Source organism: Streptomyces sp. NPDC096339 (genome assembly GCF_044762985.1).
In the GTDB taxonomy this organism is placed as follows: Bacteria; Actinomycetota; Actinomycetes; order Streptomycetales; family Streptomycetaceae; genus Streptomyces.
The window spans coordinates 85,574-140,793 of the sequence record NZ_JBIWFI010000012.1; the positions used below are offsets into that span (position 1 = coordinate 85,574).

Sequence of the window (55,220 nt, forward strand, 5' to 3'; positions counted from 1 at the left end):
ACAGGTGCGACCGGGCCCACCGGCGAGACCGGAGCAACCGGCGAGACGGGCGCCACAGGCACAACCGGAGCAACGGGCGAGACCGGCGCCACAGGCACAACCGGAGCAACGGGCGTGACCGGCCCCACAGGAGCCACCGGCCCGACAGGCGTAAACGGAGCAACCGGCGAGACCGGCCCCACAGGTGCGACCGGGCCCACCGGCGAGACCGGAGCAACCGGCGAGACGGGCGCCACAGGCACAACCGGAGCAACGGGCGAGACCGGCGCCACAGGTGCGACCGGCGCCACAGGCACAACCGGAGCAACGGGCGAGACCGGCCCCACAGGAGCCACCGGCCCGACAGGCGTAAACGGAGCAACCGGCGAGACCGGCCCCACGGGCGCAACCGGGCCCACCGGCGAGACCGGCGCCACAGGTGCGACCGGGGCCACCGGCGAGACCGGCGCAACCGGAACCACCGGCCCAACCGGCCTGACGGGCGCCACAGGCACAACTGGCCCCACCGGCCCGACGGGCGCCACAGGGGCAACCGGGCTCACCGGCTCCACAGGCCAGACCGGCCCCACAGGGGCAACCGGGCTCACCGGCCCCACAGGCCAGACCGGCCCCACAGGGGCAACCGGGCTCACCGGCCCCACAGGGGCAACCGGGCTCACCGGCCCCAGCGGAGCCACCGGACCCACCGGACCCACCGGAGTCACGGGAGCCACCGGAGCAACGGGAGTAACGGGAGCGACCGGAGCAACGGGAAGTGCGGGCGCGACCGGGCCCACCGGGCCCACCGGCACCACCGTCACGACCCATGAGGTGCCGGGCAATCTCGTCAACGCGATGCCCAACGGCGGTACGGGGACGAGCACGGCCGTCTGCCCGGCCAACGAGAAGGCGATTTCCGGCGGTTTCGCCCTGCCCTCCGGGGTGTACCCGCTCATGTCCGATCAGGAGACCACCATCACCCCCGGTGACACATGGCGTGTCCAGTTCCAGAACACCAACAACGGCGGCGGTGTGCTCCAGGGCCGCGCCATCGCGAACTGCTCACCGTGATGGCGTAGACGCGGCAGCGCGCGGGCCCTGCCGGGCGGGTAGTGCCGATGTCGGGAACGAGTCGGCGCTCCCTCCCCACGGCGGCCCGCGCGACCCACCCGCGCCGCCGCGGCCCGTCAGGAGGTCTGGCGGTGGACCAGTACGGCTTCCACGGGCGGGACCGCGGGCGCCGTGCCCGATTCGATCAGGTCGTGCACCGTGTCCGCGATCAGCGCCGGCGACGGCAGTTCGAGCCGGATCGTGGTGAGCGGGGGCTGCTGGAGGCTGGAGAGGACCAGGTCGTCGGAGCCGACGACGGCGACGTCGTCGGGTACGGCGATGCCCTCGGCCCGCAGCGCGTGCATGAGCAGCGCGGCGTACTCGTCGTTGTAGGCGAAGACCGCGTCCAGGTCCAGGCTCGGCCAACGGCGGGCCAGGGCCGTCGCGGAGTCCGTCGTGTACGCGAGCTCCACGGGGGTGACGGTGGCCATGTGACGGGCCGCGACCGACTCCGCTCCCGCGAGGCGGGGCCGGGCCAGGGTGCCGAGGCCACGTTCCAGGGGCATGACCACGCCGATCCTGGTCCGCCCGCGGGCGATGAGGTGTTCGGCCGCCGTGGCACCGATGTCGGCACCCTCGAGGCCGATGGTGTGCACGCCCTCGACGGGGCGGGCGGCGAAGGCCAACAGACCGCGGACCCCGGCGCGGGCCAGGAGCTCGGCCGCCTGCGGCGTGAAGCGGTCCCCGTCGAGGGCGACGACGGCCGCCGGGCGCAGTTCGGCCCAGGCCCGGGCGGCGTCGAGGGGGTCCGCGAAGCGGCCGGCGTGCAGCACGGCCGTGTACCCGCGTCGGTCGAGCTCGCTGTGCAGATCGTCGACCCAGTCGCTGACGAGGCGGCCGATCGCGGAGATCGACGAGGGCATCAGGACCAGGTTGCTGCGGCCGGCCCGCAGGGAGCGCGCGGCCGCGTGCGGGACGTAACCGAGCTGCTTGGCCGCGTCGAGGACGCGGGCGCGGGTGTTCGCGCTGACGCGGTGACCCTGGGTGTCGTTCAGGACGAACGAGACGGTGGCCCGGGACACCCCTGCGAGGCGGGCCACGTCCGCGCTGGTGATGGACGCGGGGCCCTGCGTGTCTTTGGCCATGACGTCCTCGACGATCCTCTTGCCGCTCGTGTGCCTCGCTGTGGCCTTTCCCTCTCAGGTTACACGAGTTACGGCTGGTGAGCCGGTTTACACGGAGGGCTGCCCGGGCCCGAACAGGAGTCGGGAGGCGCCGGCCAGGTCCCCGAGGGCCGTCACGACCGAGTCGAAGCGCATCGTGGTGCGGGTCGCCGTGTCGTACGGGCCCCACGTCGGCATGTCCGGGTGGTTCGGGTCGCCGGTGCGGACGAAGGCGATCCAGGCCCGGTGCATGGTGTAGGCGAGGCCGTCCCGGACGGCGGGCGCGAGCCCGGCCAGGAACGGGGCGTGCGCCCACTGGTCGAAATTGTCGAAGACGAAGGGCAGTTCGAGGCAGTGCGCGGCACCGAGACGGCCCTCGTGCGCGGGCGTCGGCAGGTCGAACTGGTAGGCCCGCACGGGCCGTCCCGCCTCGGCCATGGCCTCGGCCAGCCGGACCGCGGGAATCCTGAAGAGCTCGTCGGTGATGAGGTCCATCAGGACGTCGGCCGGGCGGGATCCGGGGCGGGCCCGCTCGTAGGCCGCGTACACCCCGGCGGCCGACGGCGCCCCGAAGGTCTGCGCGATCCGGTCCGTGACCTGTTCCCGGGTGGCGGCGGCGTACCCCTCGTCGAGGGCGAAGCCGAAGTTGGCCTCCTCGCGGGTCCACCCGATGACCACGTCGATGCCGGCCGCCTCGGCCCGGAGCAGGGATTCGGCCGGGTGGTGATGGAGGGTGATCCCGTCGATCACGGGGAGGAAGGGGGTCGGCCAGTACCCCCATCGCATCGTGTGCGCGAACAGTCCGGCGCCCGCGGCGATCAGCTCCTGCCAGGGCAGGGCGCGCAGTCCGTGGACGTCCTTGGCCCCGCACAGCTCCAGGTACTCGGCGGTGCGTTCGAGGTAGGCCTCCGGGCCGGGGAGCTCCAGGCCGAGGGGCGGGCTCTGCAGGACGACCCGCCGTATCAGGCCCCGCGCCCGCGGGTGTCCCACGAGGGCGGCGGTGGACACGGCGCCGCCTGACTGGCCGGCGACGGTGACGCTGTCCGGGTCACCGCCGAAGGAGGCGATGTTCTCCTTCACCCAGCGCAGGGCGGCGAGCTGGTCGGTGAGCCAGTGGTTGCCACCCTCCTCGGGCGCGTCGCCGTACGGGCCGAGGTAGAGGTAACCAAGCGGCCCGATGCGGTAGTTGATGCTCACGACGACCAGGTCGCCGTCGCGCGCGAACGTCGCGCCCGAGTAGCCGGGCAGCGAGCCGGAGCCGGAGACGAAGCCGCCGCCGTGGATCCAGACGAGCACGGGCCGTCGGGCGGCGTCGGCGGCGGGCGTCCAGATGTTCAGGGTCAGGCAGTCCTCGTCGAAGGGGGGCGACCCGTGCCCGCCGAGCACGGGGTCGCCTTCCTCGCGGTACATCTGCGGGGCGCTCGGCCCGTCCGCGGTGGCGTCCCGGACCCCGCTCCAGCCGGGATGCGGCCGTGCGGCCCTCCAGCGCAGGTCCCCCACGGGCGGTTCGGCGTAGGGCACCGCACGGAAGACCGTGACGCCGTCCTCGACCACCCCGCGGAGCGAGCCTGCGGGCGGGTCCACCAGTACGTGGTCCGGGGCCGGGGAATGAGACATGAGCAGATCCTTCCTGGCTGCGCCGCCGGACGCGGACCGGCGGGCACCCCGAGACTATTGCGTGAATTTGGCGACCGTCAATGGTTCGCCATATTCCGGCTCAGAGCCAGAGGGTGCCCGTGGCCATGCGCCGCGCTTCCTCTTCCAGCATCGGCGCGAACGCCCGCCACAGCACGAGGCACACCCCCAGGCCGAGCAGGAGGCCGGCGAAGGTGTCGGTGAGCCACTGGGCGTGCAGCCAGGTCCGGCTCGCCATCATGGCGAGCACGTACGCGCCGCCGACCGGCCACCACCAGCGCCGGGCGCGCGGCGGGAACGCCAGCACCGCGACCACGAACACGAGCGCTACCGCGCTGAACACCTGGCCGGAGGGGTACGACCCGTCGTTGACCAGGACCGCCGGGTACGGCGGGCGCGGACGGTCGGCGAGCGCCTTCAGGGGCAGGACCACCAGGACGTTGGCACCGACGGCCGCGGTGAAGGCGAACAGTCCCGAGCGCCAGCGACCGTACACGCAGAGGCAGCCGATGAGCCCGAGCGGCAGGACCAGTCCGATCGGGCCGCCGAGCCGGTCGAGGACGAGGACGAATCCGTCGGCCGGGCCCCGCACGGAGGCCGCCCAGTGGTCGTCGAGCCCCTGGAAGAAGGGGCGTCCACCCAGGCTCAGCAGCACGGCGACCAGGAACGAGACGAGCAGCAGGCCCAGCCCGAGGCCGAGCGCGTGTCGCGGCGGAGCCGCCGGAAGGTGGTGGCGGGCGGGCGGTGCGGGGTGCGGCGCGCGGGAGGGCGCGGAGGAGGGAACGTGCGACATGGCGGGCCTTTCACGATCGCCGCCCCGGGCGGCGGGGCGGGGCGTACGGGGAGGGCGTACGGGGAGAGGCGTACGGGGTGCGGCACGGCATGGGCGCTGCCGCGCCACGGGGAGCAGCCGGGTCACGGGGAGCCGTGACACGCCCAGGGCCCAGGGAGCGGGGCCATGGCGAACCGGGCCACGGGGACGGAGCGACGGGGACGGCACGACGGGGGACGGAACGACGGGGAACGCAGCGGCGCCGAAGACCACGCGTGCGACCCGCGCCGCGACCGGCGCCGCGACCGGAAGGGCGTGCCCGTTCGCGGCGTCCGGCGCGATGTGTCACCGAGCCCGGGCCGGCGGCTCGTACCGGGCACGCTTCCGCGGTCCGACAACGTGGCAACGCGGCAACGCGATGCCGCGCCGGTCGGCGCGACCCGGTGAACACGGCCGCGAGGCCCGTGCCGGGACCCGGGCGGGAGGACGGAGCGTCGACGCGTCGACGGGGTGTCCGCCCACGGGACGTACTCGGGTGCGCCGCCCAACACCGGGGGCACCTCACGGCGGTGGCCGGGGAGGGGTGCGGTGTCGGGCGGCGCGTTCGGGCGTGATCCGGATGGGATGGCCCAAGGGGCCGACTGCGTGCCGCCCGGCGGAACAGGGGGCGGCAGCGGTGGCCGGCGACGGGGTCGTCGCGGTGCGGCACGGAGTATTGCCGATGCGTGACGGCCACCACAAGGGCAAGAGGGTTTTCCGACACGGCGACCCGGTCCAGTGGCCTTGGAACGTTGGTTACACGTCATTTCGCGCCGACGTCCCCGTCGGTCACGATCTGCACAACGACCGCCCACAGGCACTAGTGCAGCCCGGAAATGGGTGCTACACAGTCTCCAGCGCACTTGGTGACACGTGTAACAACATCAGGTGAACACGCAACACCGCGTCCCGTCCGCCGCGTTTCCCGGCGCCACCGCTTCCCGGCGCCACAACGCCACCCGGCGTCAGTGCTTCCCGGCGTCCGCCCGCGGGACAGCCCCTCCCCCCTCGCACGCCACCTCCCCGTTCCGTCCCCCCGAGGAGTCGTCATGGCCACGCACGAAGTCACCGATCCGCCCGTCCCCGCCCCCGCACAGCAGACCCGCCAGCGCGCGCTCCTGCCCCTGCTGCTGGTGGCCAACTCCTCGATGCTGGCGGTCTACATGGGCGTGGGATCCGTCCTGCTGCCCACCCAGATCGCCGCGATCGATCCCGAGAACAAGGTCGCCGTCCTCGGCCTCATCGGCGGGGTCAGCGCGATCTTCGCGACCGCCTTCAACCCGATCGCGGGCGCCCTCTCCGACCGTACGGGCCGCCGCAATCCGTGGATCGTGGGCGGCGCACTCGGCGCGCTCGCCTGCCTGGCCTTCCTCGGCAGCGTGACCACGGCGCTGCTCGTCGGCATCGCCTGGTGCCTGGTCCAGGCGACCATGAACGTCTACCAGGCAGCCGTCACCGCGATCGTGCCCGACCGCGTCCCGGCCGCCCGCCGCGGCACCGCGTCCGCCCTGGTGGGCCTCGGCCTGCCCATCGGCGGCACGGTCGGCGTGCTGATCGCCTCGCAGACGGCGGCCCACCTGCGCACCGGCTACCTCGTCTTCGGCGCGATCGTCGCCGTGTCCGCGCTGCTGCTGACCACCCTCTGCCGGGACGTCCCGCGTACCGAGCCCGCCGCCACCCCGGCCGCCAAGCCCAAGGGGGCCCAACTGGCCGCCTTCCTGTCGGCGTTGGCGAACCACGACTTCCGGTGGGCCTTCATCGGCCGCGCCCTGATGGTCCTCGGCTACTTCTCCGTCGTCGGCTACCAGCTGTACATCCTCGACGACCACATCGAGCTGCCCGCCGGGCTGACCCCGCCGGCCGCGATGGCCGTGCTCACCCCGGTGTCGATGGTCGCGATGGCGGTCTCCACCCTGCTCGGCGGGATGCTCTCGGACCGCTGGGACCGCCGCAAGGTGTTCGTCGGCGTCTCCGCCGCGCTCGCCGGGCTCGTGATGGTGGTCCCCGTCGTCAGTCCGACCTGGACCGGGATGCTCGTGTTCAGCGCGCTCAACGGACTCGCCTTCGGCTGCTTCATGGCCGTCGACACCGCGCTCGTCACGCTGGTCCTCCCCAGCGCCGAGGACGCGGCCCGCGACATGGGCGTGCTCAACATCGCGAACGCCGGGCCGCAGATCATCGCCCCCTTCGTCGCCTCGGCGATCGTCACCTCCCTGGGCGGCTACACCCCGCTCTTCCTGGTCGGCGGGGCCCTCTCGCTGATCGGCGCGCTCGCCATCCTCCCGATCCGCAGCGTGCGCTGACCCCCTGCTCCGGCGGACGCGTGCCGAGGGTCGCGCGTCCGCCGGTCTCCAACCGGTTCACCCTCGTCCGCCGCAACTCCCTTCCGAGGAGCGCTCTGTGAGACTCAAGCGTGTTCTGCCCCTGGCCGCCCTGATGCTGTGCACGTCCACCGTGGCCGGGACGGCGCCCGCGCTCGCCGATCCGCAGGCATCGCCGGCCCCGTCCGGCGGCCCGCTGCGGATCCTGCTCACCAATGACGACGGGTACAACGCGCCCGGCATCCGCAAGGCCTTCGAGCGGCTGACCGCCGCCGGGCACGACGTCACGATCGTCGCCCCGCTCACCAACCAGAGCGGTACGGGTACGAAGATGGCGAGCTCCCCCACCGTCACGGTGAAGCACCCCGAGCCCAAGGTGTGGGCCGTGGACGGCACCCCGGGTGACTCGGTGGCCTTCGGCCTGGCCCAGGTCTTCGCGGGCCGGGCCCCCGACCTGGTCGTCTCCGGCACCAACTTCGGCCCGAACGTGGCCGGTCTGGCCAACCACTCCGGGACGGTCGGCGGCGCCGTCGCCGCCCTGGAGCACGGCGTGCCGGCCATCGCGCTGAGCACCGGCGGTACTTCCGCGCCCGACCCCGTCACCACCGTCAACGCGATGGGCCCGACGCTCGACTTCGCCGTCAAGCTCATCGACCGGCTGCGCTCGCGGGCCCGCTCCGGACCGCTGCTGCCGCAGGGTGTCGGCCTGAACGTCAACCACCCCGTCGTCGGCGCCGACGGCACGGGCACCGCGGCCGGTGTGTCCGCCACCTTCCAGGACCCGCAGACCGTCCTGGAGCCGGAGTACGCCGACGCCGGCGACGGCACCTGGAAGATGACCGTGAAGGTGGCCCTGCGCCCGGCGGCACGGGGCGGTGACGTCGAGGCCGTGAGCGCGGGCCGGATCGCGGTCAGCCCCATGAACGCGGACTGGAACACCGGTCCGGCCGACACGGCGGTGACCGCCGCGCTGATCGCCGGTCTGCGCCCGTGAAGTACCCGGTGAGGCCGTTGCTCTGCACGGTCCTTGCGCTGGTGGCGTCCCTGCTCGTCCCCGCCGTACCGGCGGGGGCGGTGCCCGGCGGGTCCCCGCGCCCGGTGGTCACCGTCGGGCAGGGCGCCCTGCGGGGGCAGGCGGCGGACGGGGCCGAGGAGTTCCTCGGGGTCCCCTACGCCGCTCCCCCGGTCGGGGCCGCCCGGCTGCGGGCCCCGCAGCCGGCGCCCCGGTGGCACGGCGTGCGGGAGGCCGTGCGCCAGGCCCCGGCGTGCGTGCAGTTCTCGCCGTTCGGGCTGCGCGATGCGCGGGCCGTCAGTGAGGACTGCCTGTACCTGGACGTGTACCGGCCACGGGGTGCCCGTCCCGGAGCCCGCCTCCCGGTGGTGTTCTGGATGCACGGGGGTGCGTACAGCCAGGGAACGGGAACGCAGTTCGGCGGGCGCACCATGGCCGATCTGACGCAGAGCGTGGTCGTGAGCATCAACTACCGCCTGGGGCAGCTCGGTTATCTGGGCCTGCCCGAACTGGCCGCGGAGAACGGGGCCCGGTCCGGCTCCTTCGGGCTGATGGACCAGCTCGCGGCCCTGCGGTGGACGCGCGAGAACATCGCCGCGTTCGGCGGGAACCCGGGCAGCGTGACCGTCTCCGGGCAGTCCGCGGGCAGTGGTTCCGTTTGCGCGCTGCTGGCGGCGCCGTCGGCCGCCGGCCTGTTCCACCGGGCCGTACTGCAGAGCGGGCCCTGCACCTTGCTGCGTACGCCCGACGGTGCGCGGGCCGAGGCCGAGGCGCGGACCTTCGCCGAGAAGGCCGGGTGCACGGACCGGGCCGCGGTCGCCGCGTGCCTGCGTACCGTCCCGGCAGCCGCCATGGTCGAGGCCGCGGGGGCGCTGCCCACCTCGGGTCCGGCGTCGGGTGACGGGCTGCTGCCGGTCGATCCGGCGGCGGCGATCGGGAGCGGGGCGTGGAACAAGGTCCCGGTGCTGATCGGGAGCACCCGTGCCGAGGCCCGGTTCTTCGTCGCGCTGACGCAGCCCCGGCTGACGGAGCAGGAGTACACGGCGCAGGTCCTGGCGACGCACGGGGCGGCGGGTCCGGAGGTGTTGGCCCGCTATCCGGTGTCGGCGTACGGCTCTGCGTACCTTGCGCTGTCGGCGGTCATGACCGATTCGTCCTTCGCCTGCCACACCGCGTGGACGGCCCGGACGTTCGCCTCGCAGGTACCGACGTACGTCTACGAGTTCGACGATCCGGACTCGCCGACGCTCGCGGGTGCGCAGGTGCCGGGGCTGGACGAGTCGAACGCCCACAGTGCGGAGCTGGCCTATCTTCACGACTTCACGATGGGCGAGCGGCCGCTGACCCCGGTCCAGGTCGCGCTCGGCACGCGGATGAAGCGCTACTGGGGAGCCTTCGCGCGCTTCGGCTCCCCCGTCGTGCCGGGTCAGACCGCGTGGCCGGCGGCCGGCCCGGACGCCACGGTCCTCGTCCTGAATCCGGCGGCCACGCGGACGACGGACTCGTTCGAGGCGGACCACCAGTGCGCGTTCTGGCGGTCACAGCACTAGGTTGCGCGCCTGCGGCGGCGGAACAGCAGGGCTGCCGCCAGTGCCACGAGGGCGGCGGAGACCGTCAGGAGCCATACCGGGACTCCGCCGCCCACCGTGAGCAGTTCGTCGTGGTAGACGGTCCGGCGGTACGGGGTGTCCTCCGCGGTGGCGCGCAGTTCGTGGTCGGCGTCGATGCGGCCCGGTTCGGGGAACTCCTGGTCGATCGCGGTGAGGAACACGGGCTTGCCGCCGGCGAGTTCGGCGAGTGGGCCGGCGCCCGGGGTGATGGTGCCGGCGAAGGTCACCTCGGGGGCGGAGCCGCCGATCGGTGAGCCGGGTTCCATGCGGTGTTCGGCCAGTACGTACAGGCCGAGTGACTGCGGGTTCTTCGCCATCCGGGAGAGCCGCATGGGGTAGACCAGCCGGTCGCTGTCGAAGCGGATCCTCAGCGGGTCCAGTGCGCCCTGCAGCTTCTTGCCCGGCTCTCGGGGGGCGAGCCGTACCGCCACGTACTCCCACTTCCGGTCGACGTAGGGCTTGACCTCGGTGGTGAGGCGTTCGGGGAGGGTGAAGCCGTTGGACTCCAGCCAGTTCCTCAGGGCGTCGGGGTCGGTGGCGGTCAGGCGGGCGACGTCGAAGTCGCCGAGTTGCTCACGGCCGACGACGCCGACTCCCGGAGCGCGCGAGGTGGGCAGGGCGGCGCCGACGCCGTCGCCCTGGCTCGAGGAGAACGGCCAGTCGTGGTTCCGCGGCCAGAAGTAGTGCCGGGTCCTGTGCCGGGGCCGGGTCTGCTCCGCCAGTTCGTCGAACAGCCTGCCGTCGCCGAGCTCCACCGCGGCCCGCCCCGGGACCGGCATGATCCAGGCCGCCCGGTCCGCGTCCCCCCGTACGACGAAGCGCATGACGATCTGCTCGGTGCGGCCGTCCCAGCGCACGGCGGAGGTCTCCCGGTCGACGCCGATCCGCGACTGGCCGTAGGGGACCATCGCGCCGCAGCCGCACGCGTAGGCCGGGCTGATCAGGGAGCCCAGTTGGGTCGCGAGCAGGGCGAGCAGCAGGGCCGCGATCCTTCGTTTCATCCACACGGGGTCTCAGACGGACGCCCGTGCGATCCGGTTCCGACCCCGCTCGCAGACCCGCCCGACCCGGGCTCATACTGTGCTGCATGACGGAGAGCGAGAGACCGCAGCGTGCCCTGCGGCGCCAGTCCGCGGCGGAGCGCAGCCCGCTGGTTCCGGACTCGGTGGAGGCGGAGATCCGGCGTCACGACTGGGACGCGATGGAGTGCGGCTGCGGCCGCTCCGCCGGGCATCTGGTGGGTGCGGTACGGGATGCCGCCGAGGGGCATCCCTCCGCGTTCCGCGCGCTGGAGGGCCACGTCTTCTTCGGGGAGGACCTGAAGCCGCCCGCGCCGGCGGCGTGCGGCGTCCTGATGGCGGTGTGGACCGCGGGTCCGCCCCGGCAGGCCACCCGCGAGGCCTTGCTGTGGACGTTGCTGGCGCTGCTGTGCACGGTGGACGACGGCGGCACCCACGAGGCGGGGCTGCACGGCCAGTGCGCCGCCTTCATCCGCACCGGTGCCGAGGGATTCCGCCGTGAACTGGCCACGGCCCCGGGCTCGGGGGCCGCCGCGTACGCGGAGGGGATCCTGGAGCTCCTCGGCGCACGGGCCTGAGGCCATCGGAACGGAACGGCGGCCTGCGCTTCGTCCGCGGGTGGGCCGACGGGCGGGCCCAGGGGGCCCGCGCACCGGCCGTGTCGAAAGCCGAAGGGCCGTCGCCGGGGCCCCGGCGACGGCCCTGGGGAGGACGGTCAGGGACAGTTGATGCGGGTGTCGCCCGAATCCGTGGTGCAGGTGTCGAAGTTGGGGCCGCCGTTGGCCGTGTCGTTGCCGGACACACCGTCGACGGTGTTGAGCTGGTCGGAGCCGTAGGAGCCGGTCAGAGTGTCGTTCCCGGCGCCGCCGTACAGGATGTCGCCGCCGTTGCCGCCGTCGACGTTGTCATTGCCTACGTCGCCGTAGAGGACGTCGGAGCCGTCGCCCCCGCGGATGATGTCGTTGCCACCGAGGCCGCAGATCACGTCGTTGCCGTTCGTGCCGACGATCGTCTCACCCGCACTCGTGCCGATGATCGTGCAGCCGCGGCTGTTGTTCACGGCGGTCGTCGCCGTGGCGGTGTTGTTGGCGGGCACCGGGTCCTGCTCCATGGCGGCGGCCGTGGCCCTGTTCGTGATGGTGCCGGTCGACCTGGGTTCCACGGTGACGGTGACCGTCGCGCTCCCGCCCGGCAGCAGCGAACTCAGCGTGCAGTTCGCGCTGGTGAAGGTGGTGGTGCAGCTGCCGCTGGAGGTCGTGGCCGATACGAGTGTCGCACCCGCTCCGGAGACGGTGTCGGACAGCGTGATGCCGGTGGCCGACGCGGTGGAGCCGGCGGCGTTGGAGACCCGTACGGTGTAGGTGGCCCGATTGCCGAGGCTGAGCTGGGTGGTCCCCGACTGGCTGACCGAGAGGTCCGCCCGCGCGGGTGGTGGGGGCGGCGGTTCGGTGCCGCCGCCGTCGTAGCGGGCCAGCGCGAAGTCGCCGTCCGGCCCGCCCCCGCCGGCGGCGACGATCTTCGCGTCGGACTGCAGGACCAGGCCGCGCGCCGAGTCGGGACCGCCGAAGTCGGTGGTCACCATGCCGTCGCCGCCGAAGGTGGTGTCCGGGCTGCCGTTCGGGTTGTGACGCAGGACGGCGAAGTCGCCGCCGGGACCGTTGCTTCCGGCGAGGACGATCTTGCCGCCGGGCGCCGGCAGCATGTCGCTGACCGGGGCCGGGAGGGTCACCCTGCCGTCGCCGTCGAACGTGGTGTCCAGGCTGCCGTTGGGCATGTAGCGGGCCATCGAGTCGCCGCCGGCGGCGATGATCCTGCCGTCGGCCTGCACGGCCAGCGCCTCCACGCCCTCGTAGTCGCCGAAATCGGTCCGCACGATGCCGTCGCCGTCGAACGTGGTGTCCAGGCTGCCGTCCGCGTTGTAGCGGATCAAGGCGAAGTCGAAGCGGGTCGACCCGACGTCGCCCCCTGCGACGATCTTGCCGTCGGACTGCAGCGTCAGGGTGCGCCCCGTGCCCCCTTCCTCCCCGGACCCCGGAGCGGGATCGGTGGTCACCTCGCCGTCGCCGCCGCCGAAGGTGGTGTCCCGGCTGCCATCGGGGTTGAACCGGGCCAGGGCGAACGTGCCGCCGGAGGTACCCATGGCAAGGATCCTGCCGTCGGGCCGCACCACCACTTCGTAGGCCTCGTTCGGGCCGCCGCCGAAGTCGGTGGTCACGATGCCGTCGCCGCCGAAGGTGGTGTCGAGGGTGCCGTTCTCGTTGTAGCGGACCACCGTGAACCAGCAGCAGTCCTCGTACTCCTTCCAACTGCTCCCGACCACGACGATCTTGCGGTCCGGCTGCACCGTGACTCCGTAGGCGTCGTCCCACATGCCGGTGCCGGAGATGTCGGTGGTCACCCTGCCGTCGCCACCGAAGCCGGTGTCCAGGCTGCCGTCGGGGTTGTACCGGGCCACCGCGAAGTCGCCGGCCGTCGCGTCGTCGAAGGTCGACCCGGCGACGACGAGCCGACCGTCGGGTGCCTGCGCCAACTCGTTGCCGTTGTCGGTGCTGCTGCCGAAGTCGGTCAGCACTCTGCCGTCGCCGCTGAAGGCCGGGTCCAGGTCCCCGGGGGCGGCCGTCGCGGTGCCGGGCAGGGAGAGTACGAGCGCCAGACAGGCGACCGCGACGGCCCCTGCCCGGACGGCCCGTGACCGCCTGCGTCGGGCCACGAGCTGGCGGAACGCCGTTCGCAGCAGAGATGTGAACACGGGCATGCGGACCTCTCAGCCTCTCATCGTCCCGCCCTCACATCCCACGCGGAGCGGGCGTGCGACAGTGTCCCGCCGTGCTCACGGGGCGCTCTCGACGACCGGGCTGTACTGCGCCCACTGGGCGCCGGGGTTCACACCCCCGGGCGACGGACCTCTGATCACCCGATGAATCACCGTGGCGTCGACGCCCGGGCTCACGCCGCGTTCAGTCGGCTCGGCCCGTGGCCGCGACGGTGATTCCGAGTCCGATCATGGAGAGGCCTCCGGCCCCGCCGATCAGGGAGAGCCGCTTCGGCGAGCGGGCGAACCAGGTGCGCGCTGTGGCGGCCGCCAGTCCCCACGCGCTGTCGCAGGCCACGGCGATGACGTTGAAGACCAGTCCGAGGAACAGCATCTGAAGGGCCACGCCGCCCTGGCCCCGGTCGACGAACTGCGGGAGGACGGCGGCGAAGAACACGATGGTCTTGGGGTTGGCCACGCCGACCGCGAACCCCTCCCACAGGGTGCGCGGACCGCCGCGCGCGGGGCCTTCCCCGGAGAACGCGGCCTGCGGCGCGCCACGCCGGCGGAACGCCTTGATCCCGAGGTACACCAGGTACCCGGCGCCCAGGAGTTTCAGCACGGTGAAGAGGAGCACGGAGCGCTCCACCAGGGACCCGAGGCCGAGGGCGACGGCCACGACGAGGACGCAGGCCCCCAGCGTGTTGCCCGCGACCGTCATGAGCGCGGCGCGGCGGCCCTGCGACAGGGCCCGTCCGATCACGAACAGCACGCTGGGGCCGGGGATCACGATCAGGAGGAACGACATGGCGGCGAACGCCGCCAACCGGTCTGCGGAAACCATGGAGTCCATCCCGGCATTCTGGCCCGCCCGGCTCCCCCCACCAAGGGCGCGCCCGACAGGCCCTGGGGCCTGGCGTCACACTCCCGTCTGCCCCGCGACGCCTGGCCTTAGGACGCGGCCGCCGCCAGGCAGTCGCGCAGCAGGGCCGGGGTGACCTCCTCCAGGGAGGTCACGAAGGTCCGCCGCGGCGAGTGCGGGACCGGGAGCAGGGACGGGACGATCAGGAGCCCGCAGCCCGCGGCCTCGGCCGAGGCGGCGCCGTCCGGAGAGTCCTCCACCGCCACGCACGCCTCCGGTACGAGGCCCAGCCGTTCGGCTGCCGCCCGGTACGGCTCCGGGTGCGGCTTGGTCCGGGGGGTGTCGTCGGCGGACATCGTGAAGGCGAAGGGGACGTGGGCCAGGGAGCCGCCGACCACCGAGTCCACGACCACCCGCGGTGAGGCGCTGACCAGTGCGAAGGGCACTCCCTCCGTCTCCAGTACGGACAGCAGCCGTTGCGCGCCCGGCCGCATCGGCGCCCCCGCTTCCACCTTGCGGAAGAAGCTCTCGGTGAGGGCCTGCGCCACCTCGGCCGGGTCTCCCCCTCGTGAGACCCGGACGAGGTGCGCTGCGGTGTCCTCGACCGCGCGGCCGACGACCTCCGGCGCGTCCGCGTGGTCGAGCCGGTGGCCGAGGGTGTCGGCGATCTCCTCGGTGGTGCGCCACCACAGCACTTCGGTGTCGACGAGGGTGCCGTCCATGTCGAACAGGACCGCGGCGAGGGCGCTCACACGGACCTCGCGACGACGAGCACGGGGCGCTCGGCCAGTACGACGGCCGCCCGCGCGCCGGGGACCAGGTCCCCCGCGTCCCGGGAGGCGAGGTCCGCCTTGACGGCCACGCCGCCCGGCAGTTCCAGGTGGAGGCGGGTGACGGCGCCGAAGAAGGAGGCGGAGACGACGGTGGCGGTGCCTTCGGCGTCGGCCCTCGCCGTCACGTTCTCGGGACGTACGAGGACCTCCACGTCCGAGGTGGCGGGGACCGGGCCGTCGACGGGCAGGCGCGACCCGGCGACCTCCACGAGACCGGAGTCGGTGAGCCGTCCGGGCAGCCGGTTCATGGTGCCGACGAACTCGGCCACGAACGGGGTCGCCGGGCGTTCGTACAGTTCGCCCGGGGCGGCGCACTGTTCGAGCTTGCCGGCGTTCAGGACGGCGACCCGGTCGGCCATGGACAGGGCCTCCTCCTGGTCGTGGGTGACGAAGATCGTGGTGATGCCGAGGGAGAGCTGGAGGCGGCGGATCTCCTCGCGCAGGTTCGTCCGCACCTTGGCGTCCAGCGCGGACAGCGGCTCGTCCAGCAGGAGCACGCGCGGGCGCAGGGCCAGGGCGCGGGCGAGCGCGACGCGCTGCTGCTGGCCGCCGGACATCTGGTGCGGGTAGCGGTCGCCGTGGTCGGGCAGGCCCACCAGGTCGAGGAGTTCGGCGGCGCGCTCGCGGCGCTGCTCGGCGCCGACCTTGCGGACGCGCAGGCCGAAGGCGACGTTGTCGCGGGCGTTCAGGTTCGGGAAGAGGCTGTACGACTGGAAGACCATCCCGGCGTCGCGGCGGTTGGCCGGGACGCGGGTGATGTCCTGTCCGTCGACGAGGACTTCCCCGGAGTCGGGCTGTTCGAAGCCGGCGACGACGCGCAGCGCGGTGGTCTTACCGCAGCCGGACGGGCCGAGCAGGGCGATGAGTTCGCCCGGCTCGACGGTCAGGTCGAGTCCGTCGAGGGCGACGGTGGAGCCGAAGGCCCGGCGCAGGCCGCGGAATTCGACGCGCGCTCCACCGGTGGGCTCGGCGGGGTCCATGGGCTTCCTCGCCGCGGGGAGGGTGGTGGACATGGGGGTCAGGACTCCTTGCGGGAGGTGGTGGCCGCTGTGGTGGTGGGGTTGGTCCCGGCCCGCGAGAGGGCGAGCAGCAGCAGCCAGGTGATCAGGAGGCTGAGGATGGAGACGGCCACCGACATCCGGGCCTGGGCTCCGGAGATGGAGACGATCCACACCGCGAAGGGCCGGAAGCCCAGCAGGGAGGCGATGGTGAACTCGCCGAGCACCAGGGCCAGGGTGAGGAAGGCGGCGCCGGCCAGGGAGGCCCGCAGGTTGGGCAGGAGCACGCGCAGTACGACGTACGGCCAGCTCGCGCCGCAGCTGCGGGCGGCCTCGACGAGGGTGGGCACGTCGACGGCGCGCAGACCGGCGTCGAGCGAGCGGTAGACGAACGGGAGCGCCAGCACGGTGTAGGCGAGGACCAGGACGACGGGGAAGTTCTCGTTCTGGACGGCGATGAACGTCTGGTAGAGCGGGGTCCGCGACAGGTGTTCCGGTCCCCAGCGCAGCACCGTCGTGATCCCGGTGACCAGGGCGATCGGCGGGACCACGAGCGGGAGCATGCACATCACCTCGACGACGGGCCGCAGCCGCGGGGAGCCGATGCGTACGGCGACCAGTGCGGGCACCGCGAGCAGCAGCGACAGTGCGATGGTCGCGGCGGCGAGACCGAGGGAGAGCAGCAGGCTCTGGGTGAAGCCTTCGGCGGCGAGGAGTTCGGTGTACGCCTCGAAGGTGATCCCCTGGCCGGGCACGTGCACGGTGAAGACGAAGGAGGCGACGAGCGGGAGGAGGAAGTAGGTCCCGGCGAGCAGCAGGACGGCTCCGCGCCAGATCCTCGGGCGGGGCCGGGTCCGGGCGGTCTTCGCCGGGGTCTCGGCCTGCTCGGGGGTGCGGGTGGCGGTGGGGGTCATCGCAGCCATCGGGCGCTCCGTCGCTGGAGGGGCAGGTAGACCGCCATGACCAGGCCGGCGATCAGGATCATGTCGAGGCCGAGGGCGAGGGCCACGTTCTCCTGGCCGGTGAGCACGTTCCCGGACAGCGCGTCCGCGATCTTGAGCGTGACCAGCGGTACGGAGCCGCCGACGAGCGCGGCGGCCGTCGCGTGCGCGGCGAAGGCGGTGCCGAAGAGCAGGACGAACCCGCCGAGCAGGGAGGGCGCGAGCACGGGCAGGCCCACGTGGCGCCAGAACTGCCATCCGGTGGCGCCGCTGTTCTGGGCGGCCTCGCGCCACTGCGGGCGCAGTCCCTCCAGGGCCGGGGCGATGACCAGCACCATCAGGGGGATGAGGAAGTACAGGTAGACCACGGTGAGGCCGGTGAAGGAGTACAGGTTCCAGCCGAGGTCGGTGAGGTGGCCGAGCTGGGTGAGGACTCCGGAGATGCCCGCGGTGGCGATGAACGCGAACGCGAGGGGTACGCCGCCGAAGTTGGCGAGCACGCCCGAGGCGGTGAGCGCCGCGCTGCGCAGGGTGGTGGAGCGGGAGGTGACCACGGCCTGGGCGATGACGACTCCGAGCACTCCGCCGAGCAGTGCGGTCAGGGCGGAGAGCTGGACGCTGCCGATGAGCGAGCCGAGGTAGGGGCCCTGGAGCGAGCGCGCGAGGTGTTCGCCGGTCAGCCGGGTGGCGCCGCCGTCGGGGTCGGTGCGGGTGACCGCGCCGAAGGCCATGGCGCCGAGGGGGATGCCGAAGCAGAGCCCGGTGAAGACGAGGAGGGGGAGGGTCGCGAGCCAGGTGCGCGGGCCGCGCCGCCGGCGGCGGCTGGTGCTGCCGCCGGCGGTCCCCACGGGACGAGGGGTGGTGGTGGACATCAGGAGAGGGCCTTGTCCCACTTCTCGGCGAGGGTGGCCTTGGCCTTGTCGAGCTCGGTGGAGGCCGGGAAGGACGGGGTGCCCTGGACCTGCGGGAGCTTGGTGACGGCGTCCTTGTCGACGGTGCCGTCCTGCGTCATGACGGGGAGCAGGACCGGGCGGGCGTGGCCCTTCAGCCACAGGTTCTGGCCCTCGGCGCTGTAGAGGAACTCCATCCACAGGCGGGCGGCGGCCGGGTTCGGGGCCTCCTTGTTGATGGCCTGCGAGTAGAACTGGGCGTAGACGCCGTCGGTGGGGACGGCGACCTTCCAGTCGACGCCCTTGCCCTTGAACTGCTCGGCGTAGCCGGCGTTCAGGTAGTCCCAGTCGATGGAGATGGGCGTCTCGCCCTTCTCGACGGTGGCCGGGGTGGACTCGACCGGGATGAAGTTCCCGCTCTTCTTCAGCTGGCCGAAGAAGTCGATGCCGGGCTGGATGTCGGCGAAGGAGCCCTTGTTGGCGAGGGCGGCCGCGTAGACGCCGCCGAAGGCCGAACCGGACTTGGTGGGGTTGCCGTTGAGGGCGACCTTGCCCTTGTACTCGGGCTTGAGCAGGTCGGCGAAGGTCTGCGGGCAGGTGGTGATCTTCGCGGCGTCGCAGCCGATGGAGACGTAGCCGCCGTAGTCGTTGTACCAGCGGCCGTCGGCGTCCTTCTGGCCTGCCGGGATCTTGTCCCAGGCGGCGACCTTGTACGGGGCGAAGAGGTTCTCGCCGGCGCCGCTGCGGGCGAAGGCGATGCCGAGGTCGAGGACGTCGGGGGCGCGGTCCTGGCCCTTGCGGGACTTGACGGCGGCGATCTCGTCGGAGCTGGAGGCGTCCGGGTTCTCGCTGTTCACCTTGATCTTGTACTTGGCCTCGAAGGCCTTGATGATCTCGCCGTAGTTCGCCCAGTCCGGCGGCAGGGCGATGACGTTGAGCTTGCCCTCCTTCTGCGCGGCGGCGACGAGGGCTTCCAGCGAGCCGAAATCGGCGACCGAGGTGGCGGTGGCCGGCTTCGCGCCGTTCTTGGCGCCGTCGCCGCCGGAGGCCTTGGTGTCGGGGGCGGCGCCACACGCGCTGAGCGTGGTGAGGACGGCGGCGCTGAGCAGTACGGCCGCACCACGACGGGCGGAGGAACTGAGCACGGTCTCTCCCGGAGACTTAGTGGGGTCCACTTGTCTGAACAAGTTGGCTCCAGTTCGCCCGGTCTCACTGTACGGACGGTGAACGGAGTCTGGACCGGGAGGCACGACTCGACGAAGACACGACAATGACCGAAAGGAGTCGTGACAAGGCATGCTGGAATGATCATGAGTGCGGACGCCGACGGGGTGATCCGTACGCACCGGTCAGGGGGCGAGGGGCATGGGCACGGTCAGATATCTGGAGATCGCCGACGCGCTGCGCCGGGCGATCCTCTCCGGTGAGCACCCGGTGGGCTCGCAACTGCCCTCCGAGAGCGATCTCGCCGCGCAGTGGTCCGCGTCGCGGGGAACCGTCCGCCAGGCGGTGGCCACACTGGCCTCGGAGGGGCTGATCGGATCCCGGCAGGGCGCCCGGAGGATCGTTCTGCGCCACGAGCGGCGGCACAGCTTCGGAGAGTTGAACAGCTTCGCCCAGTGGGCCGAAGGGCTCGGGCACGAGGCCGCCAGCCGGTTCCTCTCCCGTACGCGCAGGCCCGCCACCGCCGAGGAGGCCGAGCGCCTCGCGCTGGAGCCGGGGGCGGAGGTCCTCGCGGTGCTGCGGCTGCGCCTGCTCGACGGGGAGCCCACCATGGTCGAGCGGACCGCCTATCCCGGCTGGATCGCGGCGGCCGTCGAGGCGATGCCCGAGGACTGCCGCTCCATCATGGACCTGCTCGCGCAAGACTCCGGGGTCGTCGCCCACTACGGCGAGCACCTCATCGACGCCCTGCCGGCCGGCAGTGAGGACGCCCGGCTGCTGGAGATCCGCCGCGGCACCCCCCTGCTGCGCCAGCGGCACGCCTCCGCGACGGCGTCCGGCCGCCCGATCGAGTGGTCCGACGACCGCTACCGGGCCGGCAGCGTCACATTCAGTGTGAGCAACTCGTCGGTAGCCACGCCGTTGGAGCGGCGCGCCGGCGAAGGTTAGGCGGTCCGGACGGCAGCGGCTTCGGCCATCGCTTCCGTGATCGCTTCCGGCAGCCAGTCCGTGACCCGGCCGAAGTCGAAACCCAGGGCGGAGGCCCGGCCGTTGTCCATGGCGTAGGCGCGGTCGAAGGAGAAGGGCGAGGCTTCGGCGCCGTCCCCCACGACCCGGTGACGCGGGCGCCGCCCGACCCGCTCGGCAACCAGGCCGCTCAGCCCCATCACGTCCAGCGACCCGTGGGAGGCCGCGTTGACCGGCCCGGTGAAACTCTGCCCGGCCGCCCAGTACAGCAGCTCCGCGATCTCCGTGTGGTGGATGAACGAGGTCTCGTACGGGGCCTCGTGGACGTCGATCGGGGCGCCCGCGGCGATCCGCTCCACGTAGTGCGCGAGGCGCCCCGTGAAGTCCGCGCGGCCGCCGCCGAGTACGTGCGCCGCGCGGACGGAGACGTACGGGAAGACGGGATCCCGCAGGAAGACGGCCTCGGCCCGCCGCTTGCCGTCGGCGTACTCGAAGGCGGGGCCGCTCCCCCGCGCGGCCTGTGCCCGCAGCGGGTCGAGGGAGTCCTCGGTGACGGGGACCGGGCGGCGGCCGGCCGTGGGCGCGGGGAGGGTGGCCGGGTCGTAGACCTCCATGGTGGAGGTCATCACGTAGCGTCCGGTCCGCCCGGCGAAGACGCGCCGGGCGATCGCGGCCTGCCGGGGCGTGTAGCAGACCTGGTCGATGACGGTGTCGAAGGTGCGCGCACCCAGCGCCGCCCGCAGCGCTTCCTCGTCGTCGCGGTCGGCGACCAGGTGGCCCACTCCGGACGGCGGGGCGCCGGAGCCCCGGTTGAGGAGCGTGACCTCGTGTCCCGCGTCGCGGGCCTTGGTGACCAGGGACTTCCCGAAGTACCGGCTCCCGCCGATGACAAGAATCGTGTTCATGTGCTCGACTCTGCCGCTGTATCGTCCCCAGCGGAACTGCTGATCCACTGAACCGGTATGAAGGAAAACTGATGATCGATGTGCAGCGGCTGCGTGTCCTGCGGGCGGTGGCCGAGCACGGCAGCTTCAACAGGGCGGCCGGCGCGCTGCTGCTGACCCCGTCGGCCGTCTCCCAGCACATCGCCGCCCTGGAGCGCAGCCTGGGCCACCCGGTGGCCGTGCGCAGCACCCGCGGGGTCACGCTCACCGAGTCCGGCAGGCTGCTGGTGGAGACGGCCGAGACGATCTCCGCCGAACTGGACCGGGTCCGCCACGAGATCGACCGGCTGACCGCCCCCCGGCCGCGGCTGACCGTCGCCACCTTCACCAGCGGGGGCCGGCACCTGCTGCCCGGGGCGCTGTCCCGGTTCGTGGCCGCGCATCCGGAGGTGGAGCTGACGGTGCGCGAGTGCGAGCCGGAGGACGCCGTGCCGATGGTGCGCGCCGGCGCGGCCGACCTCGCGCTGAGCTACCACTTCGACGGCCCGGTGCCGGTCGGGTCGGGCGGACGGCCGGGGCTCGACTGGCTGCCTCTGATGGAGGATCCGCTGTGGCTGGTGCTGCCCCGGGGACACCGGCTCGCGGACCGGTCCTCGCTGAGCCCGGCCGAGCTCGCCGGGGACCGCTGGGTGCTCGGCTGCCTCAAGACGGAGGCGTTCCTTCACCGTTACGCGGACCAGGCGGGCTTCGACCTCCTCGTCGGGGCGTCGACCACCGACTACTTCTTCGCGCAGACGCTGGTCGCGGCCGGCGTGGGCGTCTCCCTCGTCCCGGAGGTCTCGCTGCTCCCAGGCCCCGCCCCGGAGTTGAGCGTGATCCGGGTCGAACCACCGCGTCCGGCACGGCACTTCGGGGTCGTGCTCCCCCGCCGTCGTCGCCCTCATCCGTACGCCGACGCCCTGACCGGGGCCCTGACCACGGCCGCCGCCTCGGCGCGGGACGGAATCCGCCCGTGAACCACTTCCTCCCGAGCTCCGTGATGGAGGACCTGATGGCCCGCTACGGCGAGCCGGGGGTCACCAGGCCCGTCTCGTAGGCGAGCACCACCGCCTGGGCCCGGTCTCGCAGCGACAACTTCGCGAAGATCCGGGCCACATGGGTCTTCACCGTGGCCTCGCTGAGCGTCAGCTCCCGCGCCAGCTCGGCGTTGGAACGCCCGTGACCCATGAGGGTCAGTACCTCCCGTTCGCGCGGGGTGAGCGAGGCGAGCTCGTGTCGCGCGGCGGGCGCGGCGGCTCGCGGCGCGCAGCGTTCCACGAGGCGTCGGGTGATGGAGGGCGCGAGCAGTGCGTCCCCGGTTCCGACCAGGCGCACGGCGGCGGCGAGGTGCTCGGGGGTGACGTCCTTCAGCAGGAATCCGCTGGCCCCGGCGGCGAGGGCGGCGTAGACGTAGCTGTCGAGATCGAAGGTGGTCAGCATGATCACCCGGCATTCGGGAGCCTCGGCGAGGATCCGCCGGGCGGCTTCGAGACCGTCCATGGTGGGCATCCGGATGTCGAGCAGCACGACATCCGGCCGCAGCCGCCGCACCAGGCCCACGGCCTCCACCCCATCGGCGGCGACCCCTACGACGTCGATGCCCCGGGCCGTCAGGATCAGCCGGAAGCCGGTGCGGACGAGTTCCTGGTCATCGGCGATCACCACCCGGGGAGGGGCCGGCGCTGCCGCGGGCGCCGGGCGGAGGTCGGGCGCCGCGGGCGCGGGCACGGGCGTGGTGCGCGGCTCGGGGGCCGGTCCTGTGGCCGCGTGCTCGGGCGCGGGGTCCGGCGTCACCGGCCCGGTCACGCCCGCTCCAGGGGGAGGCGTGCCCGTACCCGGTAGCCGCCGCCGAGGCGGCGGCGCGCGTCGAGGTCGCCGCCGTAGACGGCGACGCGCTCGCGCAGGCCGAGCAGCCCGCGCCCGGTCCCGTCGGCCTTGGCCGCCTTGGCCGTCTTGGTCGCCTTGGCCTCGGGAACCGACCCGGCGGTGCCTTCCGACAAGGCGCTCGGGCCGCTCGTGAGTACCTCCACCCGCAGCGCGTGTTCCGCGTAACGCACCGTCACTTCCGCCTTGCCCCCGTTTCCGTGTTTGAACGCGTTGGTCAGTGCTTCCTGGATGATCCGGTACGCCGTGACGTCGATCCCGGCCGGCAGCGGCCGGGGCTCCCCGGACACCCGTACCTCCACCGGCAGGCCGGCGAAGGCGAACCTGTCGATCAGCGGGCTGAGCCTGGCGAGGGTCGGCTGCGGCTCCGTGGCCGCCGTGGCGGCGACGCCCGCGCCCGCGGCGTACGGCTCGTCCCTGCCGTCCTGCGCGGGCGCCAACAGGCCCAGCAGGTGGCGTAGTTCCGTCATCGTGGTCCGTCCCGCCGCCTCCACTGCGCCCATGGCCGCGGCGGCCTGCTCCGGCAGGGTGTGCAGCACCTCCCGTGCGGCGCCCGCCTGGACGACCATCAGGCTCACGTTGTGGCTCACGATGTCGTGGAGTTCGGCCGCGATCCTGGCCCGTTCCGCGTCCACGGCCGCACGCGCCGCGCTCTCCCGTTCCCGTTCCAGCAGCCAGCCGCGCTCCCCCATGGCCGCCCGGTGCCCGCGCCGGGCGCGCACCAGGGCCAGTGCCAGCCCTGCCGCCGCGATCACGGCAAGGCACGCAACGGTCCCCACCGCGATGATCGTTCCCACCCTGGCATCCCCCGTCCGTCCGCGCGTCATTGTGCCGGACGGGCCGGACGGACCGCGTACATCCCCAGGATGACCTGCGCGGACCTCTACATCCGGGGGCTGACGCACCGCCCGCGGGCTCAGCTCTAGGTTCGAGCCATGACAACTGATCAAGGCAGTGAACGGCAAGTGGTGGTGCGGCTGGACGGCGTGCACAAGGAGTACGGCGACACGAAGGCCCTGGACGGGCTGTCACTGGAGATCCGGGCGGGTGAAGCGGTCGCCGTGATGGGCCCCTCCGGCTGCGGCAAGTCCACCCTCCTCAACATGGTGGCCGGGCTGGACCGGCCCACCTCGGGCCTGGTGGAGGTGCACGGCCAGGACCTGGGGCGGCTGAACGAATCCGGACTGGCACTCTTCCGGCGCCGCAGCGTCGGCATGATCTTCCAGTTCTTCAACCTCATCGACGATCTTCCGGCCCTCGACAACGTGGCGCTGGCCGCCCAGTTGACCGGTACCTCGGCCCGGCAGGCCCGCCGCCGGGCCCTGGAGCTCCTGGACGAACTGGGCGTGGCCGAGCGCCGCAACAACTATCCTGCGACGCTCAGCGGCGGCGAGCGCCAACGGGTAGCCGTCGCCCGGGCGTTGATGAACCGGCCCGCGCTGCTCCTGGCCGACGAACCCACCGGCGCACTCGACAGCCGCTCCGGCGAGCAGGTGATGGACCTCCTCATCGACCTCAACCAGATCGGGCAGACCCTGCTGATCGTCACCCACGACCGGGAGTTGGCCACCCGCTGCGCCGGCCGCCTGGTCGAGGTCGCCGACGGCCGGGTGGCCCGTGAGAGCGCACTGGAGGCGACCGCGTGAGCGCCGTGTGGCGGGCCTCGCGCGCGGCCGTCAAGCGCCGCCGGGTCCAGACGTTCGTCATCGGGCTGGTCGTCCTGTGCTCCACCACGACCGTGCTGCTCTCGCTGGGTCTGCTCGCCGCCGCCTCGGGACCGTTCGACAAGGCGTACGCAGCCCAGCGCGGCGCGCACGTGGTGGCGTCCTTCGACACCGCGAAGGTCACAGAGGCCCAGCTGGCACGGACCGTCGGGCGTCCGGGCGTGGAGGCCGCCGCCGGGCCGTTCGGGCAGGCGGTCGTCGCCATGCCCAGGGGATGGCTCGGGTCGCCCGGCGGTTCCCTCGCGGTGGTGGGCCGGGCCGATCCGGCGGGCCCCGTGGACCGCATAGAGATCCTGCGGGGCCGGTGGGCAACCGCCCCCGGCGAGATCGTCGTCAACTGGGCCTTCGACGGATCCCCCGACGCGGAACTGCTCGGCACGAAGCTCCCGGTCCCCGGCGCCCCGCCTCTGACCGTCGTCGGATTCGCCACCAGCATGAGCAAGTCCGCGGGAGCCTGGGTCACCCCCGGGCAACTGAGCGCACTGCACCCGACCTCGTCCCAGATGCTCTACCGTTTCACGGACTCCTCGACCGAGGCGCAGCTGAGCGCCGGGCTGACCGAGGCGACGGCGGAGCTGCCTCGGGATTCCCTGACGAACACCCAGAATTACCTCACCCTCAAACAGGCCTTCTCGGCACTGGCCAATGCCTATCTCCCCTTCATCTCCGTCTTCGGCGTCCTCGGCCTCCTGGTCTCCGCCCTGATCGTCGGAAACGTGGTCAGCGGGGCAGTGGTCTCCGGCTACCGGCACATCGGTGTCCTCAAGGCGCTGGGCTTCACACCGAACCAGGTGGTCGCCGTCTACCTGACGATGATGTCCGTGCCCGCGGTCGTCGGCGGGGTCCTCGGCACCCTGCTGGGCAAAGCGCTGGCCGGTCCCATCCTCGAGGTCTCGTTCGCCGGCATCGAGACGGGCCGGGCCTCCGTCGGCACCATCCCGGCGTGGGTGTACGTCGTCTGTCTGCTGGGGATGCCCGCCCTCGTCCTGCTCGCCGCCCTGGTCCCCGCGCTGCGGGCACACCGGCTGCCGGCCGCCCGGGCGATCAGCGCGGGTGACGCGCCCCGGACCGGACGTGGGCTGCGCATCCAGCGGGTGCTGGGCTTCACCGAGCTGCCGCGCCCCGTCAGCCTGGGCCTGGGCCAGCCGTTCGCCCGTCCCGGCCGCACCCTCCTGACCATGGCGGCCATCGTCCTGGGGGTCACCACGGTAACGCTGTCGACCGGGATGACCAGCACGATGCTGGCCCTCGGCCAGGCCGGCCGGGCCGACGGCGGCGCCCAGGTCCTCGTCCACGCGGACGAGCAGGGCGACCGGCCCCTGCCCCGGCTCGGCGACGCACAGATCGAGGAGCGCCTGAGGTCCCTGCCGGGCACGGCGCGCGTACGGGCCCGCGGGCTGGCCGAGGTGAGCCTGGTCGGGCAGACCCAGCCCGCCTTCGCCAACTTCTACCGCGGCAACGACTCCTCGGACGCCTACGAGATCGTCGAGGGCCATCAGCCGGGCGCGGTCGGGGAGATCGCCGCCGGACCGTCGTTCCTCACCCAGCGCGGACTGAGGATCGGGGACCGGGTCACCCTGGAGCTGAACGGCAGGCAGGTCCCCACGACCGTCGTCGGCAAGCTGACCGCAGGCAGCGCCCGGGCCCTGGACGCCACCTGGGAAACCCTGGAACAGCTGGCGCCGGGGTCCCGACCCATCGAGTACTGGGTCCGGCTCACCCCCGGCACCGACCCGGACGCCTACGCGGCGGCGGCCGAGGCGGCCGACCCCGGACTCTCCACATCGGTGGGAAGCTCGGCGAACGCCGCCACCGTCACCGTCGTCACCTTCTCCACGGTGTTCACGGTGCTGCTGACCCTCGTCGCCTCGCTCGGCGTGTTCAACACCGTGCTGCTGAACACCCGCGAGCGCCGCCGGGACCTGGGCATGCTCAAGTCGATCGGGATGACGCCCCGCCAGGTGGTGGCGATGACGGTGACCTCGGTGGCCGGGCTCGGCCTGGTCGGCGGGCTGCTCGGCATCCCGCTCGGGATGCTGGCGCACCGGCTGGTCGTGGACAACGTCGGCATCGTCGCCTTCCCGGAGTACATGAAGGACGTGTGGCACGCGCCGCAACTCGCCGCGATGCTGCTGGCGGGCATGGCGATCGCGGTACTGGGCGCCCTGCCGCCGGCCCGCTCCGCGGCCCGGATGACGATCGCCTCGGTGCTGCACACCGAGTAGGCGGCGGATCAGCCGACGGCTGCCTGCCGAACGGACTGCTCGTCGACGATGCGGCCGTCGCGCAGCTCCACGACCCGGTCGGCGAGTTCGATCAGGACCGGGTCGTGGGTGGCCACCAGGGCGGTGACCCCCTCGCTGCGCACCACCGCCCGCAGCAGCCGCATGATCGACCGGCCGGTCTCGGAGTCGAGCTGGCCGGTCGGTTCGTCCGCGATGATCAGATCGGGCTCGTTGGCCAGGGCGCGGGCCACGGCGACCCGCTGCTGCTGCCCGCCGGACAGTTCGCCCGGACGCTGATCGGCGTGCTCGGCCAGGCCGACCAGGGCGAGCAGGGTCCGGGCCCGCTCCTCGCGCTGCCGGGCGGGGACCTTCTTCAGCCGCATCGGGACCCCGACGTTCTCGACGGCCGTGAGGACCGGGATCAGACCGAAGGACTGGAAGACGAAACCGATCCGGTCCCGGCGCAGCGCCAGCAGCCCGGCCTCGTCGAGGCCCGCGAGGCCGGTGCCGTCGAGGCGGACGCTGCCGGCCGTCGGGGTGTCGAGTCCGCCGACGAGGTTGAGCAGGGTGGTCTTGCCCGAGCCCGACCGGCCCTTCAGCGCGGTGAGTTCACCGCGGCGCACCTCGAAGGAGACGCCGCGCAGCGCGTGCACGGCGTTCGGGCCGCTGCCGAAGCTGCGGTGGACGTCGTCCACGACCACCATCGGCGCGGCGGCCGGGTTCTCCTGTTGCTGCGTCATGACGTCTGCTCCCCCTGGACGTAACCGGTCACTTTCGAATTTGCTCATCTGTCACATCCTTCGCGCAAGTCCCTTCCGCTGCGCGTTCGAATCTGACAGAGTCGTCCGCTATCCGGTGCCAGCGGTCCGGACGGGGGAGGAACACACCATATGCTCGGCTTCGTCATGCGCCGGCTGCGCGGGCGATTGCCGCTCGCCGCCGCCGTTCTGCTCACCGTGCTCATCACCACGACCGTGCTGACGGCGCTGTTCGCGTTCACGCGCGGCGTGGGCGAGGCAGGACTGCGCCAGGAGCTCCAGGGCCCGGGCCGGGACCGGAGCACCGTGCTGGTGACCGGCGGACGTCCCGTGACCGCCCGCGCCGAGGACGACAAGGCCGTACGGGCCTTCGCCGGCGAGCTGTTCGGACGGCTCCCCGTGTCCTTCGAGAGCATGGCGCGCAGCCGCTCGTACGGGATTCCCGGCGCGCGCACCCCCGGCAAGGAAACCGATCTGGCGCTGCTCGCCTCCCTGGACCGCGAGCGGGTGCGGCTCCTGGCGGGCCAGTGGCCGCAGGCGGTCGCCGGGCAGGACCCCGCGCGCATGCAGGTGGCCGTGCCGCGGGCCGCGCTGACCCGGCTGGGGCTGACCGAGGCCGCGCTGCCCGCCGAGGTCCGCCTCGACGACCGGTACGGCGGGACCCCGCTCACGGTGCAGGTCAGCGGCGTGTACCGGGCGGCCGACCCGGACGCCCCGTACTGGCAGCTCGACCCGCTCGGCGGTCGCGAGCTCCAGGTCAGCACCTTCACCACGTACGGGCCGCTGCTCGTCGACGACACCGCGTTCACGACGGGCGGGCTGCCGCAGAACAGCCGCGCCGTGCTCCTCACCCCCGATTTCGCGACGGTGGTCCCCGCGCGGGCGCAGGACATCCGGGAGCGCGCGGCGGGCCTGGCCGCCGGCGCCCGCGGCTCCACCGGCGTCAAGGGCCCCGACGGGTTCCAGGTCAAGACCGAGCTCCCCCATCTGCTGGACGAGTTGGACTCCGGGCAGCGGGTCGCCCGGTCCACCCTGCTCGTCGGCGCGCTCCAGCTGGCCGTCCTCGCGGCGGCCGCGCTGCTGCTCGTCGCCCGCCTCCTCACGGACCGTCAGGAGCCCGAGCGGATCCTGCTGACCGCGCGCGGCGCCTCCCGCGTCCGGCTCGGCGTGCTCGGCGCGACCGGATCGCTGCTGCTCGCGCTGCCCGCCGCCGTCCTCGCGCCGCTGCTCACCCCGCCCCTGCTGCGGCTGTCGGCCGGCTTCGGCCCGCTCGCACGGGTGCACCTGGACACGTCCGGGAACTGGCTGATGTGGCCGGTGGCCGCCGCCTGCGCGCTGGCGTGCGTCCTGCTGACGGCGCTCCCCGCCATGCTGCGCGGCGCGGGGGCCGTCGCCCTGCGGGTCGGCGGCCGACGGCAGGCGCTGGTCGCCGGCGCCGCCCGCTCCGGCGCCGACCTGGCCCTGGTGGCGCTCGCCGTCCTCGCCTACCAGCAGCTCGCGCAGTACAGCGGCGACGGAGCCGAGGCCGCCGCCGTGGACGGTGGGCTCGGGGTGGATCCCGTACTGGTCGCCGCGCCGACGCTGGCCCTGTGCGCGGGCACGCTGCTGGTGCTGCGGCTGCTGCCGTTCGCGGCGCGGGTCGGCGGGCGGATCGCGGCGCGCGGGCGGGGCCTGGGACCGGCGCTGGTCGGCTGGCAGCTCGCCCGCAGGCCCGGCCGGGCCACCGGGCCGGTGCTGCTGCTCGTACTGGCCGTGTCCAGCGGGGTCCTGGCGCTCGGCCAGCACACCGCGTGGTCCGATTCGCAGCGTGACCAGGCCGACTTCGCCACCGCCGGGGGTCTGCGGATCTCGGGCAGCGACCTGGCACCGCTGGGCCAGGGCGGACGGTACGCCTCCCTGCCCGGCGGAGAGCGGGTCATCCCGGTGATCCGCTCGAAGCAGGACCTGCCGGGCGGACGTGCCGGGCAGGTGCTCGCCGTCGACGCGGCCGGGGTGGCCGAACGGGTGCCGCTGCGCGCCGATCTGCGGGACGGGCGCTCCGTGCGCGAGCTGTTCACGCCGCTCGCGGCGGGTGCGGGCGCGGCCGCCGACGGCATCGAACTGCCGGGGCATCCGCGCCGGATCGACTTGGACGTGACGGTACGGGCCTCCGGCGAGGGCGGCCGGCCGGGCCTCGGCGTGCTGCTGCGCGACCGGTTCGGCCTGACCCACCGTACGCCGATGACGCAGCTGCCCGAATCGGGGGACGCCACCGTCTCGCTGGACCTCGGCGCCCTCACCGGGGCCCCGCTCGGGTCGGCGGCCGCGCCCCTGCGGGTCGCCGGGCTCGTGTTCTCGTACGGCCAGGAGGACCGCGGGCCGGCACTCGGGGACGCCCCCTCCGTGCCGGAACGGCCCGGGGAGCTGACCGTGCGCCGGATCTCCGCCGCCGACGCCCCCGGCGCGGCCGCGGTGCCCGCCCGTGCCGGTACGACCGGCTGGACCCTCGGTGCCCCGCAGTCGACCGGTGGCGGGCGGGCCGGCGAACTGCTCCCGGCCGGTCCTGACGAGCTGGTGCGGGTCCGTTACCGGGGTGGCGCGGGAAGCATCGGCGGCGTGCAGCTCGGGCTGCTCGCCGGCGCCGCACCCGCCGCCGAGGTGCCGGGGATCGCCACCCGCGGCTACCTCGCCGCCGTCGGAGCGCGGGTGGGCGACGTGGTGCCGGTCCCGCTGGGCTCGGGCAGCGTCCCGGTGCGGATCACCGCCGCCGTGGGCTCGCTGCCCGTGGTCGGTGACACGGCCGTGGCCGTGGATCTCGCCGCCGCCGGACGGCTGTTGGCGGCCGACGCCGGCCGGGAGCTGCCCCCGGTCGTCGAATGGTGGCTGCCGGCCGCCTCCGGCGATGACCCGGTGCCCGCGCGGGCCGCCGCCGAACTGCGCTCCGGCTCGGGGGCGCAACGGGTGGAGCTGCGCGAGGAGGTCGCTGCCGGGCTGCTGGACGATCCGCTGAGCGCGGGCCCGCAGAGCGCCCTGGCCGCGCTGGCGGTGGCCTGCGCGATCCTGGCCGCGATCGGCTTCGCGGCTTCCGCGGCCGCGGCCGGACGGGAACGGGCCGCGGAGTTCGCGGTGCTGACCGCTCTGGGGACGCCCCGGCGGCGCCTCGCCCGGACGGTCACGGCCGAGACCGGTGTCCTGGTCGGCCTCGGGACCGCCGTGGGGGTGGGGCTGGGCGCCGTCATCGTGCACCTGGTGGTGCCGCTGGTGGTGCTGACGCCCGCCGCCCGGCGTCCGGTCCCGGAGGTCCTGGTGGACCTGCCGAACGCCGGAACGCTGCTCCTGGCCGCCGCGATCGCCGCGGTGCCGCTGTTGTCGGCCGTGCTGGGCGGCCGCCGAGACCGAGGCGTGGCCGACCGGCTGCGGCACGTGGAGGAATCATGAGCCGCCCCGCATCCCCCGGCCCGGCGCGCCCCGCGGGGACTCGGCCCGCAGGGACTCGGCCCGCAGGGACTCGGCCCGCGGAGACTCGGCCCGCGCCCTGGGTGCGGACGCGGCTGCGCGCGGCTCCGTTGAGCGCGTTGCTCGGTGCCGCCCTCGTCTTCGTCACCGTCCTCCTCGCGGCAGCCCTGCCCCGCGCCGTGGACCGGGGCGCCGACCAGGCCCTGCGCTCCTTCCTGCGGGCCCAGGGCCCGGCCCCGACGAGCCTGTTCGCCACGACCGGCTCGCAGGGCGGACCCCAGACGCCGCAGGAACTGGACTCCGCGCTGGCCGCGCTGCGCGCCCGTACCGGCGGCGCGTTCCAGCTCGCCGCGAGCGGCCCGGTGCACGGCGCGTACGGCATGAAGCCCACCGAACTGGCGAACCCCGGGCTGACCCGGATCGAGGGCCCCGACCCGCGGCTGACCCTCGCGTACTTGCCGGAGGTCACCGCACACGCGAGGTTGGTGGCGGGACGCTGGCCGGGCGGCCCGGTGGCCGACGACGCGCCGGTCCCGGTGGCCCTGTCCCGCGCCGCGTCCGAGACCATCAAGGCGCCCATCGGCACCGTGCTGGAGTCCAAGCCGTCGATGTCCGGCCCGCAGCGGGCCGAGGTCGTCGGCCTCTACGACGCCTTCGACGACGCCGACGTGTACTGGACCGACGTGCCCTGCATGGCCCACGCGTGCAAGAACCGGACGACCACCGCCCCGCCGCTGGCGTACTGGCAGACCGACGCCGTCGTCGGCGCCGAGGGGATCGACCGGATCGCCGGCTGGGGCGAGGGCATCCAGTACTTCTGGCGGCTCCCGGTGGACACCGACGCCCTGCGGTCGGACCGGCTGCCCGCCACCGCCAAGGAGATCGCCTCCTTCGTCGCCGGTCCCACCTCCACCGGGCTCAGCCGCACCATCGGGCGCCCGGACCTGCGGATCGCCTCCCGGCTCCCGGAGCTCTTCGCTCAGGCCGAGGCCCGGGAGCGGGGCGCGGCCCCGCTCGCCGCGATCGGCCCGGCCGGGGTCGCCGGGGTGGCCGTGGTCGTCTTCGCCCTGGCCGCCGCGCTGGGCGGCGACCGGCGTGCGGCCGAGCTGCGGCTGTTGCTCGCCCGCGGCGGCTCGCGCCGCTCCATCGTGCTGCGGCTGCTCGGGGAGGGCGCCGTGACGGTGCTGCCCGCCGCGGCCGCGGCCACCTGGCTCGCGCTGGTGCTGCTGCCGACGCCTCGGGGGACGGCCTCCCTGATCGCCGCGACCACCGTCACCCTGTTCGCCCTGCTGGCCCTGCCCGTACGGGCCTTCGTACTGCTGTCGGGTCCGCGCGCTCCGCGGCCCCGGCGACGGCTCGTCGGCGAGTTCCTCGTCGTGGTCGCCACCGCCGCCGCCGTGTACGAGGTGCGCACGCGCGGCGTCGCCCCCGCCGGGGCGGGACTCGATCCGCTGCTCGTCGCCGCCCCGCTGCTGCTCGCGCTGTGCGGCGGGCTGGCCCTGGCCCGGCTCCAGCCGCCGCTCGTCGGGGCGTTGGCCCGGGCGGCGGGCCGCGGTCCCGGCCTGGTCGGCTTCCTCGGACTGGCCCGCGCCGCGCGCGGGGGGCCCGCCGGGGCCGCCGGCGGGCGGGGGCGGCCCTCGGTGCTGCCGCTGATCGCGCTGCTGCTGGCCGTCACCACGGGCGGCTTCGGTGCGACGGTGCTGGGCGCGGTCGACGCCTCCCGGCTCCAGGTGGCCCGGGAGGCCGTGGGCGGCGACGCGCAGGTCTCCGCCCCCTACGAGACCGCCCTCCCCCGGGAACTGGTCGACGCCGCGGGCTCGTTGCCCGGCGTGCGGACGGCCGCCTCGGTGTGGGTGGACGACAACGCGTTCGGCTACTTCGGGCGGGGCACGACGCACGTCTCGGTGGTCGTCGTCGATCCGGAGTCGTACGCGGAGCTGTCCCGGAGCCTGGGACGGGGCCGCTTCGACCCGGCCGCGCTCTCCGGGAAGGGGACCGGCTCCGCGGTCCCGGCACTGTTCAGCCGCGATCTGCTCGCCCAGAAGGACACGGCCGGCCCGGCGGGCGGTGAGGCCTTCCGCCTCTGGGTGGGCGGCGAGGAGATCCAGGTCGGCTCCGCCGGCACCTTCGACGGCGCTACGCCCGCACTGCCGGGTGCGGGCGTGGCCACCCTGATCCTGCCGGCCGGACCGACCACCGCGGTGGTCCCCAAGGCCGCACAGCCCAACCGGTGGCTGGCGGTGGGCCGGATCGACGGGGACCGGCTGGAGGAACTCCTCTCCAGGACCGTCCCGGCGGCGAGCGCCGACAAGTACCTGGTCCGCACCAGCGCCGCCAAGGTCGCCGAACTGGCCGGCGACCCGCTCCAGCGCTCCGCCGGCCGGCTGTTCTGGGCGTCCGTGGCGGGCGCCGCCGGCTTCGCCGTGCTGGCGGTGCTGCTGACGTTGATGCGGGCAGCGCCGGACCGGGCCGCGCTCCTGGCCCGGCTGCGGACCATGGGCCTCCAGCCCCGGAGGGGCGTGGCTCTGATCCTGGCCGAGACCTGGCCGCAGGCACTCGTCGCGGCGCTCGGCGGCGGGCTCGTCGCGGCGGCGGCCGTGCTCCTGCTGGGTCCGGCCGTGAACCTGTCCTCGCTGGTCGGCGCCAAGGTCCCGACCGGGCTGGGGCCGGCGGCCTCGCCCGTACTGACCCAGGCCCTGGGCGTCGCGGCCCTCGTGACCGCGGCCGTGCTGGCGGAGGCGGCGATTTCCGGCAGGCGACAGATCACCACCGAGTTGAGAGCGGGAGACCAGCGGTGAACACCGACCAGCCGACCTACGAAGACCTGCGCCGGGAGGCCCTGGCCGCCGCGGAGCCCCGTACGCGCGGGGCGGAAACGGCGATCGCCTGCGACCGTCTGGTCCGCATCTTCAGCACCGCCGGGGTCGAGGTACAGGCCCTTCAGGGGCTCGAACTGACCGTGGCCCAGGGCGACCTGGTGGCGCTCGTCGGCGCCTCGGGCAGCGGGAAGTCCACCCTGCTGAACATCCTCGCCGGCCTGGACGTCCCCACCGCGGGCACCGCCACCGTGGGCGGGTACGACCTGCTGGAGATGTCGGCCAAGGAGCGGCTGCGCTACCGGCGTGAGGCGGTGGGCTTCGTCTGGCAGCAGACGGCGCGCAATCTGATGCCCTTCCTGACGGCGGCCCAGAACATCGCGCTGCCCATGCAGTTGAGGGGCCGGGCGGGGCGCGGTGCGAAAGCGCTCCGCGCACAGCGGGTGGCTCAGCTCCTCGAAGCCCTGGAGATCGGCGACCTCGCGAGCCGTCGGCCGGCTGAACTCTCCGGCGGCCAGCAGCAGCGCGTGGCCATCGCCGTGGCCATGGCCAACGACCCGAAGGTGCTCCTCGCCGACGAGCCCACCGGCGAGCTGGACTCGGAGACGGGCGCCGCGATCTTCGAGTCGTTCCGAACCGTCAACCGGGAACTGGGCGCCACCGTCGTCATCGTGACCCACGACCCGATGGTCGCCGGCGAGGTCCGCCGTACGGTCGCCATCCGCGACGGCCGGACGAGCAGCGAGGTCCTGCGGCGCACCGTCACCGACGAGCACGGCGAGGAGTCGGTGAGCGAGCGGGAGTACGTCATGCTGGACCGCACGGGCCGTGTGCAGCTCCCCCACAAGTTCCTGGAGGCCCTGGGCATGGAACACCGCGTGGCGGTCGACCTGGCCTCCGACCACATCGAAGTCCGCCGCGACGACGTGGAGTCCTGAGCGCGCGGATCCTTCTTCGGCACGGCTGTCACACGTGATCGCCGGATACCGGGAACTCGTCCGCGAGGCCCACGCCCGCGGCGTCAGGGTCATCGGCGCCACCATCCCGCCCTTCCACGGCGGCCTACTGGACCGAGCGGGGCGAGGACGTCCGTACCGCGGTCAACACCTGGATCCGCACCGGAGGCGCCTACGACGGCGTCGTCGACTTCGACCGGGCACTGGCCGCTCCGGCCGGCCGGACCTCGTGCCCGGGAGGGTGATTCCGTCACCTCCCCGGGCCGGGGGTCGTTAGCGCCTCGGGGTCGGATCGGGGGCGAAGGGATGACGGTTATGCGGCAGTTTCCTCTGGAGATGCACCACTTGGCACCCGGTCGGGTGGTCGAGTGGCGGCTCAGGCGCACGGCGGCCGAGGCCCCCGAGCAGGACCCCCGGGCGGGCAAGATGGCGTCCTTCAACCAGGACAAGCACTTCACGGTCGCCGAGGAGAGCAGGGACGCCGACGACCCGGTCGCCTCGTGGATCGCGGTCACCTTCGAGGTCGACGGACTGCTCGACGAGCCGGCGCTGGCGCGGGCGCTGCTCTCCTTCGTGCAGCGGCACGAGGTGCTGCGGTGCGCGTTCAGCAGGCTCGCCGGGGAGGTTGCCTGCGAGCCCTTCGACCCCGCCGAACTTGCCCTCGAAGCCGAGCCCGTGGCCGTCTTCGACGACTCGGACCTGCTGCGCGACTTCCTCGTCGAGCGGTTCAAGCGGAGCATCGACACCTTGTCCTGGCCCCTGTTCGTGATGGGCGCGGTGCTCCGCGAGGACTCCGCCACCGTCTACCTCGCCTTCGACCACATCGTCTGCGACGGCATGTCGATGCCGATCGTCGTCCACGAGGTGCTCACCGCGTACGAGGCCCTGTGCCGCGGCGAGGAGGTCTCGCTGCCGCCCGCCCCGAGCTATCTCGACTTCGCCGACGAGCAGCGCCGCCGCTACCTGTCCGTCGACGCCCGCGACGAACGCCTCGGCTACTGGAAGTCCTTCATCGAGCGGGGCGGAGGCGAGTTCTTCCCGCGCTTCCCCCTCGACCTCGGCGTGGAGCCGGGCCGGATGTACCCGATCGTGAACGAGGCCTCCCGGCTGCTCGACGCCTCCGACACGGAGGTGTTCGAGAAGACCTGCCTGGCGGTCGGCGGCAAGCCGTTCATGGGGGTGCTCGCGTCCGTCGCCGTCTGTCTGCGCGAGGCGGGCGGGCCCGGGGTCTACCGGGGGCTCATGCCGGTGAGCGAACGCGGCCGGCAGGCCTGGACGGATTCGGTGGGGTGGTTCGTCAACACCATGCCGATCGAGTTCGACGCCTCGCCGGGGCGGGACTTCGCCGCCGTCATGGCCGGGGTACGGGCCGGCTTCGGCGAGATGATCGCCCACATCGACGTGCCGTTCGTCCGGGCGTGGGAGCTGCTGGCGCCCGAGGAGTTCGCCGCCCGCTCCTGGCCCTACCCCGTGAACTTCTTCTCGTACATCGACATGCGCAAGTGCCGCGGCGCCGAACGCCACGAGGAGTGGCGGCCGACCACCCACGTCTGGTCGGCGCGGGCCAACGGGGCCTGCTCGTGGTTCCAGCGGGACACGGACGGACTGCACATGAACTCCATCTACGTGGACACGCCGGCGGCGCGCCGCACCATGGGCGACTTCCAGGAGGCGCTGCGCCTGACCGTGCGGGAGATCGCCTGCTCGGGCGGCTTCCGCAGGCCCGTCGCGCTGACCGCGCCGCGGCGGCCCGCCGGGACCCCGCTCGACGTGGCCGGGTTCGCCCGTCGTCGCTGACGCCGGGGTCGACGGGACGGGTGGGCCTACGCGAGGCGGGCCGCGCGGCCGAGCAGCAGGTCGCGTTCCCGCTCGTTGCGCGTGAGCGCGGCCGCCCGCTCGAACTCCGCGCGGGCCTCCTGCGGCCGGCCGAGCCGCTCGAGCAGGTCTCCTCGTACGCTCGGCAGCAAGTGGTAGGCGCGCAGGGCCGGTTCCTGCGCCAGGGCGTCGACGAGCGGCAGCGCCGCCTCGGGGCCCTGGGCCATCGAGACGGCCACCGCGCGGTTGAGCTCCACCACGGGTGAGGGGACGAGCAGGACGAGCCGGGCGTAGAGCGCGGCGATCGTCGGCCAGTCGGTGTCCTCGTAGCGCACGGCCGCGGCGTGACAGCCGGCGATCGCGGCCTGGAGGGCGTAGGGACCGCTGCCGGCGTGGCTCAGGGCCTGGACACCGCGGCGGATGAGCAGGCGGTTCCACTTGGCCCGGTTCTGGTCGGCGAGCAGCACCGGTTCCCCGTCTGGGCCGGTGCGGGCGGTGATCCGGGAGGCCTGGAACTCCAGGAGCGCGGCGAGGCCGTGCACCTCGGGTTCCTTGGGGCAAAGGGCGGCCAGGAGGCGGGCGAGGCGCAGGGCGTCCTCGCACAGGGCGGGGCGGACCAGGTCGTCCCCGGCGGTGGCCGAGTAGCCCTCGTTGAAGACGAGGTAGACGACTTCGAGGACGGAGGCGAGCCGCGCCTCGCGGTCGGCCCCGTACGGGACCTCGAACGGCACGCCCGCCGCGGCCAGGGTCCGCTTGGCCCGGACGATGCGCTGGGCGACGGTCGGTTCGGAGGCCAGGAAGGCCCGCGCGATCTCCTGGGTGGTCAGTCCGCCCATCAGGCGCAGGGTGAGCGCGATCCTCGCCTCGGTGGCCAGGAGGGGATGGCAGGCGGTGAAGATCAGCCGGAGCAGGTCGTCGTCGATGTCGTCCGGGTCCGCCGGCTCGGTGGGCGGCGGCACGTCCTCCAGGCTCCGGCCGACCTCGGCGAGCTTGCGGGCGTACGTCTCCTTGCGGCGCACGAGGTCGATCGCGCGGTGCTTGGCGGTGGCCATGAGCCAGGCGCCCGGCTTGTCCGGGACGCCCGACCGCGGCCATTGTTCGAGGGCGGCGACCAGGGAGTCCTGGGCGAGTTCCTCGGCGATGCCGACGTCCCGCACGATGCGGGCCACGCCCGCGATGATGCGAGCGGGCTCGATCCTGAACACCGCCTCGACCGCCTGGGCCGTATTACCTGCCGTCACGGCCACCCATCAGAGCAGCCGTGACGAGGCAGGGCAAACGCGACGCGGGCGCCCGGAGGCTCCGCGCCGCTCACATCTCCTGGATCTCCCGGACCTCGGCGCTGACGTTCCAGCTCGCCGGGTGGATCTCCAGGAAGCGGCGGGTCCACTCGATGGCCTCGGCCTTGTCCTTGCATTGGGTCAGGGAGTAGCCGCCGACGACCTCCTTGGTCTCGGTGAACGGGCCGTCGGTGTAGCTGACCTTCCCGCCGGACCAGCTCAGCCTGGTGCCTTCGGAGGTGGGCAGCAGGCCTGCGGTGTCGAGCATGACCCCGGCCTTGGTGATCTCCTCCAGGAGGGCGCCCATGCGCTGCTCGAAGTCGGCGGGGAACACCTCGGGCGGCAGGTTCTGCTCGTCGATGCGGATCATCGTCAGGAAGCGCGGCATGGTGACTCCTCGGTCGGAAGGGCGGGGACGTTCCCCGCCTCTCACCCCTGCGTCGAACGGGAGACGCCCGGATCGACAGCTGTCCCGGAATTCTTCGGAAGTTTTTTCCGGGGAGCCGGACGACACGGCCCTACTCGCGAGTAGGACCGTGTTTCGTCGCTTCCGCACCGCGCGCGGCGACGCCGGCCCGCCTTCCGCTCCGGGTCCGGCGGCGCCGCGGGCCGGGGGAAGGTCGACCGCGAGGCCGCCGGCTAGCGGCTGTCGCCCGCCCAGTCCCAGTGGACCTGATCCTGTGCGCGGCGGCGGTAGTGGGCGCGGCCGCCCGCCCCGTAGCGCCCTATCTCCGTCGGGAGGCGGGCCTCCTCGGCGAGCTGGGGCGCGCTCCAGCCGGTGATGTCGAGCAGGAGCCCGTCGAGGGGCCCGCCCACGAGCTCGCCGTAGACGTGGCCGGGGCGCGGGCCCGGGTCGGGGTCTTCGTGGTCGGCGCCGTAGACCCGGCGCCGGAGCATCCTGTCGTCCATGGCCCCAGCTTCACAGGTGCCACTGACAACGGGCGATGATGGCGTCAACGGGCACGCACGGACGAGGAGCGGTACGCACATGGCGGCACGTCGGGTACACCAGCCACTGGAGGACCAGGAGTTCGACTTCATCCTCTCCATGACGACGGGGCCGGTTCTCGCCTATTTCTGCGGGTCCTGGCCAAAGGCCCTGGAGGCCTGCCGCGCCATGGACGCGGTCGTGGGCGAACTCGCGGTGGAGTACGGGACGCGGCTCACCGCCGTTCGCACCGACATGACCCGCTGCCCCGGCCCGACCAGGCGCTACGGGGTGACCGGCGCCCCGACGGCCGTGCTCATCGAGGGCGGCGAGGCGGTCGCGAGCCACGCCGGGCCGATGACGCGCGAGGAGTTCCGGCAGTTCCTGGACGCCCACCTCTGAGCGGTGCGGGCCCCCGTTGGGCCCTGCGGGCGAACTCGGGCGATCTGGCCGAAAGTGGCATGGGAAGGATAGGTGCCTCAGGCATGTAATGGAGTCCGGCGAGACGGAACCACACGGCTTGCGAGGTACTTCATGTCAGAGACTGTCGCCTTCCCCCAGGACCGAACCTGCCCCTACCACCCGCCGACCGCCTACGCGCCACTGCGGGAGGGCCGGCTGGCGGGGCGGCCGCTGTCCCGGGTCACCCTCTTCGACGGCCGCTCCGTATGGGTGGTCACCGGGCACGCCGAGGCGCGCGCCCTGCTCTCGGACGGCCGGCTCTCGTCCGACCGCACCAACGCCGCCTTCCCCATGCCCACCAGGCGGTTCAAGGGGGTGCAGAACCGGCGGACCGCGCTGCTCGGGGTCGACGACCCGGAACACAACACGCAGCGCCGGATGCTGATCCCCTCCTTCACCCTGAAGCGGACGGCCGCCCTGCGGCCCCGGATCCGGGAGACCGTGGGCCGGCTGATCGACGCGATGGAGGCTGCGGGCCCGTGCGCGGAGCTGGTCTCCGCCTTCGCCCTGCCGGTGCCGTCGATGGTGATCTGCTCCCTGCTCGGCGTCCCCTACGAGGACCACGAGTTCTTCGAGGGCCGGTCGAGGCGGCTGCTGCGCGGGCCGGAACCGGCCGATGTCGAGGAGGCCCGCCGCGAGCTCGACGCCTACCTGACCGACCTGATCGGGCGCAAACGGCGGGCCCCGGGGGACGGGCTGCTCGACGAGCTGATCGCACGACGCCTGGAGACCGGCGAGGTGGACGTACCGGAGCTGATCGACCTCGCCCTGATCCTGCTCGTCGCGGGGCACGAGACGACGGCCAACATGATCTCGCTCGGCACCTACACCCTCCTGCTCCACCCCGAGCAGCTGGCCGAGCTGCGCGCGGACCCGGAGCTGATGCCGACGGCCGTGGAGGAGCTGATGCGGTTCCTGTCGATCGCGGACGGCATGCTGCGGGTGGCCACGCGGGACATCGAGATCGGTGGGGTGACGGTGCGCGCGGACGACGGGGTGATCTTCTCCACCTCCGTCATCAACCGCGACCAGTCCGTCTTCGAGGATCCCGACGCCCTGGACTGGAACCGGCCCGCCCGCCACCACCTGGCCTTCGGGTTCGGCATCCACCAGTGCCTGGGCCAGAACCTGGCCCGCGCCGAGATGGAGATCGCCCTCGGGACCCTCTTCGAACGGCTGCCCGGGCTGCGGCTGGCGGCCGAGCCGGACCGGATCCCCTTCAAGCCCGGAGACACCATCCAGGGCATGGTCGAGCTCCCCGTGGCCTGGTGAGCGGCGTGCCGGAGGCCCCCCTGCACATCGACATCGACACCGGCGTCTGCATCGGCGCCGGCCAGTGCGCACTGACCGCGCCCGGGGTGTTCACCCAGGACGACGACGGCTTCGGGGAACTGCTCCCCGGGCGGGAGGACGGCGCGGGCAGCGCGCTGGTGAGGGAGGCGGCCCGCGCCTGCCCGGTCTCGGCCATCACCGTTCGGGAGGCATAGCGGTCCCGAGTTCCTGTACAGTTGTCCAGGAAGTGGCGGTACAGCCATCGATTCCCGTTGCCGGGCCAAGAGGAACGGAGGCGGCCATGGACACGGTCGCTCGCATACTGATCGGCCTCGTGGCCGCCCTGCACGCGTACTTCCTGGTCCTGGAGATGTTCCTGTGGCAGCGCCCGCCGGGCCGGGCGCTGTCCGGGTTCGACGCGGACACGGCCCGTCTGACGGCGCCCCTCGCCGCCAACCAGGGGCTCTACAACGGCTTCCTCGCCGCGGGCCTCGTGTGGGCGCTGGTCATCGATTCACTCGCCACGCAGGTGTTCTTCCTCGTCTGCGTGATCGTCGCCGGGGTGTTCGGGGCCGCGACCGCCAACCGTCGCATCCTCGTCGCCCAGGCCCTGCCCGGCGCCCTCGCGCTCGGCGCCGCGCTGCTGGCCGCGTGACCGCGTGAGCCCGGAGGACCCGCGCACCGCGCGCACGAAGGCCCGGCTGCGCGAGAGCCTGCTGGCCGAGTGCGCGGACCGGCCGCTCGCGGAGGTCAGCGTCTCGGCGGTGGTCCGCCGCGCCGGGGTCGGCCGCGCCACGTTCTACCTGCACTACGAGGACCTCCCCGCGCTCGCCGTGGACGCGTGCGCGGAGGTGGTCCACGCGGCGGTCGACGCCCTGCACGCCTGGCAGACCGGTCCGGGATCGCGGGCCCCGCTGGAGCCCCCGGAGGCGCTGGCCGCGTTCTTCGAGGGCGCGGCCGGACACGCCCCGCTCTACCGCACGCTGCTGCTCCCGGGCGGCGCGGGCCCGCTGGGCGACCGCCTCAACCGGGAGCTGCGCGCCCGCGCCCGCGCCGAGCGTGCCGCGGTGGGCGCCCCGCACGCGGACCTGGTCGCCTCGGCGGTCGCCGCCGCGTTCACCGGGGTGCTGGCGGACTGGCTGCACGGGCAGATCCCGGCGACCCCGCCGGAGCTGGCCGGCCGGGTGTGGTCGCTGCTGCTGGCGCTGCACCGCGCAGCCTGGAGCCCGTCGTCAAACTCCCTTCGTCGCCCGGAGGGCGGCCCCGCGGCGGGAGTTTGACGACGGGCTCCGGTGACGGGCGCGACGCGCGAGCCCCGCCGGGCGGACCGGCGGGGCTCGGTTCACGGCAGGGGCTCAGCGGCCCGGTGCGTGCAGCGGTACTAGGAGAGAGGGACCACCTGCTCGGCCTGGGGGCCCTTGGGGCCTTGGGTGACGTTGTACTGGACCTTCTGGTTCTCGTCCAGGGACTTGAAGCCCGGGGTGTCGATCGCGGAGAAGTGCACGAACACGTCGGGGCCGCCGTCGTCCTGCTGGATGAAACCGAACCCCTTCTCCGAGTTGAACCACTTCACGATGCCTGTTGCCATCTGGCTGATCCTTCTCAACGTTCCACTGCGGGCCGCTGAACACGGCCGTCTCGATCCTGCCCAACAGTCGCCTACGACACACGCCCAGCGCGGCCAACCGTGGGCGTGCCGCGCATTCGAACTTCTGGCCGTCCTGTCCGTGAAAAGGGGGAGCACGGGGAAGCACCTCCGGCGGAAGACTCCCTGCGAGAGGGGACGGACATGAGCGGGTTCACGACGTTCCGGGTGCCGGAACACGTGACCGGTACGGCTGCGGACGCGGCGCTCGGCCGGGCGATGACCGCGGCCTGGCGGCGCGACGGGATCTTCCAGATAGCGTCCGACTCCGGGCAGCGGGCCCGGACCCGGGACGCGCTGGCGGCCAGTCGGCGGTTCTTCGCCCGGCTGCGGGCCGAGAAGGCGGCGTGCGTCAACGACACCTCGTACAGCGGGTACATCGCCTCCGGGGAGGAGGTGACCGCGGGCGAGCGGGACGCCTCGGAGATCTTCACCATCACCCCTGACCTGCCGCCGGCCGCGCGCGGGCTGCCGTGCCACGGGCCGGTGCCGTGGCCCGACGCCGCGTACCGGACGGCCATGGAGGCGTATCTCGCCGGGGTCGGATCCCTCGGCGAGCGGCTGCTGCGGCTCGTGGCGCTCGGGCTGGGGCTCGGCCCGGCCGGCATCGACCGGCTGGCGGGGCTGACCCGCGACGGCTGGCACCACATGCGAGTGCTGCGCTTCCCGGCCGCCTCGCGGACGACGGAGCGCGGGATCGGGGCGCACACGGACTACGGGCTGCTCGTGATCGCCGCGCAGGACGAGGTCGGCGGGCTGTTCGTGCGGCCGCCGGTCGACGGAGAGCACCGGCCCCGGAACTGGCTGCCGGGCGAGAGCTCGGCGGGTTTCGCCCAGGACTCCCCCGGCTGGACGTACGTGACGCCCGTCCCGGACGTCCTCACGGTCTTCCCGGGGGACATCCTGCAGTTCCTCACGGGCGGGGAGCTGCTGTCGACCCCGCACAAGGTGCGGCTCGCGGACCGGGAGCGGTACGCGCTGGCCTATTTCCACGAGCCGCGTTTCGGCGCCCGCATCCGCCCCTTGGAGCCCGGGCCGCAGGACGACGCGGTGATCCATTACGGCGAGCACTTCACCCGGATGTTCATGCGCTGCTATCCGCAGCGGGCAACGACGCGGCGGATCGAGGCCGAGGGGCTGATGCGCGGGCTCGCCGGGGTCCGCTGACCCGGCAGCCGAGGCAGTCCGCGTGCCCGGCGTGGGCGCGGGTGTCGCGCACGCGCCAGTCCCAGTCGCTCTCGGGGCGGGGTCCGCCGGCCTTGCCCCATCCGGCGAGGTGCAGCAGCCAGGTGACGATCCCGGCCACGGCGACGAGGCCCACGCCGAGCCAGATGCCGGGCGCCCAGGCCGTGCACACGCAGATGCCCGCTCCGGCGGTGCCCAGCAGGGCGAGGGCGGTGCCGGTCCAGCCGGCCACCGTGTGGCCGAGGTCGACGTGGCCGTGAGCGCTCATGATTCTCCCTGGTCGAAGGGGCGGCAGTAGGCTCGGAGCAGGATCTTTTATCTCACGAGCTAAGTAACTTAGATGCTAAGGAGTAACGCCGTGCAGGGCAAGCCCCGCCCCCCGGCCAGCGCCGCCGACGCGCTTTCGCGCATGGACCAGTTCGTCGCGCTGGGCATCGTCGGCCAGCAGGAGGTGGCACAGCGCCTCGGGCTGAACGTCACCGACCTGACCTGCCTCGGGCACATCCTGGGAGCCGGGGACAGCCCGCTCGCCGCCGGCGACCTCGCCGGGCTGCTCGACCTCACCACCGGGGCCGTCACCGGGGTGCTCAACCGCCTGGAACGGGCGGGGTACGCCCGGCGCCAACCCGACCCGGCCGACCGGCGCCGGGTCCGGGTCGTGGCCGATCCGGCGGCCGCCGCCCGGGTGGTCGCGGTCTACCAGCCCTTCTACGACCGGCTCGGCGCACTGTTCGCCGACTACACCCCCGACGAGATCGCCGTGATCGCCGACTGGTTCCAGCGCGCGTCCGTCGAGGTGCGCGACCACTGCGCACAGGTGCGGGCGGGCGAACCGGTCGCCGGGGAGGCATAGCCCCCGCTGGTACCATGGGCGGTTGACCATCTCGCTTTCCGCTGCTTCGAAAGGTCCTGCATGAGGAACCCGTCAGCTCATGGCCGCTTCGGTGTGAAGGGCGGTGCCAAGCCCGCCGCGAAGACCGGCGCCAAGGCCCCCCGGAGCATGGGGCCGCAGGGTGAGTTCACGATGCACGAGCCGAAGGTGCCGGGTCTGGCGCCGGTGGCCTCGTTCTCCGAGCTGGACCTGCCCGCCGAGCTGGTGACGACCATGGCCGAGCTGGAGGTCAGGGAGCCGTTCCCGATCCAGGCCGCGACGTTGCCCAACGCGCTGGCCGGCCGGGACGTCCTGGGCCGCGCCCAGACCGGCTCCGGCAAGACCCTCGCCTTCGGCCTGGCCCTGCTCGCCCGCACCGCGGGCCGGCAGGCGGACCCGAAGCGCCCGCTGGCGCTGGTCCTCGTACCGACGCGCGAGCTGGCGCAGCAGGTCACCGAGGCGCTGGACCCGTACGCCAAGGCCCTGAAGCTGCGGATGGCCACGGTGGTCGGCGGTCTGTCGATCGGACGGCAGGTGAGCGCGCTGCGCACCGGCGCGGAGGTCGTGGTGGCCACCCCCGGACGCCTCAGCGACCTGGTCGGGCGGCGTGACGTGCACCTGGAGCGGGTGCGGATCACCGTGCTCGACGAGGCGGACCAGATGTGCGACATGGGGTTCATGCCGCAGGTCACGGAGATCATGGACCAGGTGCACCACGCGGGGCAGCGGATGCTGTTCTCGGCGACCCTGGACCGCAACGTGGACCAGTTGGTCCGCGGCTACCTCAAGGACCCGGTGGCGCACTCCGTGGACCCGCAGGCGGGCGCGGTGACCACCATGGACCACCACGTGCTGCACATCCACGCGGCCGACAAGTACTCGGCGGCGACGGAGATCGCGGCCCGCGACAACCGGGTGCTGATGTTCCTCGACACCAAGCACGGCGTCGACCAGTTCGTGAAGCACCTGCGCGCCATGGGCGTACGGGCGGAGGGGCTGCACAGCGGCAAGTCGCAGCCGCAGCGCACCCGGACCCTGGCCCAGTTCAAGACGGGGGCCGTCACCGTCCTGGTCGCCACGAACGTCGCCGCGCGCGGCATCCACATCGACGACCTCGACCTCGTGGTCAACGTGGACCCGCCCGCGGACCACAAGGACTACCTGCACCGCGGCGGGCGCACGGCGCGGGCCGGCGAGTCCGGCCGGGTCGTCACCCTCGTCACCCCGGGCCAGCGCCGGGACATGGTGCGGCTGATGTCGGACGCGAGGATCCGGCCCACCATCACCCAGGTGCGGTCCGGGGAGGCCGCGCTCAGCCGGATCACCGGGGCGAAGGCGCCTTCCGGGGTGCCGCTGTCCGGCGCGGCGCCGACCGACGCCAAGGGGAGGCCCTCGGGCACGGAGCTCGGCTTCCGCGGGATGGGCACCCGGCCGGGACGCCCCGGCCGGGGCAAGGAGTCCCGCAAGACGCTGGAGGCACGGCAGCAGGCCGAAGCCCGCCGGGCGGCCCGGGTGCGCAAGGGCCTCTGAGGCGCGTACGCCGGACCCCGCGTGCCGGACCCCGTGCGGCGGGGTCCGGCACGTGCGACATCGGTCAGCCGCGGCGACGGCGGCGCCAGGAGACGATCGCGCGGGTGACCACCGGCGGCAGCAGGTCCTTGGCGAGCTTGCGCCAACCGGCACCCGGCCTGCGGGCGGCGGGAGCGGGCGCCGGGGCCGCCGGGGTCGGCACGGGCGCGGGGCGCAGCGGCTGCGGGAGGGCCGGCGGCCGGGCCCCGGCGTCCGAGATCTGCACGATGGACCGGCCCCCGATCACGTCCACGCCGTGCCCCAGGTCCGTGCGGCCCTCCAGCCAGGCCAGGAGGTCCTTCTGGTGGGCTTCCGGGTCGCCCCAGGTCGCGTAGAGCTTCATGTCGGAGACGCATATGGGGTTCAGCCCGCCCGAGACCACCGCCGACCAGACCGCGGCCGCGACCCCGGGACAGTGCGCGGAGCGGTAGTCGTCGAAGACCACCACCGCGCCGGGGGCCGCCACGAGCCGTGAGGACTCGATGTCCGTGACGACGTGCTCGTAGAGGTGGGAGGCGTCGATGTGGACGAACCGGCAGCTCGCCGGACGCACCTTGGCGCCGACGACGGAGGTCGGTGCCTGGATGACGGTCGGCAGTGCCTCGTGGAAGGCCAGGTAGTTCGTCTCGAACCCGCGCCGGGTGAGCGTGGGGTACGAGAGGTGGTTCTCCGCGAGGTTCGACTCGTCCACGGCGGGCGAGTCGAAGAGGTCGCAGACGGTGAACTCCTCCCCCTCCCTCAGATAGTCGCCGAGGAAGATCGCGCTCTTCCCCATGAACACGCCGAGCTCCAGAAGGTCGCCCGGCTGAGCGGCGACACTGTTCTGGCGGGACAGGAACCAGTCGAAGAGCACCTGGTCGTAGGCCGAGAACCAGCCTTGGACCTCACCGTACGCGGTGGGTACGGGCAGGGCCTGCTCGCCGTCGGTGGTGGTGACGGGAGCATGCGAAACGTGCGACACGAAGAGTCATCCTCCAGCGGAGTGGCATCGTCCAACGCTGACACCCGGCCGGGTTAACCGCACCTTATTCGTCATACCGACGTATGACGAGCCTCTTGTCGCATAAGAATGGAATCAATGCCACCGGTCGCCGGAACAGCCGGCTCCGGTCACCCGGAGGAGGCTGCGGCGGTACGCCGGCTCAACCGGCCCGCGGCGGCGTTGCGCACGCGGCGGGTGCGGGCGTCGGTGGCGAGCAGGCCGAGGGCCTCGTACGAGGTCAGCAGCTGGGCGGCGGTGCGCTGGCACCAGTCCGAGGCGGCCACGAGCTCCGCGGCGGACCAGGGCTCGCCTCGAGTGATGGCCTTGAGCAGGGTCCATTCACGCAACCGCCGCTCGGGGAAGGCGCGGCCGGTGAGCGCACCGGTCATGGCCTGCGCCCAGGCGCGGAACCCGTCGTCGGCCAGCAGGCGCGCCGCGCGCCGGTCGAGGTGGGTGACGACGGCGCTCTCGGCCATGACCGGGTCGGGGTCGCGCAGCACGACGGCCACGGCCTCGGCCTCGGCACCCGCGCCGCGCGCCCCGGCCAGGGCCTCCAGGTGGCGTCCGTAGCGCCAGTGCTCGGGCGGCTCGGCGGCGCCGGCGGGATCCTGACGGCTCATCGGGTCACTCCTTCGCGGACCTGCCCGGCCCGTGCGCCGCCGGGGAGGGGTTCCCGGTCGATCCCGACGTCCACGCCGTGACGCTCCCGGGCCGCTCCGGTCACCGACGCGACCGCGGCGGACTTGGCCCGCTCCGCGCCGCCGGTGCCCGGATCGGGGCGACCGCATCCGACACCGACGACGGACACGGCCCAGCCGGCTGCCGTGGGCATGACCGGCACGCCCTGCGGCATCCCGACGGCGAATCGATTCTTCTTCCCTCTCCCCATGACACCCATTCCACACGACCGCCGGACGCGACCGACGACCAGGGTCCCGCGGCCGACCGCTACGCGGGAGCCAGCATCAGGGACTCGGCGCCGACCGGGCGGTAACCCGCGGCCTGGAAGGCACGCACGCTCCGGGCGTTGCCCGTGGCCTGCTGGGACCAGACCGGTGCGCCGTCGGGGACGAGGTGGCGGGCGGCGAGGGCCAGTTCGCGGCCCAGGCCCCGGTGGCGGACGGCCTCGTCCACCTCGATCGCCACCTCCCAGCGGCCCGCGACGCCCCGGCCGAGGGCGAGCACCCCGCCCCGCGCCGCCCAGACCCTCACGTCGTCTCGGCGCCCATGGGCCCGTCGGACACGGGGGTGGTCGGGGTCCTCGATCTCGCGCAGCTCCAGCGGGGGTCCGCCGGGCAGCGCGTCGGCGACCGTCAACAGGTCGATCGTGTCGGTGCGGCGTCCCGTACGGTCGAGGAGCGCGGCCAGGAACCGGGCGTTCATGGTGGCGGCGAGCGCGTCGGCGTCGATCGCGGCGAGGGTGGACCGCACCCATTCCGGGTCCTCGTCGGTGAACACCACGGAGTGGGCGGTGAAGGCGATGACGCCCGCGTCACGCGGGTTCTGCTGCGGGACCACGGTCGTCCCGCCGTCCGGGGGCGGGAAGCGCCCCTCCGCCGCGGCGTCCAGGATCTCGGCCAGCGTCCGTGTGGATGTGGATGTGGATGTGGGTGAAGGTATGCGTATCGGTCCCATGCCGCCCGTCCCGCTCGTGACTTGTGGTCGGAGAAGATGATCTCAACTGCGGGGTGACCGTGTTCGGGCGGGCCGCGCGGAGAGCCGGGTCCGCGGCGCGTGCTGCGGCTCTCCGCGCCCGCGGGTCAGCCGTCGGCGCCGGGCCCCTGCTCCGGCTCGGGCAGCGGGGCGCCCGTCTCCAGGAGGGTCTTGAGACTGGAGGCGAGCATCGGCCAGGCCTGCCCGCACATGCCGATCAACGTGCCGCCCGGTTCGAAGCCCTCGTGGAGGATGGTCAGCCGGGCGAGGGTGTCGCCGATCGGCTCGATCTCGTACGTGACCTTCGTGCGCGGTTCCTTGGCCAGCTCGGCCCGCAACTCCTCGCCGATCCCCGCCGAGGCGGCCCACTGCGGGGTGAAGGTGTGCCAGGTGTAGGAGAGCAGCCGGTCCGGGATGCAGCCGAGGACCACCTGCTCGGGGTCGCTGGTGCGGGCCCCGCGCTCGACCCAGTCCATCACCGAGCCCACCGCCCAGTCGGTCTCGAAGCTCAGTCCCCAGTACCGGCGGGTGAAGGCCGGCTCGGTGAGGGCCTGCCAGACTCGGGCGGGATCGGCCTGGATGTACACGGTGTAGGTGATCGCACTGTCGCTCATGGCCCCATGCTGCGGGACCGCACGCCACGGACGCCGGATTTCCCGGTCACGGCGCCGCGATCACCAGCGCACGCCCTCCTCGGGGAGTTCCGTGGGCGGTGTGCGGGCGGGGGCGGGCAGGGCGAGGCGGGTGCGGGCCGTGTGGGCGGCGGCGAGCTCGTGGGTGCCGGCCGGGCCCCAGTCGCTCAGTTCGCGGACCTGTTCGGGGGTGGCCAGCAGGCGGGCGTACGCCGGATCCGCCGCCGGGGGCAGGCCGGTGAGCCGGGCGGCGGTCCGGGCATGGGCGCCGTCCTCGCCGTGCCGGTAGCCGAGGGGGGCGGCAAGCGTGGTGGGGGCGGCCGTCGGGGGCGGGAGGTGGACGGCGCCGGTGGCGCGGGCGACCAGGACCAGGACGCGGCCGTCCGGGGCGAACAGCCAGCCGGAGCGGTCCCGTACCGGCAGGTGCGCGGGGACCGGGCCCGGGTGCCAGGCGCCGCGCTGCGGGGTCCGGCGGGTGCGGAGCACACCGAGCCGGTCGAGGGCGGTGGGCGCGGTGGGGCGGCCGTCCTCCAGCAGCGCGGTGCCCGAGCCGTTGACGCGGGCGCGCAGGGCGGACAGGGCGCGGCGGGCGTCGCCCGCGTCCATCAGGTCGGGCAGGTCGGCGGGCTCGGCGAAGTGGATGCCGGTGATCTCCTGGGCCGGGAGGCGGACGGAGTCGATCCGCTCCGGGGTCCAGGTTCCGCCGTCGTAGACGTGCAGGACCTCGCCGGGGAACCGCATCTCGGGCGGGAAGCCGGGGGTGTCGGCGGGGATCCAGTCCACGGCGAGCCCGCGCGGGTAGCGCCCGTCGACGCCGAGCTCCTCGCGCATCTCCCGTGCCGCGGCCGCGGAGGGCGCCTCGCCGGCGTCCACGGCTCCGCCGGGCAGCAGCCGGTCGGCTCGGTAGTCGACGCTCTGGACGAGGACCCGGCCGTCGGCGTCGGTGACGAGGACGACGGCCGCGGTCCACACGGTGGCGCGCGAGGCGCCGTACGCGGCGGGGGTCATCCAGGTCCCGGACCCGGCCTGCGCCCGCCCCGGCCCCCGCCCCTGGGCCCGCACCTGCGCCTGGTCGGTCTGCTGCGACATCCGAACTCCGTTCACCGTGGGTGGCCCGCCGGCCTGTGCAACCGCGGGCGCGGCCCGGTGGTTACGGCGGCCCCGGGACCGGCACCGGCCGCACCCTCTTTACTCTCCGTATACCTCCTATACCTCCTTATTACCCCGTTATCTGGATCTTGGTACGTTGCCCGGGCGGGCTGGCGGCGTGAAAACCCCCGGTCCGACCACGTCCGCCGGGCCGGCACCCCCGGCGAGTAAGGGTGGGGCACCCGTACGGGTGACGGGTTCGGTTCCGGCGGCGCCCGTGCGGCAGGGTGGGCGGATGCTGCCGCACCGGGCCCTGCCCCTGACCCTTGCCGCGCTCGTCCTGGTCACCGGGTGCGTGACCGTGCACCCCACCGCCCCGCCGGAGCCTCGCCTCCTGGCACCGGAGGCGGCCCGTACGGGGTACCCGCGACCGACGGCGCCCGCGGCACTGCCGTTGGGCACCCTGCCCGGCGCGCCGGAGCCCTCCTCCGCCCCACCGGTGCCTGCGCGCGACCCGGTACCGGCCGCCGCCCGGCCGCAGCGGGTGAAGCCCGAGAAGCACGCCCCCGCGAAGCCCGCCCCGGCGAAACCCCGCCCGCGGAAGCCGGCCGCGGCGAAGGAACGGCCCGCGCCGCGGCGGACGTACGACATGGCCCCGCTGTGCGCCGCGGCCAGGGGCACGGTCTCCCCGGACATCCTGGCCCTGTGCGGTTAGGGCTTGTCCGGCGGCCGGAGCGGCACGGACGCGGACGGACCATTCGAGTTGCTCCGGTCCGGTGGACACGAACGGAGTTGGCTTCATCCGAGGAAGCCGGCAGCGGTGATCGTGGTCGGCTGGGTCACGCGCACCACGCCGAAGGCCCTGCCGCACAGCGGCCGCCCGGGTGCTTGCCGACGCGCGACACGAAGGAGCCGCTTGATGTCCCGGCCGAACCTGCGAGTGAACGCTCCTCTCCTCGGTGCCCGACGATCCGGGCCCGCGAGGCTCCTGGCCGCAGCGGGCTTGGCGGCCGCGGCCGGGCTCGCGCTCCCGGGTCCGGTAGCCCAGGCCGACACCGCCTCCGTGCGGTGCTCGGTTCCGGATCTCGTCGAGGCGATCGGCAGGGCCAACGGCACGCCGGGAGCCGACACCATCCGCCTGGCCCCCAAGTGCACCTACACCCTCGTGACCGCCGACCCCGGCAGCCCCGCCAACGGTCTGCCCGCCATCACCGGCGACCTCACCATCGACGGCAACGGTGCGACGATCACGCGTCCGGCATCCGCCCCGGCATTCCGCATCCTCTTCGTTGCCGAGACCGGCGACCTGACGCTCAACAGAACGACCGTCAGCGGCGGCCGGGCGACGGACTGTCCCCTCTTTCCCGGTGAAGGGGTCTGTGGGGGCGGCATCTACAACCTGGGCAGGCTGACGGTGAACCGAAGCCGGGTGGTCCACAACTCCGCCGTCACAACCGTGGACAATCTCTTCGCGGAGGGCGGCGGCATCGACAGCGACGGCACGGCGGCCACCGTGAACGACAGCGAAATCAGCCACAACACCGCCGCCTACTCCGGCTCCACCCCGTCCAGCGCCGAAGGCGGTGGGCTCGCCAACGACGGACCGCTGACGCTCAACCGAAGCCGGTTGACCGACAACACCGTCTCCGTCGCCGACAACACCGACAGCTTCGCGTTCGGCGCCGGCCACGCCGCTTTCGCCCTCACGACGATCGAGCACAGCACCATCAGCGGCAACCGCGTCCGGGCCGTGGGCGGTACCGCGCTCGCCGCACTGGCCACGGGCAGCCCGCTACCGGGCCAGGCGACCAGCCTGTCCATGACCGACAGCACCGTTTCCGGGAACACCACCAGCGCCCCGAACGGCGTCGCCGTCGGCGGAGGGCTCGGCACCAACTTCCCCGTGACGTTGACCCGCACCCGCGTCGTCGACAACACCGCCACCGCCCCGGGCGGCACCGCGCGCGGCGGTGGGATCCACATCGGCCGTACCGGTGACCTCACCCTGAAGGACAGCACCGTGCGGCACAACACGGCCCACGCCCCTGGCGGCACGGCCCGGGGCGGCGGAATGAGCAGTGCCACCGGCGGCACCGTGAGGACCGACCGGTCGCACATCCGCAAGAACACCGCCGAGGCACCGGACGGGGGGACGGCCCAGGGCGGCGGCGTCTTCAACGCAGTCGGCTCCACGACCCTGACGAGGAGCAGCATCACCGACAACCGGGCCGTCGAGGGAGGTGGAATCTTCAAGGAGTCCGGCACGGTCACGCTGAACGACACCACGGTCCGGGGAAACCGCGGGAACAACTGCGCGCCGCCGGGCAGTGTTCCCGGCTGCACCGGCTGAGCGCCAGGGCAGCGGTCCCGGGGCCCGTCCGAACCTGATCCGCCGGACAGACCCTAGCCCTGGGTCCCGTACAGCGCGACGAGTTCGGCGCCCAGGCGGGCCAGCCACTCGCGGACCTCCGGCGGCTCCAGCACCTCCACGCGGCTGCCCAGCCCCGACACGTGCGCGGCCAGCGCCCTCGGTGCCGGGCCGTCGATCCAGACCTCGGTCCAGCCGTCGGGGAGCGGGTCCCCGACGCGCAGGCGGCCGCCGGAGATCCTGGCCAGCCGGGGCAGCGCGTCGGGTGCGACGCGGGCCCGGGCGGTCACCGCGTACAGGCGGTCCTCCATGGCTCCGGCCAGTTCCCGCCAGGCCGTGGCCAGGTCGAAGTCCGGCGGCCGGCGGGCCGGTTCGCCGGTCGGCTCGACGGAGGTGACCCGGCTGAGCCGGAAGGTGCGCAGCCCTTCCTCCGTACCGGCGACCAGGTACTCGATGCCCGCCTTGGCCACCAGCCCGAGCGGGTCGACGACACGCACCCGGGCCGGCTTGCCCACGCCCTCGTACCCGAGCCGGATCCGTTCCCCCTCCACCGCGGCGCGTTGGAGCGCCGAGCGGTGCGGGGTGGCGGCCGTGACGGGGGTGCGGGCCCAGTCCGTGACGTCGACGGCGGCCGCCCGGGAGGCGGCCTCGGCGTCGCCGCGGAGCGTGGCGGGCAGGGCCCGCACCAGTTTGCGCAGGGTGGTGCGCAGTTCGGGGGTGGTGGCGAGCGGGCCCGCGACGAGGAACAGGGCCCGGATCTCGTCGGCGGTGAGGCCCGTGAGATTGGTTCGGGCGCCGCCGACGAGGGACCAGCCTCCGCCCCGGCCGCGCTGCGAGTAGACGGGGATCCCCGCGGCGGCCAGGGCCTCCAGGTCACGCCGTGCCGTGCGTTGCGACACGTCGAGTTCCGCCGCGACTTCGGCGACGGTGACGCGCCCCCGCTCCTGGAGGAAGAGCAGGGTGGCCACCAGCCGGTCAGCCTTCATGACCGTCGTTCCGCAGTGCGTTGTGCAGACCGTTTCGCAGACCGTTTCGCATGCGGGGAATTCTGCCTGGAAAACAGGCCAGAAGGTGGCCACTTTGGCCTCCAGGATGAGGTCATGACCGAAACGAAGCAGTTCACCGCGGCCCAGTCCCCCACAGCCCAGTCCCCCGCCGTCGACACCCGCCCGGATCTGGCGGCGGCCATCGCCCTCGCCGGGCGCACCCTGGCCGCCGTCCGGCCGGACCAGTACGACGCCCCCACCCCCTGTACGGAATTCGACGTCCGGCGGCTGTCGAGCCACCTCGTCGGCGTCCTGCGGCGGATCTCGGTCATCGGGCGGGGCGAGGACCCGTTCAGCGTCCCCTCCTTCGCCGACGAGCTCGCGGACGGCGCATGGGCGGCCGCCTGGGGGCCGGCCGCCGAGGAGGCGGCGCGGGTGTGGGCGGATCCGGAGGTGCTGGGCCGGGACCTTCGCCTGCCGATGGGAGTGAAGCCGGGCGCGGTCGCGGCGGCCGTCTACACCAACGAACTGATCCTGCACACCTGGGACCTGGCCACCGCGACCGGACAGCGGCCGGAGTGGGACACCGGCCTGCTGGAGCGGCTGGTCGAGGTCGTGCGCCGGGCGCTTCCGGCCGAGGCCCGCGGCGGCCCGATCCCGTACGGCGAGGTCGTTCCGGTGGCGGCGGACGCCTCCGCCCTCGACCGGCTGGTGGCCTGGTCGGGCCGCCGTCCCTGAGTTATTCGATGGATGGGGCCGCTCCGCATACCTACAGTGACGAGGCACCACGTCGTCGAGCAGGAGCGGATCATGCGCACCCACTATCCCCGTACGCCGCACCTGCCCTGGTCCCCCGGGGCGGCGGCGGACGACGTCCGGGCCGCGGGGCTCGAAGGGCTGGCCGAGCGCGAGGTCGTGGTGACCGAGAAGCTCGACGGGGAGAACACCACCCTCTACTCGGACGGCCTGCACGCGCGCTCGCTCGACTCGGCGCACCATCCCTCGCGGGCCTGGGTCAAGGGGCTCCAGGGCCGGATCGGCGCCGGGATCCCGGACAACTGGCGGGTGTGCGGGGAGAACCTGTACGCCCGCCACTCGATCCCGTACGAGGACCTCGACAGCTGGTTCTACGGGTTCTCGGTGTGGGACGGGGACCACTGCCTGGACTGGGACTCGACCGTACGGTTCCTGCGGGGGCTGGGCGTGCCCGTCCCGCGCGTGCTGTGGCGGGGCGTCTTCGACGAGCGCGTCCTGCGCAAGCTGCGGCTCGACACCACGCGGCAGGAAGGGTACGTCGTCCGCACGGTGGCCGGGTTCGCGCGCGAGGACTTCGGGCGCCGCGTGGCCAAGTGGGTGCGCGGCGGGCACGTACAGACGGATACGCACTGGATGTTCGCGCAGGTGATACCCAACGGGCTCGGTGCGTCGGCCCCGTTGTGGGCGGTGCGGTCCGGGGCCGAACCGGATGTGGCGGGGCTGTGCGCGGCCGTGGGGATGACCGCGGCCCCCGACGCGGACGAGGTCGCCGAAACGGCCGCCCGGATCGACGGGGCGGGGCGGTCCGGGGACGACCGGCTGGCCGGGGTACTGGCCGCCGTGCTGCGCCGTGAGCCGCGCGCCCGGATCATGGCGCGGCTCGCGGCGGGGCCCCTCGGGATGCGGCTCGCACGGCGGGTGGGTGACCTGGTGGGGCTCCACCCCTACCTCCAGCGGCCGTTCCCGGACGCGGAGCGGCGGGCCGGGCTGGTCCGGATGG

52 protein-coding genes (1 of these 52 cut by a window edge) are annotated in these 55,220 nt (G+C 73.6%); 25 read left to right on the forward strand and 27 right to left on the reverse strand.

Annotated elements, in window-relative coordinates; genetic code table 11:
- Positions 1 to 810: 810 nt before the first annotated feature.
- Positions 811 to 1,050: a hypothetical protein gene (locus ACIQ5Y_RS18025; protein ID WP_403880794.1), complete on the forward strand. Its 240-nt coding sequence runs from the start codon at positions 811 to 813 to the stop codon at positions 1,048 to 1,050.
- Positions 1,051 to 1,166: 116 nt separating this feature from the next.
- Here the strand turns inward: ACIQ5Y_RS18025 and ACIQ5Y_RS18030 are convergent, their stop codons facing one another.
- The 3 genes from ACIQ5Y_RS18030 to ACIQ5Y_RS18040 all read right to left on the reverse strand — a co-directional run bounded on the left by ACIQ5Y_RS18030 (position 1,167) and on the right by ACIQ5Y_RS18040 (position 4,620).
- Entirely contained in the window at positions 1,167 to 2,174 is a 1,008-nt protein-coding gene (locus ACIQ5Y_RS18030) for a LacI family DNA-binding transcriptional regulator (protein WP_403880796.1), read from the reverse strand.
- Positions 2,175 to 2,261: 87 nt separating this feature from the next.
- Complete coding sequence (locus ACIQ5Y_RS18035) at positions 2,262 to 3,809, reverse strand: carboxylesterase/lipase family protein (protein ID WP_403880798.1); 1,548 nt, start codon at positions 3,807 to 3,809, stop codon at positions 2,262 to 2,264.
- 100 nt (positions 3,810 to 3,909) lie between these two features.
- Positions 3,910 to 4,620: a phosphatase PAP2 family protein gene (locus ACIQ5Y_RS18040; protein WP_403880800.1), complete on the reverse strand. Its 711-nt coding sequence runs from the start codon at positions 4,618 to 4,620 to the stop codon at positions 3,910 to 3,912.
- Between the two features lie 1,067 nt (positions 4,621 to 5,687).
- On the opposite strand from ACIQ5Y_RS18040, the gene ACIQ5Y_RS18045 reads away from it, so the two are divergent.
- From ACIQ5Y_RS18045 to ACIQ5Y_RS18055, 3 genes are all read left to right on the forward strand, one after another.
- Positions 5,688 to 6,941, forward strand: a complete 1,254-nt coding sequence (locus tag ACIQ5Y_RS18045) for an MFS transporter (RefSeq protein ID WP_403880802.1) — start codon at positions 5,688 to 5,690, stop codon at positions 6,939 to 6,941.
- 97 nt (positions 6,942 to 7,038) lie between these two features.
- Positions 7,039 to 7,953, forward strand: coding sequence for a 5'/3'-nucleotidase SurE (gene surE / locus ACIQ5Y_RS18050; protein ID WP_403880804.1), 915 nt, complete (start codon positions 7,039 to 7,041; stop codon positions 7,951 to 7,953).
- An 8-nt stretch (positions 7,954 to 7,961) separates the two neighbouring features.
- Positions 7,962 to 9,521 (forward strand): carboxylesterase/lipase family protein, encoded by a 1,560-nt coding sequence (locus ACIQ5Y_RS18055; protein ID WP_403880806.1) that lies wholly within the window; start codon positions 7,962 to 7,964, stop codon positions 9,519 to 9,521.
- On the opposite strand, the gene ACIQ5Y_RS18060 is transcribed toward ACIQ5Y_RS18055, so the two are convergent.
- Positions 9,518 to 10,582 carry a DUF2330 domain-containing protein gene (locus ACIQ5Y_RS18060; protein WP_403880808.1) on the reverse strand — a complete coding sequence of 355 codons (1,065 nt, stop codon included), beginning with the start codon at positions 10,580 to 10,582 and terminating at the stop codon, positions 9,518 to 9,520. The two genes, ACIQ5Y_RS18055 and ACIQ5Y_RS18060, sit on opposite strands and share 4 nt — an antisense overlap.
- 86 nt (positions 10,583 to 10,668) lie before the next feature.
- Here ACIQ5Y_RS18060 and ACIQ5Y_RS18065 point away from each other — a divergent pair, with 86 nt between their 5' ends.
- The gene (locus tag ACIQ5Y_RS18065; protein WP_403880810.1) at positions 10,669 to 11,178 is read left to right on the forward strand and encodes a hypothetical protein; all 510 of its coding nucleotides are present in this window, start codon (positions 10,669 to 10,671) and stop codon (positions 11,176 to 11,178) included.
- 137 nt (positions 11,179 to 11,315) lie between these two features.
- On the opposite strand, the gene ACIQ5Y_RS18070 is transcribed toward ACIQ5Y_RS18065, so the two are convergent.
- From ACIQ5Y_RS18070 to ACIQ5Y_RS18100, 7 genes are all read right to left on the reverse strand, one after another.
- The gene (locus ACIQ5Y_RS18070) at positions 11,316 to 13,355 is read right to left on the reverse strand and encodes a calcium-binding protein (RefSeq protein ID WP_403880812.1); all 2,040 of its coding nucleotides are present in this window, start codon (positions 13,353 to 13,355) and stop codon (positions 11,316 to 11,318) included.
- 202 nt (positions 13,356 to 13,557) lie between these two features.
- Complete coding sequence (locus ACIQ5Y_RS18075) at positions 13,558 to 14,205, reverse strand: LysE family translocator (protein ID WP_403880814.1); 648 nt, start codon at positions 14,203 to 14,205, stop codon at positions 13,558 to 13,560.
- 98 nt (positions 14,206 to 14,303) lie between these two features.
- Positions 14,304 to 14,936, reverse strand: a complete 633-nt coding sequence (locus ACIQ5Y_RS18080) for an HAD family hydrolase (protein ID WP_403881024.1) — start codon at positions 14,934 to 14,936, stop codon at positions 14,304 to 14,306.
- 26 nt (positions 14,937 to 14,962) lie between these two features.
- Positions 14,963 to 16,060, reverse strand: coding sequence for an ABC transporter ATP-binding protein (locus ACIQ5Y_RS18085; protein WP_403880816.1), 1,098 nt, complete (start codon positions 16,058 to 16,060; stop codon positions 14,963 to 14,965).
- A gap of 5 nt (positions 16,061 to 16,065) precedes the next feature.
- Complete coding sequence (locus ACIQ5Y_RS18090) at positions 16,066 to 16,968, reverse strand: ABC transporter permease (protein WP_403880818.1); 903 nt, start codon at positions 16,966 to 16,968, stop codon at positions 16,066 to 16,068.
- Entirely contained in the window at positions 16,956 to 17,858 is a 903-nt protein-coding gene (locus ACIQ5Y_RS18095) for an ABC transporter permease (RefSeq protein ID WP_403880819.1), read from the reverse strand. The genes ACIQ5Y_RS18090 and ACIQ5Y_RS18095 overlap by 13 nt, the downstream gene beginning before the upstream one ends.
- On the reverse strand, positions 17,858 to 19,021 hold the full coding sequence (locus tag ACIQ5Y_RS18100; RefSeq protein WP_403880821.1) for an ABC transporter substrate-binding protein: 1,164 nt from the start codon (positions 19,019 to 19,021) through the stop codon (positions 17,858 to 17,860). The genes ACIQ5Y_RS18095 and ACIQ5Y_RS18100 overlap by 1 nt, the downstream gene beginning before the upstream one ends.
- Positions 19,022 to 19,241: 220 nt before the next feature.
- Between ACIQ5Y_RS18100 and ACIQ5Y_RS18105 the strand changes: the two genes are divergently transcribed.
- Positions 19,242 to 19,988 carry a GntR family transcriptional regulator gene (locus ACIQ5Y_RS18105; RefSeq protein ID WP_403880822.1) on the forward strand — a complete coding sequence of 249 codons (747 nt, stop codon included), beginning with the start codon at positions 19,242 to 19,244 and terminating at the stop codon, positions 19,986 to 19,988.
- Here ACIQ5Y_RS18105 and ACIQ5Y_RS18110 read toward each other — a convergent pair.
- On the reverse strand, positions 19,985 to 20,911 hold the full coding sequence (locus tag ACIQ5Y_RS18110; RefSeq protein WP_403880824.1) for an NAD-dependent epimerase/dehydratase family protein: 927 nt from the start codon (positions 20,909 to 20,911) through the stop codon (positions 19,985 to 19,987). The two genes, ACIQ5Y_RS18105 and ACIQ5Y_RS18110, sit on opposite strands and share 4 nt — an antisense overlap.
- Before the next feature lie 71 nt (positions 20,912 to 20,982).
- Between ACIQ5Y_RS18110 and ACIQ5Y_RS18115 the strand changes: the two genes are divergently transcribed.
- Positions 20,983 to 21,906 (forward strand): LysR family transcriptional regulator, encoded by a 924-nt coding sequence (locus ACIQ5Y_RS18115; protein ID WP_403880826.1) that lies wholly within the window; start codon positions 20,983 to 20,985, stop codon positions 21,904 to 21,906.
- Positions 21,907 to 21,949: 43 nt separating this feature from the next.
- On the opposite strand, the gene ACIQ5Y_RS18120 is transcribed toward ACIQ5Y_RS18115, so the two are convergent.
- On the reverse strand, positions 21,950 to 22,657 hold the full coding sequence (locus ACIQ5Y_RS18120; protein ID WP_403881027.1) for a response regulator: 708 nt from the start codon (positions 22,655 to 22,657) through the stop codon (positions 21,950 to 21,952).
- 74 nt (positions 22,658 to 22,731) lie between these two features.
- Complete coding sequence (locus tag ACIQ5Y_RS18125) at positions 22,732 to 23,592, reverse strand: sensor histidine kinase (RefSeq protein WP_403880828.1); 861 nt, start codon at positions 23,590 to 23,592, stop codon at positions 22,732 to 22,734.
- Positions 23,593 to 23,748: 156 nt separating this feature from the next.
- On the opposite strand from ACIQ5Y_RS18125, the gene ACIQ5Y_RS18130 reads away from it, so the two are divergent.
- Complete coding sequence (locus ACIQ5Y_RS18130) at positions 23,749 to 24,459, forward strand: ABC transporter ATP-binding protein (protein ID WP_403880830.1); 711 nt, start codon at positions 23,749 to 23,751, stop codon at positions 24,457 to 24,459.
- Positions 24,456 to 26,762 carry an ABC transporter permease gene (locus ACIQ5Y_RS18135; protein WP_403880832.1) on the forward strand — a complete coding sequence of 769 codons (2,307 nt, stop codon included), beginning with the start codon at positions 24,456 to 24,458 and terminating at the stop codon, positions 26,760 to 26,762. Before ACIQ5Y_RS18130 ends, ACIQ5Y_RS18135 begins: the two co-directional genes overlap by 4 nt.
- A gap of 8 nt (positions 26,763 to 26,770) precedes the next feature.
- Here the strand turns inward: ACIQ5Y_RS18135 and ACIQ5Y_RS18140 are convergent, their stop codons facing one another.
- Positions 26,771 to 27,502 (reverse strand): ABC transporter ATP-binding protein, encoded by a 732-nt coding sequence (locus tag ACIQ5Y_RS18140; protein WP_403880834.1) that lies wholly within the window; start codon positions 27,500 to 27,502, stop codon positions 26,771 to 26,773.
- A 150-nt stretch (positions 27,503 to 27,652) separates the two neighbouring features.
- On the opposite strand from ACIQ5Y_RS18140, the gene ACIQ5Y_RS18145 reads away from it, so the two are divergent.
- From ACIQ5Y_RS18145 to ACIQ5Y_RS18160, 4 genes are all read left to right on the forward strand, one after another.
- The gene (locus ACIQ5Y_RS18145; protein WP_403880835.1) at positions 27,653 to 30,937 is read left to right on the forward strand and encodes an FtsX-like permease family protein; all 3,285 of its coding nucleotides are present in this window, start codon (positions 27,653 to 27,655) and stop codon (positions 30,935 to 30,937) included.
- Between the two features lie 137 nt (positions 30,938 to 31,074).
- Entirely contained in the window at positions 31,075 to 33,753 is a 2,679-nt protein-coding gene (locus ACIQ5Y_RS18150) for a hypothetical protein (RefSeq protein WP_403880837.1), read from the forward strand.
- Positions 33,750 to 34,709, forward strand: coding sequence for an ABC transporter ATP-binding protein (locus tag ACIQ5Y_RS18155; protein WP_403880839.1), 960 nt, complete (start codon positions 33,750 to 33,752; stop codon positions 34,707 to 34,709). Before ACIQ5Y_RS18150 ends, ACIQ5Y_RS18155 begins: the two co-directional genes overlap by 4 nt.
- 333 nt (positions 34,710 to 35,042) lie before the next feature.
- The gene (locus ACIQ5Y_RS18160; RefSeq protein WP_403880841.1) at positions 35,043 to 36,524 is read left to right on the forward strand and encodes a condensation domain-containing protein; all 1,482 of its coding nucleotides are present in this window, start codon (positions 35,043 to 35,045) and stop codon (positions 36,522 to 36,524) included.
- Positions 36,525 to 36,550: 26 nt separating this feature from the next.
- Here the strand turns inward: ACIQ5Y_RS18160 and ACIQ5Y_RS18165 are convergent, their stop codons facing one another.
- From ACIQ5Y_RS18165 to ACIQ5Y_RS18175, 3 genes are all read right to left on the reverse strand, one after another.
- A complete protein-coding gene (locus ACIQ5Y_RS18165; protein WP_403880843.1) occupies positions 36,551 to 37,789 on the reverse strand; it encodes an RNA polymerase sigma factor in 1,239 nt (412 codons plus the stop codon).
- 64 nt (positions 37,790 to 37,853) lie between these two features.
- Complete coding sequence (locus ACIQ5Y_RS18170; protein WP_403880845.1) at positions 37,854 to 38,210, reverse strand: YciI family protein; 357 nt, start codon at positions 38,208 to 38,210, stop codon at positions 37,854 to 37,856.
- A 251-nt stretch (positions 38,211 to 38,461) separates the two neighbouring features.
- The gene (locus ACIQ5Y_RS18175; RefSeq protein ID WP_403880847.1) at positions 38,462 to 38,731 is read right to left on the reverse strand and encodes a hypothetical protein; all 270 of its coding nucleotides are present in this window, start codon (positions 38,729 to 38,731) and stop codon (positions 38,462 to 38,464) included.
- A gap of 79 nt (positions 38,732 to 38,810) precedes the next feature.
- Here ACIQ5Y_RS18175 and ACIQ5Y_RS18180 point away from each other — a divergent pair, with 79 nt between their 5' ends.
- The 5 genes from ACIQ5Y_RS18180 to ACIQ5Y_RS18200 all read left to right on the forward strand — a co-directional run bounded on the left by ACIQ5Y_RS18180 (position 38,811) and on the right by ACIQ5Y_RS18200 (position 41,764).
- Complete coding sequence (locus ACIQ5Y_RS18180) at positions 38,811 to 39,152, forward strand: thioredoxin family protein (RefSeq protein ID WP_403880849.1); 342 nt, start codon at positions 38,811 to 38,813, stop codon at positions 39,150 to 39,152.
- Positions 39,153 to 39,284: 132 nt separating this feature from the next.
- A complete protein-coding gene (locus tag ACIQ5Y_RS18185; RefSeq protein WP_403880851.1) occupies positions 39,285 to 40,484 on the forward strand; it encodes a cytochrome P450 in 1,200 nt (399 codons plus the stop codon).
- 20 nt (positions 40,485 to 40,504) lie between these two features.
- Entirely contained in the window at positions 40,505 to 40,699 is a 195-nt protein-coding gene (locus ACIQ5Y_RS18190) for a ferredoxin (RefSeq protein WP_376655859.1), read from the forward strand.
- A gap of 86 nt (positions 40,700 to 40,785) precedes the next feature.
- The gene (locus ACIQ5Y_RS18195; RefSeq protein ID WP_403880853.1) at positions 40,786 to 41,139 is read left to right on the forward strand and encodes a DUF1304 domain-containing protein; all 354 of its coding nucleotides are present in this window, start codon (positions 40,786 to 40,788) and stop codon (positions 41,137 to 41,139) included.
- 4 nt (positions 41,140 to 41,143) lie between these two features.
- Complete coding sequence (locus ACIQ5Y_RS18200) at positions 41,144 to 41,764, forward strand: TetR/AcrR family transcriptional regulator (protein WP_403880855.1); 621 nt, start codon at positions 41,144 to 41,146, stop codon at positions 41,762 to 41,764.
- Positions 41,765 to 41,865: 101 nt separating this feature from the next.
- On the opposite strand, the gene ACIQ5Y_RS18205 is transcribed toward ACIQ5Y_RS18200, so the two are convergent.
- Positions 41,866 to 42,072 carry a cold-shock protein gene (locus tag ACIQ5Y_RS18205; RefSeq protein WP_403880857.1) on the reverse strand — a complete coding sequence of 69 codons (207 nt, stop codon included), beginning with the start codon at positions 42,070 to 42,072 and terminating at the stop codon, positions 41,866 to 41,868.
- Between the two features lie 201 nt (positions 42,073 to 42,273).
- On the opposite strand from ACIQ5Y_RS18205, the gene ACIQ5Y_RS18210 reads away from it, so the two are divergent.
- Positions 42,274 to 43,296 (forward strand): 2OG-Fe(II) oxygenase family protein, encoded by a 1,023-nt coding sequence (locus tag ACIQ5Y_RS18210; protein WP_403880859.1) that lies wholly within the window; start codon positions 42,274 to 42,276, stop codon positions 43,294 to 43,296.
- On the opposite strand, the gene ACIQ5Y_RS18215 is transcribed toward ACIQ5Y_RS18210, so the two are convergent.
- Positions 43,214 to 43,582, reverse strand: coding sequence for an HGxxPAAW family protein (locus ACIQ5Y_RS18215; RefSeq protein WP_403880860.1), 369 nt, complete (start codon positions 43,580 to 43,582; stop codon positions 43,214 to 43,216). The genes ACIQ5Y_RS18210 and ACIQ5Y_RS18215 overlap by 83 nt on opposite strands.
- A 90-nt stretch (positions 43,583 to 43,672) precedes the next feature.
- Between ACIQ5Y_RS18215 and ACIQ5Y_RS18220 the strand changes: the two genes are divergently transcribed.
- Together ACIQ5Y_RS18220 and ACIQ5Y_RS18225 are read left to right on the forward strand one after the other, a co-directional pair.
- The gene (locus tag ACIQ5Y_RS18220) at positions 43,673 to 44,167 is read left to right on the forward strand and encodes a MarR family winged helix-turn-helix transcriptional regulator (protein ID WP_403880862.1); all 495 of its coding nucleotides are present in this window, start codon (positions 43,673 to 43,675) and stop codon (positions 44,165 to 44,167) included.
- A gap of 60 nt (positions 44,168 to 44,227) precedes the next feature.
- Positions 44,228 to 45,715 carry a DEAD/DEAH box helicase gene (locus tag ACIQ5Y_RS18225; protein WP_403880863.1) on the forward strand — a complete coding sequence of 496 codons (1,488 nt, stop codon included), beginning with the start codon at positions 44,228 to 44,230 and terminating at the stop codon, positions 45,713 to 45,715.
- 64 nt (positions 45,716 to 45,779) lie between these two features.
- Here the strand turns inward: ACIQ5Y_RS18225 and ACIQ5Y_RS18230 are convergent, their stop codons facing one another.
- The 6 genes from ACIQ5Y_RS18230 to ACIQ5Y_RS18255 all read right to left on the reverse strand — a co-directional run bounded on the left by ACIQ5Y_RS18230 (position 45,780) and on the right by ACIQ5Y_RS18255 (position 50,110).
- On the reverse strand, positions 45,780 to 46,715 hold the full coding sequence (locus tag ACIQ5Y_RS18230; protein ID WP_403880865.1) for a class I SAM-dependent methyltransferase: 936 nt from the start codon (positions 46,713 to 46,715) through the stop codon (positions 45,780 to 45,782).
- Between the two features lie 149 nt (positions 46,716 to 46,864).
- Entirely contained in the window at positions 46,865 to 47,356 is a 492-nt protein-coding gene (locus ACIQ5Y_RS18235) for a hypothetical protein (RefSeq protein ID WP_403880866.1), read from the reverse strand.
- Positions 47,353 to 47,568: a hypothetical protein gene (locus ACIQ5Y_RS18240; protein WP_403880868.1), complete on the reverse strand. Its 216-nt coding sequence runs from the start codon at positions 47,566 to 47,568 to the stop codon at positions 47,353 to 47,355. The genes ACIQ5Y_RS18235 and ACIQ5Y_RS18240 overlap by 4 nt, the downstream gene beginning before the upstream one ends.
- A 116-nt stretch (positions 47,569 to 47,684) precedes the next feature.
- Complete coding sequence (locus ACIQ5Y_RS18245; RefSeq protein ID WP_403880869.1) at positions 47,685 to 48,371, reverse strand: GNAT family N-acetyltransferase; 687 nt, start codon at positions 48,369 to 48,371, stop codon at positions 47,685 to 47,687.
- Between the two features lie 125 nt (positions 48,372 to 48,496).
- Positions 48,497 to 49,003 carry an SRPBCC family protein gene (locus ACIQ5Y_RS18250; protein WP_403880871.1) on the reverse strand — a complete coding sequence of 169 codons (507 nt, stop codon included), beginning with the start codon at positions 49,001 to 49,003 and terminating at the stop codon, positions 48,497 to 48,499.
- Between the two features lie 60 nt (positions 49,004 to 49,063).
- Positions 49,064 to 50,110: an NUDIX domain-containing protein gene (locus ACIQ5Y_RS18255; RefSeq protein ID WP_403880873.1), complete on the reverse strand. Its 1,047-nt coding sequence runs from the start codon at positions 50,108 to 50,110 to the stop codon at positions 49,064 to 49,066.
- A 295-nt stretch (positions 50,111 to 50,405) separates the two neighbouring features.
- Here ACIQ5Y_RS18255 and ACIQ5Y_RS18260 point away from each other — a divergent pair, with 295 nt between their 5' ends.
- A complete protein-coding gene (locus tag ACIQ5Y_RS18260; protein ID WP_403880875.1) occupies positions 50,406 to 50,825 on the forward strand; it encodes a hypothetical protein in 420 nt (139 codons plus the stop codon).
- Positions 50,826 to 51,029: 204 nt separating this feature from the next.
- The gene (locus ACIQ5Y_RS18265; RefSeq protein WP_403880877.1) at positions 51,030 to 52,460 is read left to right on the forward strand and encodes a hypothetical protein; all 1,431 of its coding nucleotides are present in this window, start codon (positions 51,030 to 51,032) and stop codon (positions 52,458 to 52,460) included.
- A gap of 53 nt (positions 52,461 to 52,513) precedes the next feature.
- On the opposite strand, the gene ACIQ5Y_RS18270 is transcribed toward ACIQ5Y_RS18265, so the two are convergent.
- Positions 52,514 to 53,464 (reverse strand): helix-turn-helix transcriptional regulator, encoded by a 951-nt coding sequence (locus ACIQ5Y_RS18270; protein WP_403880879.1) that lies wholly within the window; start codon positions 53,462 to 53,464, stop codon positions 52,514 to 52,516.
- A 114-nt stretch (positions 53,465 to 53,578) separates the two neighbouring features.
- Between ACIQ5Y_RS18270 and ACIQ5Y_RS18275 the strand changes: the two genes are divergently transcribed.
- Together ACIQ5Y_RS18275 and ACIQ5Y_RS18280 are read left to right on the forward strand one after the other, a co-directional pair.
- Positions 53,579 to 54,202 (forward strand): TIGR03086 family metal-binding protein, encoded by a 624-nt coding sequence (locus ACIQ5Y_RS18275; RefSeq protein WP_403880880.1) that lies wholly within the window; start codon positions 53,579 to 53,581, stop codon positions 54,200 to 54,202.
- A gap of 72 nt (positions 54,203 to 54,274) precedes the next feature.
- Positions 54,275 to 55,220, forward strand: partial view of an RNA ligase family protein gene (locus tag ACIQ5Y_RS18280; RefSeq protein WP_403881031.1) — the 5' portion only. Its footprint extends 794 nt past the window's final position; the window shows 946 of its 1,740 coding nt (coding positions 1–946); the start codon lies at positions 54,275 to 54,277; the stop codon falls past the right edge of the window.

Coding starts and splice junctions, on each gene's coding strand:
- ACIQ5Y_RS18030 (WP_403880796.1), bottom strand. CDS start 2,174: ATGGCCAAAGACACGCAGGGCCCCGCGTCCATCACCAGCGCGGACGTG.
- ACIQ5Y_RS18035 (WP_403880798.1), bottom strand. CDS start 3,809: ATGTCTCATTCCCCGGCCCCGGACCACGTACTGGTGGACCCGCCCGCA.
- ACIQ5Y_RS18040 (WP_403880800.1), bottom strand. CDS start 4,620: ATGTCGCACGTTCCCTCCTCCGCGCCCTCCCGCGCGCCGCACCCCGCA.
- ACIQ5Y_RS18045 (WP_403880802.1), top strand. CDS start 5,688: ATGGCCACGCACGAAGTCACCGATCCGCCCGTCCCCGCCCCCGCACAG.
- ACIQ5Y_RS18060 (WP_403880808.1), bottom strand. CDS start 10,582: ATGAAACGAAGGATCGCGGCCCTGCTGCTCGCCCTGCTCGCGACCCAA.
- ACIQ5Y_RS18065 (WP_403880810.1), top strand. CDS start 10,669: ATGACGGAGAGCGAGAGACCGCAGCGTGCCCTGCGGCGCCAGTCCGCG.
- ACIQ5Y_RS18070 (WP_403880812.1), bottom strand. CDS start 13,355: ATGCCCGTGTTCACATCTCTGCTGCGAACGGCGTTCCGCCAGCTCGTG.
- ACIQ5Y_RS18075 (WP_403880814.1), bottom strand. CDS start 14,205: ATGGACTCCATGGTTTCCGCAGACCGGTTGGCGGCGTTCGCCGCCATG.
- ACIQ5Y_RS18080 (WP_403881024.1), bottom strand. CDS start 14,936: ATGGACGGCACCCTCGTCGACACCGAAGTGCTGTGGTGGCGCACCACC.
- ACIQ5Y_RS18085 (WP_403880816.1), bottom strand. CDS start 16,060: ATGTCCACCACCCTCCCCGCGGCGAGGAAGCCCATGGACCCCGCCGAG.
- ACIQ5Y_RS18090 (WP_403880818.1), bottom strand. CDS start 16,968: ATGGCTGCGATGACCCCCACCGCCACCCGCACCCCCGAGCAGGCCGAG.
- ACIQ5Y_RS18095 (WP_403880819.1), bottom strand. CDS start 17,858: ATGTCCACCACCACCCCTCGTCCCGTGGGGACCGCCGGCGGCAGCACC.
- ACIQ5Y_RS18105 (WP_403880822.1), top strand. CDS start 19,242: ATGGGCACGGTCAGATATCTGGAGATCGCCGACGCGCTGCGCCGGGCG.
- ACIQ5Y_RS18110 (WP_403880824.1), bottom strand. CDS start 20,911: ATGAACACGATTCTTGTCATCGGCGGGAGCCGGTACTTCGGGAAGTCC.
- ACIQ5Y_RS18115 (WP_403880826.1), top strand. CDS start 20,983: ATGATCGATGTGCAGCGGCTGCGTGTCCTGCGGGCGGTGGCCGAGCAC.
- ACIQ5Y_RS18130 (WP_403880830.1), top strand. CDS start 23,749: ATGACAACTGATCAAGGCAGTGAACGGCAAGTGGTGGTGCGGCTGGAC.
- ACIQ5Y_RS18140 (WP_403880834.1), bottom strand. CDS start 27,502: ATGACGCAGCAACAGGAGAACCCGGCCGCCGCGCCGATGGTGGTCGTG.
- ACIQ5Y_RS18145 (WP_403880835.1), top strand. CDS start 27,653: ATGCTCGGCTTCGTCATGCGCCGGCTGCGCGGGCGATTGCCGCTCGCC.
- ACIQ5Y_RS18160 (WP_403880841.1), top strand. CDS start 35,043: ATGCGGCAGTTTCCTCTGGAGATGCACCACTTGGCACCCGGTCGGGTG.
- ACIQ5Y_RS18170 (WP_403880845.1), bottom strand. CDS start 38,210: ATGCCGCGCTTCCTGACGATGATCCGCATCGACGAGCAGAACCTGCCG.
- ACIQ5Y_RS18175 (WP_403880847.1), bottom strand. CDS start 38,731: ATGGACGACAGGATGCTCCGGCGCCGGGTCTACGGCGCCGACCACGAA.
- ACIQ5Y_RS18180 (WP_403880849.1), top strand. CDS start 38,811: ATGGCGGCACGTCGGGTACACCAGCCACTGGAGGACCAGGAGTTCGAC.
- ACIQ5Y_RS18185 (WP_403880851.1), top strand. CDS start 39,285: ATGTCAGAGACTGTCGCCTTCCCCCAGGACCGAACCTGCCCCTACCAC.
- ACIQ5Y_RS18195 (WP_403880853.1), top strand. CDS start 40,786: ATGGACACGGTCGCTCGCATACTGATCGGCCTCGTGGCCGCCCTGCAC.
- ACIQ5Y_RS18205 (WP_403880857.1), bottom strand. CDS start 42,072: ATGGCAACAGGCATCGTGAAGTGGTTCAACTCGGAGAAGGGGTTCGGT.
- ACIQ5Y_RS18210 (WP_403880859.1), top strand. CDS start 42,274: ATGAGCGGGTTCACGACGTTCCGGGTGCCGGAACACGTGACCGGTACG.
- ACIQ5Y_RS18215 (WP_403880860.1), bottom strand. CDS start 43,582: ATGAGCGCTCACGGCCACGTCGACCTCGGCCACACGGTGGCCGGCTGG.
- ACIQ5Y_RS18225 (WP_403880863.1), top strand. CDS start 44,228: ATGAGGAACCCGTCAGCTCATGGCCGCTTCGGTGTGAAGGGCGGTGCC.
- ACIQ5Y_RS18235 (WP_403880866.1), bottom strand. CDS start 47,356: ATGAGCCGTCAGGATCCCGCCGGCGCCGCCGAGCCGCCCGAGCACTGG.
- ACIQ5Y_RS18240 (WP_403880868.1), bottom strand. CDS start 47,568: ATGCCCACGGCAGCCGGCTGGGCCGTGTCCGTCGTCGGTGTCGGATGC.
- ACIQ5Y_RS18245 (WP_403880869.1), bottom strand. CDS start 48,371: ATGGGACCGATACGCATACCTTCACCCACATCCACATCCACATCCACA.
- ACIQ5Y_RS18250 (WP_403880871.1), bottom strand. CDS start 49,003: ATGAGCGACAGTGCGATCACCTACACCGTGTACATCCAGGCCGATCCC.
- ACIQ5Y_RS18255 (WP_403880873.1), bottom strand. CDS start 50,110: ATGTCGCAGCAGACCGACCAGGCGCAGGTGCGGGCCCAGGGGCGGGGG.
- ACIQ5Y_RS18260 (WP_403880875.1), top strand. CDS start 50,406: ATGCTGCCGCACCGGGCCCTGCCCCTGACCCTTGCCGCGCTCGTCCTG.
- ACIQ5Y_RS18265 (WP_403880877.1), top strand. CDS start 51,030: ATGTCCCGGCCGAACCTGCGAGTGAACGCTCCTCTCCTCGGTGCCCGA.
- ACIQ5Y_RS18270 (WP_403880879.1), bottom strand. CDS start 53,464: ATGAAGGCTGACCGGCTGGTGGCCACCCTGCTCTTCCTCCAGGAGCGG.
- ACIQ5Y_RS18275 (WP_403880880.1), top strand. CDS start 53,579: ATGACCGAAACGAAGCAGTTCACCGCGGCCCAGTCCCCCACAGCCCAG.